Raw genomic sequence first — 57671 nt, forward strand, 5'->3', positions numbered from 1 at the left:
CGATTTCGAAGGGGAAATTCGAGAGGGCGTCCGCGCCGGCGAAAACCATTTCTTCGAAGGCTGTCTACCGGTCGAGATTCTGGCCGAACGCGGTCGGGATACCCTGGCTTTTGGTCCCATGCGCCCCATCGGCCTGCGCGGGCCAGGCCGAGGCGCTCGAAAAACCTTTGCCGTGCTGCAATTGCGTCAAGACGATCTGGCTGGCAGCCTGTTCAATCTGGTCGGCTGTCAGACGAACCTGACATTTGCGGAGCAGAGCCGGGTTTTTCGCCTGATTCCAGGTCTGCAAAACGCCGAATTCGCCCGTTATGGACAGATGCACCGGAATACGTTTATCGCGTCGCCGCGCCTGCTGTCAGCCACGCTCCAAACCCGCGAATATCCCGACCTGTTCTTCGCCGGGCAAATCACCGGCGTGGAGGGATATATGGGCAACATTGCCACCGGCCTTCTGGCAGGCGTAAATGCGGCCCGGGTATTGCGCGGCATTCCCCCGCTGACCTTGCCCCCGGCCACCATGCTCGGCGCATTGTGCAATTACATTTCCCATGCGAATCCAGCCGACTTTCAACCCATGAAAGCCAATTTTGGAATTCTCCCGCCGATTGCGCACCCCAAGATCAGCCGCCGCGAACGCGCCATTCAATGCGTCGAACGCGCTTTGCTGTCCCTCGATCCCATCCTGTCCCAATTCCAAATTAATTCCTGAGAGGAATACCCATGCTTCGAAATCGTTGGGTTCGCACTGTGCTCGTTATTTTGCTCGTGGTTTTGGTCGCTACCGGATATATCCTTTACAGGGCTGACGGGAAAAAGCATTTCGATGCGGAACGCGCCTACCAGGACATTCTGACCCAGATGGCGTTCGGCCCGCGCACACCCGGCTCGGATGCCCACACCCAGGCGGTCGATTGGATGGTCGGCGAACTCAAGAAGGCAGGTTGGGGGGTCGAAGTCCAGGAACTGGAGTATCAGGGCCAGCCGGTCCGCAATGTCATTGCCAAAAGAGGCAGTGGAACTCCCTGGATCATCCTCGGCGCGCATTACGATTCACGCATTATGGCCGACCAAGACCACGATCCAATTTTGAGCCAGAAACCCGTGCCCGGCGCGGATGATGGCGCTTCAGGCGTGGCGGTATTAATGGAACTGGCCCGCGCGCTACCCGAAAACGCCTCCAGAGCCAGCCAGATCTGGCTGGTGTTCTTCGACAGCGAAGACCAGGGTGATCTTCCGGGGTGGGATTGGATCTATGGATCGCGCGCCTTTGTCGATCATTTGAACGGGCAGCCGGATGGGATGGTTTTGTTGGATATGATCGGCGACGCCGATCTGAATATCTATCAGGAGAAAAATTCGGATGCCGAATTGACCCACCAAATCTGGGAAACCGCCGCCGATTTGGGCTATTCGAAGCAGTTCATATCAACCCAGAAATTCAGGATGTTGGACGATCACATTCCATTCATTGAAAAAGGCATCCCGGCCGTCGACCTCATCGACTTCGATTATCCGTACTGGCATACCAGCCAGGATACGGCCGACAAGGTTTCGGCCGACAGTCTGGAGATCGTCGGGCAGACGCTGTTGGTCTGGTTAACAACCCCGTAAGGTGTTGGCAAAAACCGGTTCATGGCGTACACTTAAGGTCTATGACGAATGAGCTGGTACTCCTCCAAACCATTCGCCCTATTTGGACTCATCGAGTTTTGCAAAGCCTGGCGCGAGGCGCTGGTTTGCGAGAGGGCCTGCGCAACCAGCTAGACCAGTTCTTCAACCTGCTCGAAGAAGCTGTTGAGACTGGAGACCCGGCATGGCTCGATTCGGTTATCGAAATTTGGGCTACTTCCCTTACACAGACCGACCTTGAAGGGGGGACCTCCAATCTCACCCGTCTCATGGGTGAATTGATGGTTCATACCCACGAAGTCTGCCGGGAAACATTGGATGAAGCGCAGGGACAAACGCTCATGGGCGCTTTGTTACCCTGTTTTAGTCATGCTTTTGAAAAAGCTGCGCAAGCAGAAAACCAGGTCAAAATGGCCTTTCTTTCCAATGAATTGGCCGACGTGCGCCAATCCCTGGAAAAGTTGGACCGTAGTAAAAGCGATTTTATTTCCGTAGCCGCCCATGAATTACGGACTCCTTTGACGCTTATCGAAGGATACGCGGCCATGCTCGAAGAATCTCTGGAACAGGAAGCGGCGAAGGGAACTGAAGCTCAGTTGATCCGGGGAATTCATCACGGGACGCGCCGGCTGCATTCCATCATCGATGACATGATCGACGTTTCATTGATCGACAACAACATGTTGACGCTCAATCACCAACCCGTGTGGGTCAACCGTTTGCTGGCGGTCCTGTCGGAAGAAGTCCGAAGCACGCTCTCCGATCGGAATCTGAGTTTGAACCTCGCCGATTTCGAGGGCAGTAACGAGATGATCTTTGGCGACCCCGAACGGTTGCTTCAGTTGCTACGGAATGTGCTCACGAATGCGATAAAATTTACCCCGGATGGCGGTCAAATTTGGATCGACGGCCGGAAATTACCCGGCTTTTTAGAAATAACGATTCACGACAGCGGTATCGGAATCGATCAGGAAGATCAGTCGACGATCTTCGATAAATTTAGCCGGCTTGGAGATCCTTCCCTGCACTCCAGCGGGAAGACCAAATTTAAAGGTGGCGGACCAGGCCTGGGATTGCATATTGCCAAAGGAATTGTGGAGGCCCATAACGGGGCAATCTGGGTTGACTCACCGGGATATGATGAAAAGAAATTTCCCGGTTCGACATTCCACATTTTGCTCCCCATCCAGCAAGAACCGCCGGATGAAAAGATGGCGCGTATATTTTCTTCCCTCCATACCACATCCTCAAGCGAGAGAAAAACTCAACCCTATGAAACCTTCTGAACCAACCTTTCAACCTGCCGATCGAATTGCGTCCTTCAAACCCTACTTCTTTGCCGCCCTCACCCAGAAAATCAACACGCTCAAGGCAAAAAACGTCGACGTCATCCGGATTGACATGGGATCGCCAGATCTTCCCCCGGCCGAGTTCATCGTCGATGCGCTTGAAAAATCCGCCCGCCGCAAGGATACGCACGGTTATTCGCCCAATGGCGGCACGCCGGCTTTCCGGCAGGCCATCGCCGATTACTACCTCAATCGGTTCGATGTATCCCTGGATCCAAAGACCGAAACGCTGGCGTTGCTGGGTTCCAAGGAAGGCCTCTTTAACCTGAGCCAGGTCATCCTCAATCCGGGAGACATTTCCATAGTCCCGGATCCCGGTTATCCGGTTTACAGCGCCTCGGGCCTCATCGCCGGCGGCGAAATCCATTACGTTCCGCTGCTCAAGGAAAACGGCTTCCTGCCTGACCTCGACAGTATCCCGGCCGATATTTTGGATCGGGCCAAGATTCTCTGGCTGAATTACCCCAACAATCCAACCGGCGCAATTGCACCATTTGCTTTTCTGGAAAAGGCCATCCATTTTGGCCACCAGCATCACATCTTGATCGCACATGATGCGCCGTATGCCGATGTGTGCTTCGATGGTTACCGCGCTCCCAGCATCCTGCAGGTCCCCGGCGCCAGGGAAGTGTGCATCGAATTCAATTCGCTGTCGAAAGCCTATAACATGGCCGGCTGGCGATTGGGCATGGCGGTGGGCAATCCTCAGGTGTTGGGCTATCTTTCGACCTATAAAAGCCAGGTCGACACCTCTGTCTTCCAACCCATCATGGACGCCGGCATTGCTGCGTTGACCGGCGACCAGGGCTGGTTGGAGGGCCGCAATCAGATTTATCAAAAACGGCGCGATATCGTCGTCGCCGGATTGAAAGAGGCTGGCTTTGCCGTCGATGTGCCGCCAGCCGCGATTTACGTCTGGGCGCATTTGCCAGAAGGTTATCCAGATTCGATGGCCTATTGTGACCGGCTTTTGAATGAAACCGGCGTCAGCATGACCCCCGGTCGTGTTTACGGCAATTTTGGGGAAGGGTATATCCGGATTTCCCTGGGAACCGCGACCGAGCGCATTCAGCAAGCCATGGATCGATTGGTCGATTGGATGCATCAATAGGAAGCAAGTCCATGTCGAAAAGAGTCTCGGAACCAACCGCCCCACCCGTCGAGCGCGCATTTCTGGTCGGTGTAGAAGTCAAAAGCCAGCCCGGTCTCCTTTCACTCGAGGATTCTCTGAGCGAGCTTTCGCTGCTGTGTGAGACCGCAGGATTGGAAGTGGTCGGCGAGACGAAACAGCGCCTGGATACACCTCACCCCAATACCTACATCGGGTCGGGCAAGGTGGAAGAAATCCGTCTGCTGGTCGAAGAGACTCTTTCCAATGTGGTGGTGTTCGACACCGAATTATCACCCACCCACCAGCGCGAACTGGAAGAAAAATTAGGTGATAACGTCCGGGTTCTCGATCGCACCGCGATCATCCTGGATATTTTCGCCCAACACGCCAATACGCGCGAAGGGAAATTACAGGTCGAGTTGGCGCAATACGAATACCGGTTGCCCCGCCTGACGCGCGCCTGGACGCACCTCGCCAGACAGGCCGGTGGCGGCGGCGGGCGCACCGGCAGTGTTGGCGGGGTTGGCCTGCGCGGCCCGGGTGAAACGCAGTTGGAAGTCGACCGCCGGGATATTCATCGCCGGATTTCGGCGCTCAAAAAGGAACTGGAGAACGTCCGCGCGCACCGCAGCCGGCACCGCGACCAGCGCCGCCGGACTCAGATTCCGGTGATCGCCCTGGTTGGCTATACGAATGCCGGAAAATCGACTTTGCTCAATCACCTTTCCAAAGCCGACGTTTACGTGGCCGATAAGCTTTTCGCAACCCTCGACCCCACCACCCGCCGGGTCGAATTACCCGGCGGCCATTGGGTTCTGATGACCGATACGGTCGGCTTCATTCAAAAATTGCCCACCCAGCTCATCGCCGCATTCCGCGCCACCCTGGAAGAGATCACCGAGGCGGATCTGCTTATCCACCTGGTTGACGCGACCCATCCCAACGCTCATGTTCAGTGGGACTCGGTCAAGGAAACCTTGAGCGCCATCGATGCCGGAAACATTCCAATGATTACCGCATTGAATAAGATCGACCAGTTGTCCGATCCAGAGGAAGCCCAACGCCTCACAACGGAATACGAGGATGCCATCGCGATTTCGGCTTTGAAGGGCGCCGGGATACAGAACCTCTTGAGTTCGATCGAACGGGAACTCTTCGAAACCTTCGTCCCCGTGACGGTCTATCTGCCATTCCAGGAAGGCCAACTGATTTCGTTGTTCCACGAGCAGGGACAGATCGCCACCACTGAAAATACGCGGACCGGCGTGACCATCCAGGGCAACCTCCCCGGCCGGCTCATCGCCCGCTACCAGCCTTTCTTCGAACGTCCAAAATCAACGGAGGAATAAATGCTGCAAGGCTTTTCGCGGTTCCTCGATCAGGCCTCCGAATTCCTGGCCACCCGTAAGGGGTTGTTGCCCATTCTGGGCATGCTCCTGATCGGGGTGAATTTCGTCTTTCGACTGGCCGTCCCGGGATGGTTCCAGGAGTCAGATTTCTTCCTGCATCTGGGACTCATCCTGGCGATATTGGGCTTTTTACTGGCGCAAGCTTTATAAGAATCGCAAACGGGCCGCAAAATGCGGCCCGTTTACAATTCATAGGAATAGAATTACTTGGTTTTCTTTTCTTTTTCGACGCTGATGACTTCGCGACCCTGATAATGGCCGCAGTTGGGGCAAACCGTGTGCGGTAAGCGCATCTCGCCGCACTGGCTGCATTGAACCAGGTTCATAGCCATCAGTGCATCATGCGCTCTGCGGCGATCGCGACGACCCTTGGATAATTTCCGTTTTGGAAGAGGAACCATGCCAAACTCCTGTATCTGATTGCCAGCCGGCAAATTTAAGCTCTTGAATAAGCCGTCGAATTATATCCGCAGCCTGTCATTTATGTCAAGAGAACCGCCGGCATTTTCTTATGGAGCATTCCGGATCAACACACCATGAGGAATGGGTTCGCACGAATCATCGCTCGCCTGATGTCCTGGTTTTTCAACCAGCTCTACACTCGCCTGGCCTGGGCCTACGACGGAGTGGCCGGCCTGGTCTCGCTGGGCCGGTGGCAGGATTGGGTGCTGGCGATGATCCCCCATGCAACCCCATCCCCAACCCTGGAGGTGGGTTTCGGCCCCGGCCATCTGCAGAGCGCATTACGTCTTCGGGATGATGAAATTTACGGGATCGATCTCAGCCGTCCGATGTGCAACTTGACTCGCAAACGTCTTCTGGAAATCGGCCGGGTTGCCAGGATCACCCGCGCAGATGTCGAGAATGCCCCCTTCCCGGATGAAACCTTTTCCCGAATTGTGACCACCTTCCCGGCGCCCTACATTTTTTCTCCCGCAACGGCGCGGGAGTGCTACCGGTTATTGAAAGCGGATGGGGTCCTGGTGGTATTGCTCTCGGTGCAAATGAATGGGAATTCTCTTCCCGAAAGGGTCATACGCTTGGTCTTGCGGCCCCCTGGTCTGAGAAAGGCGGAAAATCTGGCAGTCGAGACGATCTTCGCAGCCTACCGGGCGCAGGGTTTCCAGACGACTTCCCAATGGCTCCGGTCTCGCGAAGACGACCTGCTGGTTTTATCCTTCCAGAAACCTGGCTTTATTATTAAAGGATTCTGAGATAAAATTCAAGGTATGGAAATTCAGATTGCAGTCGCCAAAACCAATCGATACGCCACAGCAGAAAGCGGCGATACCCTCGAAGTCGTCGAACGTCCGAATGGCGGCGTTTCAGTCGTACTGGCGGACGGCCAAACCTCCGGCAGAGCGGCGAAAATAATCTCTTCCATTGTTGTTCGTCAGGTCATCGGGCTGCTGGCGGAAGGCGTGCGCGACGGCGCAGCCGCCCGAGCCGCTTCCGATCATCTCTTTACGGAACGCAGCGGCCGAATCAGCGCCACGCTGAATATTCTTTCTGCCGACCTGCAGACCGGAACGCTGGTCATTACCCGCAACAACCCGACGCCGATTTTCATTGCCCGCGTCGAAAAAATCGAATGTCTGACCGGCGAAAGTACTCCGATCGGAACTTCGCGCAACATTCGTCCCGCCATTACCGAAATTCCCCTCGAACTTGGTTTGACGGTCGTTCTCTACACCGACGGGGTGTGGAATGCCGGCGATCAGTACGGATCGCATTTGGATGTGTGCACATTACTGGAAGCAACACTGGAAGAACAGGAGCCGCCCGCCCAGGAAATTGCGGATACACTCCTGGCGCAGGCCATCCGTTTGGATCATGGCCGGCCAAACGACGATATGAGTGTGGTCGTTTTACGAGTCATCCCGAACGAAGAAGAGGGAATTCGACGGATGGGAGTACGGCTGCCGGTTCCGGTTACCTCGCCATTCAATCAATGAGATTTACCGTCCGGTCTCTGTTGGCATGCCAGGAAAGATCCTCGCGATCCATCCATGGGAAATACCTCAGATGCTGACCCTCTTATAGGTCTTGTTGGCGTCTGCGCTGCGGGAAAAACAACCATCACAGCCAGGCTGAGAGCCTTGGGAATCCGCGCCAAACCGATCGCGCAAGAACATTCCTACGTCGCCGATATGTGGCTGCGTCTCACCCATCCCGAAATTCTCGTCTTCCTGGACGCTTCCTATCCGGTCTGCATGGCTCGCAGAAAGCTAAACTGGACGGAAATGGAATATCAGGAACAACAACACCGCCTCAGGCATGCCCGGCAGCACGCCAATTTATATATTTTCACCGATGATTTGACGCCGGAGCAGATTATTGAGAAAATCAGAGCCTTCATACAGGTCTGGCGACAGCAATGAAATTCCTGGGCCTTAATTCGCCCTACACATCCAATTCCATCGAGTGTATAATCCTACAATCCGCCAGCTGCGTGCTGGCATTTGCATGAATCGGAGGCCACTCTCGAATGAGTCGACGTTATGTAAACATCCTTTTGATCTTTGTACTCCTCGCCGTTTCAATTTGGGCGGATCTCACCACCAGCGGCATCGGCAAGTTTCAGCCCAAGACTGTTCTAGGGTTGGATTTACGCGGTGGTTTGCAGGTCATTTTGGAAGCCAAACCCGCCGCGGGGGTCACGGTTACACGCCAGGACCTCGAAGACGCCAAACAGATCCTGGAAAATCGCGCGAATGCCCTGGGTGTCAGTGAAGTCACCTTCCAGGTCGCCGGCGATAATAGCATCGTGGGTGAATTCCCGGGCGTCACGGATCCGAAGGAAGTGATCGATACCATCAGCAAGGTCGCTTTGCTCGAATTCGTCGATTTCGGGGATGTCAACCAGAGCGAAATCATGGGAAAGACGGTCATTACCGACGAAGGCGGCACAGCATCCACCACCGCCACGCCTGAGGCGACCGCCAGCGCAGAGGCCACACCGACCGCTGAGGCAACCCAGAGCGCCGAAGCGACTCCGACGGCTGAACCCAGCATCACTGAAAAGATCTGGCACACGGTGATGATCGGCAGTGATTTGAAAGAGGTTGGTGTTCAACCCGTTCAAAACTCGGCCTACTATGAGATCTCCTTCACCCTGTCGGATGAAGGTACAAAAATCTTCTCGGATTTCACCACCAATAACGTTGGCAAAATTCTGGGCATTGTCCTCGATAAGAAAGTCATCTCCGCTCCCAGCATCAATACCGCCATTACAGAAGGCCAGGGTGTCATTACCGGTAAATTTACCCGCGACGAAGCCAATAACCTGGCCGTGCAGATGCGCTATGGCTCCCTGCCTGTCCCCCTGGAAGTCGTCCAGACTCGTTTGATCGGTCCGACCCTGGGCGCCGATTCGTTGAATAAGAGCCTGATCGCTTACGGAATTGGTTTCGTGGTGATGATGCTCTTCATGGCGATTTATTACCGCGTTCCAGGTTTGATGGCTGACCTCTCGATCATGACCTATGCTGTGATTGCCTTTGCCATCTTCCGTTCCATTCCGGTGACATTGACGCTCTCCGGCATCGCTGGTTTCATGTTAAGTACAGGTTCAGCCCTGGACGCCAACATCCTGAGCTTCGAGCGTATGAAAGAAGAATTACGCGCTGGACGTACGGTTGCGCAGGCGATCGAGTTGGGTTGGAAACGCGCCTGGCCGTCCATTCGCGACTCGAACATCGCCGCCTTGATCACAAGCGCCATCCTCTTCTGGTTTGGTTCGACTTTTGGCGCCAGCATTGTCAAAGGCTTTGCGCTGACCCTTGCGCTGGGTGTTGTGATTTCTGTATTCACTGCGCTTTTTGTCACACGCAATTTCCTCGGGGCTGTAATGTCCTGGATCAAAGACGCAGAAAAACGCCCCGGCCTGTTTGGCCTCTAAAAAGGAACCGGCTATGCTCGATATTCTCGGTAAACGCTACTATTTCTTTCTCTTCTCCCTCGTGGTCATCGTTTCAGGCCTGATTGTCCTGGCGATTCACGGCCTACCGTTGGCCGTCGATTTCAAGGGCGGTTCGTTGCTGGAGGTCCAATTCAGCACCACCAATCTTCCTACCACGGAAGCCATCACGAAGATCTACGAAGCCAATGGCTTCAATGAAGTCTATATCCAACGCACCGCACTCGAACAAGGCGCTCCTGAAGACTCTTTGATCATCCGCTCACCGTTCATGGATGATGCCATGCGCACCACCATCGTGAACGAGATGAAAACACAATTCAACGAGCCCAATCTCGTCATCAACCGCTTCGAGAGCGTTGGCCCATCCATCGCCACCTCCGTGGCCCAGCGCGCCTTATTGGCGGTTGCTGTGTCCGCTCTGGCCGTTATCCTTTACATCACGCTGGCCTTCCGGGGTATTCAACACGCCTTCCGCTATGGTGTGTGCGCAATCGCTGCCATGATCCACGATATTCTGGTGGTCATCAGCGTTACAGCCATCGGTGGACAGTTGTTTGGCTGGCAGGTTGACTCGCTCTTCTTAACGGCGCTGCTGACGGTCATCGGCTTCTCCACGCAGGACAAGATTGTGGTGTTCGATCGTATTCGCGAAAACAGCGCCTTCCTGCGCAAACTGCCCTTCGAAACACTGGTCAACCATTCGATCGTCCAGACGTTGGAACGCTCGATCAATACCCAGTTGATGACCGTGGAATTCATGCTGCTTTCGCTGGCTTTGTTTGGCGGCGTCACCCTGCGTGAATTCGCAGTCATTCTGCTGATCGGTCTGGCGTGCGGTACTTACTCCTCGATCTTCATTGCGGCTCCGCTGCTGGTGATCTGGGAGAAGAAAGAGTGGCGCACCTGGTTCAGACACGCGACTCCCAAGACCGCTTAATCACGATCGCAAATGTCTCAGGCAAGGTTCCACCCCATCCAACGGGTGGAACCTTTTGATTTTCAACGAGTTTCGGCCCACGAGCTTGCAAGGTTGGAAGGTTATTAGGGTATTTTTATAACAAATCTCAGTACCCAAAAGACACACATCAAGTAAAATGAAATTTGCAAACCTGTGAAAACTCATTGATGGTGTAGTTTTCTGAAATTCTATCCCCGAAAAGAGGAAAAAGATGCGTAAAGAAGTGGTTCTGATCACTGGAGCCAACGGTGAAATTGGTCACGGCCTGATCACTCATCTGGGTGAGCAGGGGAATGTAGGTATAGTTGCGTTGGATGTCAGCCCGCTGGACGAATCGCTCAAGAAATATTGTGAACGCTTCATCCAGGGTGATATTTTGGATACGATGATCCTCGGTCGTCTTGTATCGGAATTCGAAATCCGGACCATCTATCACCTGGCATCCATTCTCTCGACAAAGGCGGAATACAATCCCGAAACAGCTCATCGAATTAACGTCGAAGGCACGTTGAATCTGTTGCGCCTGGCCGTCGAGCAGGCCGCCTGGCAGAGCCGTCCGGTCAAATTCTTGTATCCCAGTTCGATCGCCGTGTATGGGTTGCCGGATTTGAAGACCAAGGAAGCAGCCGGGAAAGTCAAAGAAAACGAATATTTACAGCCGACGACCATGTATGGCTGCAATAAACTTTATTGCGAGCACCTGGGTCGCTATTATTCTTCAAATTATCGCCAACTGGCAGCCGATCGTTGCCAGAACACAATCGATTTCCGCTGCCTGCGCTTCCCCGGCCTGGTCAGTGCTGTCACCATCCCCACGGGTGGCACCAGTGACTACGGTCCCGAGATGTTGCATCACGCCGCGCAGGGAATCCATTACGATTGCTTCGTCCGCCCCGACACACGCCTGCCCTTCATGGTCATGCCGGATGCCATCAAATCGATTCTGGATCTGGAAGCAGCCCCGGCCGAGAAGCTCACTCAGCGCATCTATAACGTCACCAGCTTCTGCCCCACCGCGCAGGAATTTTACGATATCATACTCAAGGCCTTCCCCAACGCGGATGTGGATTTCAAACCGCATGCCAGTCGCCAGGGTATCGTCGACACCTGGCCATGCGACATCGATGACTCGGCTGCGCGGCGTGATTGGAACTGGAAACCCAGTTACAATCAAGAACGCTCTTTCGATGATTACCTGCTGCCGGCCATCCGCCAACGCTATGCGGTAAAATAGGCTTCAAGCATCATAAAATAGCATCGCTTCAAGGAGGCATGATGACCGAAACGACACCCACCTCTCTTTACACATTGGCTGAAGATGAAAGAGCAGCCGGGCTCATGCTCTACACGGTAAACGCCCTCATCTGGGGTGAAGTGGTTGTAAAACAAGCCATCCGGGTCAGCACCTGGCTGCGCACCAACGCCGCGCCGGATAAAATCTTCTTATACGGCGCCAAGATGCTGCTAACAACCACCACCGGGAATGTTCAGCCTGCCAGCCATCGTGAGATGATCGTTCCGGTCAGCGTGGTGAATGCCTATCACCTCATTCCCCCCGCCAGCGATCCCCTGGATTATGACCCGACCGAACCCAACCGGATGATGGTGCCGGCCGTGATTCTCCTTGGATCGTCGCGCATCAGCGGCAAAATGCGCATGACCCAACAGAGCAACCTGCAGAAATACCTGGATGTGGCCCACGAGAGTTTCACGTCCATCTACGACGCTGAAATCAAGAACAGCCTGCTGCCTTCACTCGGCACGCTCAAGGTTCCTTTCTTGCAGGTCAGGTTGGAAGCAAGCATTTTTGCCTCCCTATGATGGCGTAAGCAAAAAGAGTAAAATAGAGCCAGCCGCTTTCACCAGGCGGCTGGTTTTTCTTTCACCAAAATTCTACTCGACTCCCAGAGAGACACATCGATCATCCATGGTGGTGCAGATATGAGTGACATGAATTCGAACAATCCCGTCCCATTTAAAGCAGAAACTCACCAATTACTCGAAATTTTGATCCACTCGTTATATACAGAACGAGAAGTTTTCCTGAGAGAATTGATTTCCAATGCATCCGATGCCCTGACGCGTCTAAACTTCGAGACGCTGACGAAACGTGAAATACAGGATCCTGAACTCGAACTGGGCATCTGGATCACCGCCGACCCGGACGCCAAGACCTTGACCATCCGGGATACCGGGCTTGGCATGACCGCTGCGGAATTGGCTGAAAATTTGGGCACCATCGCGCATTCCGGAGCCCGCGCTTTTCTCGAAGCGGCCCGTTCGGGCGAGGCAAAGGTCGAAGATATAATCGGGCAGTTTGGGGTTGGTTTTTATTCGGCTTTTATGGTGGCCGATTGGATTCGGGTGACCTCGCGCTCTTTCCAGCCCGAGGCAGCGCCCGCGGTGTGGTTCTCGACCGGCGCGGATACTTTTACAGTGGGTCCGGCAGAGAAAAATGAGCGCGGCACGGAAGTGATTCTGCGCGTCAAAGACGAATATCTCGAATTCTGCAAAGAAGAACGTATCCGCCAGATCATCAAACGCCATTCGGATTTTGTTCCCTTCCCGATTTACGTCGGTGAAAACAAGGAACAGGCCAACCGCCAGACGGCTCTGTGGCGCCAGCAACCCCGTCAGGTCCAGGAAAAGGACTATCAGGACTATTATCGCCAGCTTACCCTCGAATTTGAACCTCCGCTGAGCTGGCTTCACCTTTCGGTCGATGCCCCGGTCCAGGTCTACGCACTCCTCTATATCCCCGCCTCGGCGGAGCCCGGCATCGTATCCACCCGAAAAACGGATGGCTTGCGACTTTACGCCCGCAAAGTATTGATCCAGGAGTACTGCAAGGATTTGCTGCCCCAATACCTGCGTTTCATGGCGGGTGTGGTCGATTCGGAGGATTTACCTCTGAACGTCTCGCGGGAATCCGTTCAATCGAACCGCACCATGGGACAGTTGAAAAAGCTGCTCACTTCGAAGGTCCTGGATCACTTCGCATCCCTGGCGAAGGATCATTCGGATACCTACACGAAATTCTGGACGGTTTATGGAAGCTTTCTCAAAGAAGGCATCGCCACGCCCAAGGAAAACTCGGAGCCGCTGCTGCCCTTGCTGCGTTTCCATTCGCTCAACCATCCCCAGGATTGGATCAGTTTCGACCAATATCTGGATAATATTCCCGCGGAACAGAATCAGATCTATTACCTGTTGGGCGACAGCGAAATGGCCGCGTTGCACAGCCCGCACCTGGAAGCTTTCCGTTCGCGAGGACTCGATGTGCTGATCCTGGCCGACCCGATCGACTCGTTCGCCTTGCTCAATGTAACCCAGTACAGGGATCACACCCTGGCCGACGCCGCGACGGCTGACCTGCCGGCCGCCCCTGAAAAGACGGAAAAACCGGCTGAAGCCGAAAAACTGATGGATGAGGCCCAATCCGAATCGATCCTGCAGCGCTTCAAGACGGTCTTGACGGACAGGATCAGTGATGCCCGTTTGAGCGATCGCCTGGTCGAATCGCCTGTGCGCCTGGTCCAACCGAAAGAGGGCCCCAGCGCAGAAATCCAGCGTGTTTACCGCATTCTGCAAAAAGATCTCGACACACCCAAACCGGTTCTCGAGATCAACCCCTCCCACCCCATCATTCAGGCATTGGCACGGTTAGGACAAGATGACGTTTCGGCTTCGTTGATGGTCGAACAGATCTTTGCCAACGCCCAAATAATGGAAGGATTGCCCGTGGAACCCTCCCAGATGGTCGATCGTATTCAGCAGATCATTCTAAAAGCCCTCAAATAATGATCCGAGGTGATGTGCAATGGATAAGCCTGCCGTCTTTATAACCCGCCTGATCCACGAACCGGCCCTGGAGAAAATCCGCGCCGTGGCAGAGGTCGAAGTCTGGCCGTTCGATTCTCCCCCGCCCAGGAGTATCCTGATCGATCGCGCCGGACGCATGGACGGCCTGCTGACTCTCCTGACGGATCCGATCGACACGGAAGTAATCGCGGCCGCGCACGGAAAACTCAAAGTCATCAGCCAGATGGCGGTAGGTTTCGACAATATCGATGTCAAAACGGCTAACGCGCAGCGAATTCCAGTTGGAAATACGCCCGGCGTGCTCACCGAAACGACTGCCGACATGGCCTGGGCGTTGATCATGGCCACGGCTCGTCGCATTCCTGAAGCTGACCGCCAGGTCAGGCAGGGCATCTGGCATCCCTGGGGGCCGTTCGTCCTGACCGGTACCGATGTCAGCGGCGCCACGCTGGGTATCATCGGCATGGGGCGCATTGGGCAGGCCGTTGCCCGGCGCGCAAGGGGTTTCGACATGCGTATCCTGTATACCGATTTGAAACGCAATCCGGAAGCCGAACAACAACTGGGCGCGCATTTCGTCACCCTCGGCCAACTGCTCGCCGAATCTGATTTCGTCAGCCTGCACAGTTACCTTTCGGCCGAGAATTACCATATGATCGGCAGGCAACAGTTGGCAATGATGAAACCCGGCGCCATCCTCATCAATACCGCCCGCGGCGGTCTGGTGGATCCACAGGCGCTGACCGAAGCCCTGCGAAACGGTCCAATTGGGGCTGCCGGCCTGGACGTATTCGAACCCGAACCCATTCCCCAGGATCATCCCCTGTTGGCAATGGACAACGTCGTCATTGCGCCGCATATCGCCAGCGCCAGCAAGCAGACCCGACTGCGCATGGCGCTGATGGCAGCCGATAACCTGATCGCCGGTTTGCAGGGGAAACGCTTGCCGTTCTGCGTCAACCCCGAGGTCTATGAAGTATCGGGGCCGCGCTGAAGAGGTTTCATCTCCGCATCCGCCGGGGAAAATGACATCGCCGAATTCCATGACGAAAATACCGGATAATTGAGGACTTTTGTTTGTCAAAAAACGCATAAAATTGAGTCATTGTTCACAATCGAGTTTGACGAAATTACCGTATGATGAGATGAAGATTTTAACCACCCCTCGACAGTATCTCCGTCAAATGTTCAAACCCATCCAAGGGATTAAACCCCTCCCAATAGATTGATCTCTGCGGGAGGGTTTTTATGTGCTTTTATAAAGAACCTTAAGAAATATCAATAACCTTCGTTCGTAAAATGGTGTGAGGGGTATACTATACTTTTGCACCCTTTCCTTGTTTATCAACCATCCATTCCAAGGAGGAAAATTATGGATCGTGTAGCTCTGAACGGGCTTCTTCGCCCAAAATCCATCGCAGTGGTTGGCGCTTCAGCCACGCCTGGTAAAATTGGTTTTACAGTTATCGATAATTTGATCAAGTCCGGGTTTGAGGGCGCCATCTACCCCATTAACCCCACCGCGCCCGAAATCCTTGGCCTGAAGGCTTACCCGAGTGTCCTCAATGTCGAAGGATCCATCGACGCAGCCGTCATTACCGTGCCTGCCAAATTCTGCCTCTCTGTCGTCGAAGAATGCGGTAAAAAAGGCGTCAAGGGCGTCATTATCATCACCTCTGGCTTCAGTGAAGTCGGCAACCGCGATTTGGAAAACCAGATCGTAGCCGTCGCCAAGCAGTACGGCGTGCGCATCCTGGGACCGAACATTGTCGGCACCCTGTCCAACTCGGACAAGATGAATGCGTCTTTCGCGCCCTTCCTGCCGCTGCCCGGCAAGGCAGCCTTGATTTCACAATCTGGCGCGCTTCTCATCGCGCTGGATGCCGCAAGTTATACGCGCCGCGTCGGTTTCGATAAGCTTGTCTCCATCGGCAACATGTCGGATGTCAATTTCGCGGATGTGATCAACCTCCTCGATGACGATCCCAAGACGACTTGTATCTCCCTGTACATCGAAGGCTTCAAGGATGGCCGGGAATTCATCGAAGCCAGCCGCAAATCCTCCAAACCGATTATCGCTTTGAAATCGGGCGTTTCGGCGCACGGCGCAGCCGCGGCTGCTTCGCACACCGGTTCGCTCGCCGGCGCGGCCAAGGTCTACGGGGCTGCCTTCCAGCAAAGCGGCGTCATCCAGGCCTCCGACCTGAATAATCTCTTCGATCGCACCCTGGCGCTCTCTCTTCAGCCGCCCATGAAAGGTGACAATCTGGTCATCATCACCAATGGCGGCGGCGTCGGCGTGCTCGCCACCGATGCTGCTGAACGCTACGGTTTGCCGCTGAAATTCGTGCCGGCTGAGGTTCAGACGGAACTCAAGAAACACATGCCCGAATTCGGTTCCGCCAAGAATCCGGTCGATTTGACCGGTATGGCCGGAAACGAATGGTATGCCGATTCCGTTCGCTTCGCCCTCGCCCACTCCTGGACGGATGGTATGGTTGTCTTGTATTGCGAAACCGCCATGACCAACCCAATGGAAATTGCCCAGGGCATCAAGAAGGCTGTTGATGAAGCCGGTGTAAAAGATAAACCGGTCACGGTTTCCTTCGTCGGCGGTGAACGCTCCGAAGAAGCCATGCGCTGGCTGGTCGAGAATGGCATCCCGGCTTACAATGCGCCCGATATCGCCGTCAATGCGATGGCTGCCCTGCGTGAATACTCCCGTATGAAAGCAATGGCCACTGAATCACTTGGCATGGACATTAAAGTCGATCGCGAAGCTGCGTTGGAAGTCATTCGCCGCGCGCGCATCGATGGCCGCGGCGCCCTGACCGAAATCGAAGCCAAACAGGTCTTCAACGCTTACGGTCTGCCCACCACAGCGACCTATCTGGCCAAGACCGAAGACGAAGCGGTAACGCTCGCCAAGAAGATCGGTTTCCCGGTTGTAATGAAGATCGTCTCTCCTGAAATCCTGCACAAGTCGGATGCCGGCGGCGTGAAGGTCAACATCAAAGACGAAGCCTCCGTTCGGGACGCCTTCAAGACAATCTTGACCAACGCCAAAGCCTACAAGGCGGATGCCAACATCCACGGCATCGCGATTCAGGAAATGGCTCCCTGGGGTACCGAAGTCATCCTCGGATCGGTCAACGATGCAACCTTCGGCCCGACCATGATGTTCGGCCTGGGCGGCATCTTTGTCGAAGTTCTCAAGGACGTCACCTTCCGGGTTGCACCCGTTTCCCACGGGCAGGCTCTGCGCATGCTGAGTGAAATCCGCGGCGCTCCCATCCTGGCGGGTGTGCGCGGCGAAAAGCCGCGTGACCGCGAAGCCATGGCTGACACCATCTGCCGGTACGCCAACATGATCGTCGACCTGGCTGACGAAATCAGCGAATCGGACGCCAATCCCGTTCTGGTCTACGAAGAAACCAAGGGCATCAAGGTCGTGGACGCCCGCATCATCCTGAAGAAAAAGTAAAGCTTTCTAAACCAAAAAGTGGCGCGGTCCGAAAGGCCGCGCCACTTTTTTATTTTCCGTTCTTGAGCAATTCCCAGGCCCCCACCCACGGTGTGCCCAGGCGGTGCCGCTCCGGCAGGGTAACTTTCACCAGTTTTTGCCCCACCTGGGCGGCCAATCCGGCCACCGTTGCCCAATCTTCGGCCAACACCGCCTGGCGCATCGACTGCCCCAACCGGCCGGACCATTCCCAATCCATGCGGAATCGATCCGCTTTGACCCAGTAGCCCCGTTTTTCCCAGGCTACCAACGAAGTCTCTACGGTTTCATTGATTTCCATCAATGCCAGAGCAATATAAGCTGCCAGATCGTGTGCAGTGTCATTTGGCTCGTTTTGGCGCATCAATTCGCGCAGGGCCAGGACGACCGACCGGCTCAGACGGTTGCGTTCTTTTCCAGCGCTGTCTGGATTGATCACTCGGCTCAAGGATATCCTCCCAGATGTAGGGTTAATAATCCAGGATTATAAACGATGTTGACGCGCTTTTGACTTGCCTTTATAATCTTTGCGGTAAGTGAAACTGGGGAATTGCTGGAATTGGCAGACAGGCATGACTTAGGATCATGTGCCGCAAGGCGTGAGGGTTCGAGTCCCTCATTCCCCACTGATTGATCATATTTTCATCCCGCAACAAATTCGCAATATTTTAAGGTAATTTCGTTATTATCGTCTCTGCATTCTGGATATAATTGATTGATAAGTTTTATCGGATGCAGACCCGAATATTGATTCTCCAACCCCAGTGTCGTTTTTACTACTAGTTAACCGGCCGGATGGTTCTTCAGCGTAAACCATCCATAACATTTTATGATCATCCATCCGAAGGCTACGCTCTCATTCTCTCTTCCGCAGGTCTTCACGCGGACGATCCCATAACACCCAATCCATGAGTCCGATTTTCTGAATCACGGAGAACAAAAATGAACTCGAGGAGCAAGGCGCACAAAACTGGTTTGATCATCGGTGGCTTTCTCTACATACTGGGCTTGTTGATCGGAACTGCGTTCAACCTTCGAGTGGCTTACGGATACATCGATCTATGGTCGTTCTGGGGATATCCGGAACCGATCGATTTCGATTATTCCGATAACAACGGAGAACTTGCGGTGACAGGCTTCCAATGCCCGCTGCTGCTCACCCCCGGCGAGACGGGCAATTTCTCGATACGCATGAGGAATAAAACCGACCAGCCCATCCAACCCGTCATCCAGATTTTGGTCGGTGAACGGGAACGAAAAGACAGCTACACCCGATTGAAAGAAGAGTTCTCGCTCGCGCCCGGCGAAACGAAGGAATTCAGCCAGACATTGGTTGCGGAAAGCAACATGCTCAATGATTCCATCAAGGTGCGGATATTCTTCGCGACCGGCAGGTTGAATGCCTTTTCCATCAGCCGGCATTGTCCCGTGTTTGTTCACCGGTTGGGAAATTTGCACGGGACGCAAATTCTCATCCTGATCTCGTCGGTCATGATCTTGTTGGTCGGGGGTGGACTCGGATTGTTCTGGAGATCCAACTCCGAGGAGATCAAGCGCACGCCCCGGACGTTATACCGAATGATCGGGCTTGCGGCTTTTATCATCCTCGCCATGGCGTCAAATTTGATCGAATGGTATTTCCTGGCGCTGATGTGGTTCCTTTTGGAAATTTTATTGATCCTTTCCATCTTTGAAAGCGATACGATCAAGAAAATCTTCCAGTAAGGCCGTTGATCCTTCGAGATTGAGGATTTTGAATAGGACCGCGCAGGTTGGATGACGAACATTGACCCATCCTGCGGTGCAGGTCATCGGCGGCGTTTGGAGGGGATCCCGGGAATATTGGCCTTCCGGCCTCCAATCTGATGCAATTCTTATGTACAGCCTTTAGAATAAGGCTCGTATGGTATAATTCTACGCCGAAAGCGGCTGGAACACAGCCTCCTTCGCACGATTTATCATGTGTGGAACGCACGGGACGCGCCCGACGGCAGATCAATTGTTTGCTGGAGGGTTTGAGGGTTCAAGTCCCTCATTCCTCACCAAGGAATAGTACATTTTTTGAAGGATTGCTGAATTGAAAATCGAAACCCAACCACGTGAAGACCATCAGGTCAAGATTATCGCCGAGTTCGACGCTGAAACCATGGAAGGCTTCAAGCGTCGCGCTGCCCGCAAGATTTCCCAGGAAACCCGCATTCCCGGTTTCCGCCCGGGAAAGGCGCCTTATGATATCGTCCGCCGCACCTATGGCGACGATGCGATCCAAAAGCAGGCCATCGAGATATTGGTCGATGATCAGTATTCGAAGATTCTTGACGAAGCCGGCGTAAAGCCCGGCGCGCCGGGCGCCCTGGAGGATATTCTCTCCACCGATCCGGTAAAATTGAGCTTCATCGTACCGCTGGCCCCCGAGGTTACTCTGGGCGATTACAAAGCCATCCGCAAAGAGTACGAAGCTCCGGCCGTCACCGAAGAACAGATTGACGAGTACCTGCGCCGCCTGCAGACCAGCTACGCCACCGCCGAACCCGTCGAACACCCGGCCGAAAAGGGTGATCTGGTTTACTACATGCTGAGCGGTCATCTTACCCAACCGGCTGAGGGCGAGGATGCCGAAGTCATCAAGGACGGACCCGCCCAGGTCATCATCGGCGAGGATACCCTTTCCGACAAGGATTGGCCGTACGCTGGATTTGCCGAGGAATTAATCGGCCTGTCAGCCAACGCTGAAAAGACCGTCAAGCACACGTTCGCCGAAGACGACAAGGATGAGAAACTGCGCGGTCGTGAAGTCGAATTCCACATCACCGTGCAGAGCATCAAGTCGCTGCACCTGCCGGAGTTGAACGACGAATTTGCGCAGACCATGGGCGAATTCTCCACCTTCGAAGAACTTAAGGCGTCGGCTGTCAAGCAATTGGAAGCCAACACCAAGCACGAATACGATGAGAAGTTCTTCGATGAGTTGTTCGAGCAGATCGCGTCCGAATCCACAATCAAGTACCCGCCTCAGGTTCTCGAGGATGAAAAGGAACACATCCTGGAGCATCTCACCGAGGATCTGAGCAAGAATAACCTCGACCTGGATACCTACCTTAAACTCATCAACACCAACCGCGAAACCTTCATGGCCGAACAGGTTACCCCGGCGGCCGTGAAGCGCCTGACTCGCTCACTGGTGTTGGAAGAGCTTGGCCGGGCTGAGAAAATCGAACTGGCTGAAGCCGAAGTGAACAATGCCGTCAATGGCACGTTGAACCAACTCTCAGCGACACCGGGCTTCAACCCCAAGAAAGTCACCGAACGCGTGGTGAATGCCATCGCCATGGATGCCGTTTCCCGCCTGTACAATCAGCGCATCCTGGACCGGCTCAAGGCGATCGCCACCGGCGAAGCTGAAAAAGCTGCTGCTGAACCCAAAGCTGAAGCAGCCGCCGAATCAGCTACCGAAGCCGGCGAAAAAGCTCCTGGCGGTGAGAGCGAGCCGGCTGAAAACGACGCAGTCAAATAACGTCGTCGCATAAACACCTAGGAGGGTTTATGTCCATTCCGAATTTCGAATCGGTCATCCCGATGGTCGTTGAGTCATCCGGCCGCGGTGAACGGGCTTATGACATCTATTCCCTGCTGCTCAAGGAACGCATCATCTTCCTGGGCACGGCGATCGATGATCAGGTCGCCAATGTAACCGTTGCGCAGTTGCTTTATCTGAGCAAGGAAGATCCCGAACGACCCATCCAGATGTACATCAATTCGCCGGGTGGGCAAATCTATGCAGGGTTGGCCATCTACGACACCATGCAAATGATTCCCAACAAGATCAGCACCGTGGCCGTAGGCGTCACTGCCTCTTTCGGCACCGTTCTGCTGACCGCCGGCACCAAAGGCCAGCGCTATGCGCTGCCGCATGCCACCATCCATATGCACCAGCCCCTGGGCGGCGCGCAGGGTCAGGCTTCGGATATCGAAATTCAGGCGCGTGAAATCCTGCGTCTCAAGACCCGCTTGAATGAGATCATGGCGAATTCCACCGGCCAATCCCTCGAGACGATCGCGCATGACACCGAGCGCGACTTCTATATGGATGCCAACCAGGCAGTCGAATACGGCCTGGTGGACCAGGTGCTGGTTGCGCCCAAGAAGTAACCGGTACGAACCAATTCAAGTCACATCGCAAGCCGGATGGCATCTGCTATCCGGCTTGCGTGTAAGAACGAGGTTTTGATGCAATTTTCGCTTCCCATCCAGGCCATGATTCTGGACATGGATGGCGTCCTCTGGAAGGGCCAGGAAACGATCGGCGACCTGCCGTCCATTTTTTCACGCCTGCAGGCGAAAGGCATCCAGGTCATTCTGGCAACCAACAACGCCACCCGCACCCCGGAGCAGTACACCGAAAGGCTGGCCGGTTACGGGGTGACCATCGAGACCTGGCGCGTGATCAATTCCGCCAAGGCGACCGCCTTCCGCATGAAGCGAGATTTTCCCGAGGGCGGCCCGGTGTATGTGATTGGCGAAGAAGGTCTGGTGGATGCATTGGCCGCGCAGGGATTTTGCGCGGCGAGTTTCGAAGACCATCCCATCGCCGTCGTGGCTGCCATGGATCGCCAGTTGACCTATGCCAAACTCCGGTGGGCCACTTTGCTCATCCGCAAAGGAATCCCCTTCTACGGCACCAATCCCGATCGCACATTTCCGACCCCGGATGGGCTAATCCCGGGTGCCGGTTCGATCCTCGCAGCCCTGGAAGCCGCCACAAGCGTTCACCCGATCATTGCCGGCAAACCCTCGCCGGATATGTATTATATGGCACTGGACCTTCTCAAAGTGGACGCAAGCCACACCCTGGCGGTCGGCGACCGTCTGGACACGGATATCCTGGGCGGGCAGCGCGCCGCCTGCCGTACTGGGTTGGTTTTGAGCGGCGTCACCTCGCTGGAGGATGTGCAAACCTGGGAACCCAGGCCGGATTACGTCGCCGGCGACCTGAGCCAGTTGGTCGATATGATATAGTAAGAGAATGAGCCAGATGGAAACGGAACGACCTTTGATTTTCGACCTTGACCTGGATCAGCTTAAAGAGCTGGTGCTTTCCTGGGGCGAACCGGCTTACCGCGCCAAACAGATCTGGCAGGGCATCTATTGTCAGTTGTGGCAGACTCCGCAGGAATTTACCCCGCTTCCCGCGAGCCTGCGCGAAAAAATGGCGGCGGAACTGCGTTTTAGCGGTCTGACGCCGGCGGCGGTCTTGAAATCCAGTGATCATCAAACGGTAAAAACGTTGTTCCGCCTGGCAGATGGCCGTTCCATCGAAGCTGTGCTGATGCGCTACGAACACCGCCAGACCCTGTGCATCTCCTCGCAGGCCGGCTGCGCCATGGGTTGCGCCTTTTGCGCCACCGGGCAGATGGGATTCAAACGCCATCTCTCCAGCGGAGAGATCGTCGAACAGGTTATGGTCTATGCGCGCCAGCTCAAACAGGAAGGAAAAGCCGTCACCAACGTGGTCGTCATGGGCATGGGCGAGCCATTTCACAATTACGCCAATACCCTGGCCGCCATCGACCGCCTGAACCACCCGGACGGCTTCAACCTGGGCGCGCGCCGTTTCACCATCTCCACCGTCGGCCTGGTACCCATGATCCGCCAGTTTGCCTTGGAAAGACGTCAGATCAACCTGGCGATCAGCCTGCACGCCTCGGATGATGAACTGCGCGCCAGCATGATGCCGGTCGATAAGAGGTACCCCATTGCCGAGTTGATGCAGGCCTGCCGGGAATATATCGACGCCACCAAGCGCCGCCTGACGTTCGAATGGGCGCTGATCCAGGGCGTCAACGACACCCCCGAGCAGGCGCGAGCGCTGGCCCACCTGCTCAAAGGCATGTTATGCCATGTCAACGTCATCCCACTCAACCCGACCCATCAATTTAGCGGCACGGGCAGTACCCGCGAACGCGCCGAAGCCTTTCGCGCCGAGCTCGAAAAAGCGGGCATACCCTGCACGGTGCGCCTGCGCCGCGGAATCGATATTCAGGCTGGCTGCGGCCAACTGGCCACGGAACACGCCGCCGACTGATGGGGAACCGGGCTGTGTTATAATCACACGCCGGGAAGCATATGTTCAATAAATGGATTGAAGGACTCAACCGTACTCGCAAAGTGGCCTTTGGCCGCCTGGCAACCCTCTTCGGCGCAACGGACATCTCCGCTGAGACTTGGGACGAGCTGGAAGCCATCCTCATTCAAGCCGACCTCGGCGTTGAGACCACCGAATCGATTCTGGCTGTCTTGCAGGACCTGGTAAACAGGGAGGGTCTCACCCATACGGATGAGCTTCAATCCAGCTTACGGGCTGAATTGATCCGCCGTCTGGACGCCGCCCCGGCCGTGGACTTTGACAGCCATAAGCCAACCATCGTGCTGGTGGTCGGAGTCAACGGCTCGGGCAAAACCACAACCATTGCCAAGTTGGGCCGCCAATATGCGATGCAGGGCAAAAAGGTGCTTCTGGCTGCGGCAGATACCTACCGCGCCGCAGCGGTCGATCAGCTTCAGGTATGGGGAGAACGTTTGAACATCCCGGTCATCGCCGGCCAACCGGAGGGCGATCCGGGAGCGGTGGCATTCGATGCCGTGCAGGCGGCGTTATCCCGCAAGATGGATATCGTCCTGATCGATACCGCCGGGCGTCTGCACACGCGCTACAACCTGATGGAAGAACTCAAGAAGGTCTATCGCGTGGTCGGCAAAGCCCTCCCGGGGGCTCCCCACGCCACCTGGCTGGTCCTGGATGCGACCACCGGACAGAATGCCCTCCAACAGGCGCGCGCCTTCAAGGAAACCGCCCAGGTGAGCGGCGTCATCCTGGCCAAGCTGGATTCATCCGCCAAGGGCGGAATGGCATTTGCCATTCAAAAAGAACTTGGGCTTCCAATTCTTTACGCCGGATTGGGCGAACGCCCCGAAGACTTGCAGCCCTTTGACCGCGAAGCTTTCGTGGATGGGATTTTAGGACTCAAGAATTAGCTGGAGGAAGCATGCAAGATTTGATCGAACGCCTGCGTAGCGCCGCAGACCGAATCCATGAACTCATGGTGCATCTTTGACTTACCCGGCAAAGAAGTAGAAATCGCGAGTTTACAAAAGAAATCCGAAGACCCTGAGTTATGGAACGACCGCGAGCATGCGCAACGGATCATGAAGAATCTGGCCGACCTGCGCGACGAACTCGAGGGCTGGCGGAAGTTGGAAAACCGAATCACCAGCTCGCTGGAATTAGCCGAACTGGAAGACGAGAGCCTGCAACCCGATCTGGAGGCAGAGCTGGAGCCGATCGAGAAGGAACTCGAGCAGCGTGAGCTCAGCACCCTCCTGGCCGGACCTTATGACAAAGGCGACGCCCTGCTGACCATCAGTTCGGGCGCCGGCGGCACCGAATCGAACGATTGGGCCGCCATGCTGCAACGCATGTACCTGCGCTGGATCGAACGCCACAACTACGAAGCCGAAGTTTTGGACCTCACCGAAGGCGAGGAAGCCGGCATCAAGAGCGTCACCATCAGCGTGAAAGGCCGCCTGGCCTATGGCTATCTGCACGCCGAAAAGGGCGTGCACCGCCTGGTGCGCCTCTCGCCCTTCGATTCGGCTCACCGTCGGCATACCTCCTTTGCGCAGGTGGAAGTCCTGCCGGAGGTCACCTCCGAAACGGCCACGGTGCAGATCAACCCAGAAGATCTGCGCATCGATGTCTATCGCTCGGCCGGCGCCGGCGGACAGAACGTGCAAAAGAATTCGACTGCGGTGCGCATCACCCACCTGCCCACCGGTCTGGTCGTCTCCTGCCAGAACGAACGCTCGCAGATGCAGAACCGCGAAAGCGCCATGCGCGTGCTGCAGGCTCGTCTGGAAGATATCGCCCAGCAGGAACGCGACAAGGAACTGGCCAATCTACGCGGTGAATATGTGAAAACCGAATGGGGCAGCCAGATTCGTTCCTATGTGCTGCATCCTTACCAGATGGTCAAGGATCATCGCACGGAGTATGAAGTTGGCAACGCTCAGGCTGTGCTGGACGGCGACCTGGATGGTTTCATCGAAGCGTATCTGCGCTGGCGCCTTGATCCTGCAAAAGAATAATAAAATCCCCGCCGTTCGAGCGGGGATTTTTTCAACTTAATCCAATATTTCCGCCAGTTCGAACAGATTTGGGTCGATCTGTTTTTTGGTGTTGACCACCACTTCCAGCGGTGTGGATTGGATTTCGCCTTTGACCAGGCCCTTCAAGACGCCAAATTCGCCCTTCGATAACGCATCGGTCGCGGCCGCGCCTAACCGGCTCGCCAGAATGCGGTCGAATGCACCCGGGTTGCCGCCCCGCTGAACGTAACCGAGCCGGGTGGTGCGCAATTCGAAACCCAGGCGTTCGCGGTGTTCGGAAAAATAAGCCGCCAGTTTGTCCGCGTTGTAATCGGCGCCTTCGGCGACGACGATGATGGCGTGCGCCTTGCCTTTTTCATACGATTTTCGCAGTCGGTCGGCGATCTGTTCCGGGGTCACGGGAATTTCCGGGATGACTGCCATCTCTGCTCCGCCGGCCAGCCCCGACATCAATGCCAGGTAGCCGCAGCCGCGCCCCATCACCTCGAGAAGAAAGGCGCGCTGGTGCGACGAAGCGGTCACCTTCAAACGGTCGATGGCTTCCAATGCAATATTCAGGGCTGTATCGACGCCGATGGTGATTTCGGAACCGAACAGGTCATTATCGATGGTCGACGCAATTCCCACCACCGGGAAACCATGTTTGGAAAGTGCATACGAGCCGGTTTGGGACCCATTTCCACCGATGATCACCAGGCCATCGATGCCAGCTTCATTTAAGTTCCGGATGGCTTTGATCTGGCCTTCCTCGGTCTTGAATTCCTGCGACCGCGCGCTGCCCAGAATCGTCCCGCCGCGCTGAATGATCCCGCCGACGTCTCGCGCGCCTAAAGGCACGATCTTGCCACTGATCAGGCCCTCATATCCCAACCTGACGCCAAACACATCCCAGCCGCGGTGAAGTCCCGTTCGCACAACTGCCCGGATCGCGGCATTCATACCCGGAGCATCCCCACCACTGGTCAGAACGGCGATTCTCTTCATGATGCCCTTCCTTATGACGAAAATAAGACAACAAACCAGATTTATGAAATTCTAGCACGAATTAAAAGTTATGACACTCAGAAGGCCAACACAGGCTAAATTGCAGTGCCGGAAAACCGGATTGGTTTGTTACAATTCCGAATGATTCAATTAATCCGCTTGAATCAACTGCATCCGCACGTGACATTCCATTCCCAAAGGGAACATAATGACAGAATTCCGGATCAGGCAACACCCCATCTTACCCATCCCGGAGCGGGATGAGATTGAATTCTTCTGGCAAGGACAAAAGCTGAGCGCTCTCAGGGGAGAGACCATCGCGTCGGCCCTTTTTGCGCACGGTATTCATGTGTTCGGCCATCACCACCGCGACCATTCACCGCAGGGCATCTTTTGCGCGAACGGTCAGTGCTCACAATGCATGGTGATCGCCAATGGAAAGCCTTTGAAGGCCTGCATGGAACTGGTCGAAGAGAACATGCAGATTGCTCCCATGGAAGGCCTGCCCGACCTGCCCAAAGTCAGCCAGGTGCCCGATATGGAGGCCGTCCAGGATATCGAGGTCCCGGTTTTGATCATTGGCGGTGGACCGTCAGGTTTATCGGCCGCCATCGAACTTGGCAAGCGCGGTGTCAAGGTTCTCCTGATCGATGATAAGCACCGCCTGGGCGGCAAGCTGGTTTTGCAAACGCACCGCTTCTTCGGCTCCACCAACGCGGTCTACGCCGGAACGCGCGGCATCGACATCGCCACCCGCCTCGAGGAAGATCTGCGCGAGTATCCCAGCGTTGAAATCTGGACACGCAGCACCTGTCTGGCCGTCTTCAGCGATCAGAAAGTCGGCATTCTAAAGAACGGCGCTGAATATGTGCTGGTCAAGCCCCAGGTCCTTCTGGTGGCATCCGGCGCACGTGAGAAATTTCTGGCGTTCAAAGGCAACACATTGCCGGGCGTCTTTGGCGCGGGCGCCTTCCAGACGCTCGTCAACCGGGATCTCGTCAAGCCCGCTGAAAAGCTGTTCATCATCGGCGGCGGCAATGTCGGTTTGATCGCCGGTTACCATGCGCTGCAGGCCGGCATCGGCGTCGTCGGGCTGGCGGAAGCCTTGCCGGAATGCGGTGGGTACAAGGTCCACAAGGACAAACTCACCCGTATGGGCGTGCCGATCTACACCTCGCATACGGTCCTGAGCGCCAACGGCCAGGACAAGGTTGAATCGGTCACCATTGCGCAGGTGGATGCGAATTTCAAACCCATTCCCGGCACCGAACAATCTTTCGAATGCGACAGCGTCCTGGTGGCGGTCGGTCTCGATCCAGTCAACGAGTTCTACCTCAAAGCTAAAGATTTTGGCCTGACCGTCTATGTGGCCGGCGACGCTGAAGAAATCGCCGAAGCCTCGGCAGCCATATTCTCCGGCAAAATTCGCGGCGTCGAAATTGCGCGCAGCCTGGGGATCGCCACCGAAGAAATTCCACGCTCCTGGTACCGCACCAGTGAGATCCTCAAGTCCCGCCCGGGACGGACGATGAGCGAGGATCTGCCGGAGGTCAACGCCGGCGTCATGCCCGTCATTCACTGCACCCAGGAAATCCCCTGTAACCCATGCTCGACCCTGTGCCCGCACGGGTTGATCTACGTGGATACCAAGGATATCCGCCAGATTCCCAGTTTCCTGGGCAACAATTATTGTTGTGAAGCCTGTGAACGCTGTGTGGCGGGCTGTCCCGGTCTGGCCATCACCCTGGTCGATTCGCGCGGCAATGCGGATATGCCGATCGTATCCATCCCCTATGAATTCACGCGCGAAGAAATCCACAGATCGGATGTCGTGACGGTTCTGGATACGGAAGGGTCCGCCCTGGCCGACCTGGAAGTGGTTTCAGTCCACAGCATTCCCAACATCGACCGCACCCTGGTAGTCCAGGTGCAGGCGCCGTATGAGATTGCCAGCCATATCGCCGGTATCCGCGTGCAGGGACCGGCCATCACCCAGCCGTTGGATCAATACATCCCCCACATCGCCGACGATATGATCGTTTGCCGTTGCGAGCGGGTCACTGCCGGCGAAATCCGCGGTTTGATCCACCAGGGGTACCGCGACATGAACGAGATCAAGATCGTCACGCGGGCCGGAATGGGCGCCTGCGGATCCAAGACATGCAATGCCATCATCCATCGCTTGTTTAAGGAAGAAGGCATTGCCAATGAAGAAATCACCGAAAGCACCAAGCGCCCGATCTTTGTCGAAGTTACGCTGGGCACTTTCGCCGGCGAAAAAGAGCAGGAGTGAAGCACAATGACTGCCAACCCAATCTCGCATTATGATGTGATCATCATTGGCTCCGGCTCCACAGGCACGCCCACCGCCCTCAGCATGGCCAAGGCGGGCCTTAAAGTGCTGGTACTGGATCGTTGCCCAAGCGTCGGCCAGGAATCGAATAAGAAAGCCATCGGCGGCATTCGCGCCACGCACTCCGACCCGGCGAAAATCCGCCTGTGCCTGCGCAGCATCGAAATCTTCTCCACCTGGAAAGAAACCTGCGGCGACGATATCGAATGGTACCAGGGCGGGTATATGTACCCGGTCTACCGCGAAGCCGAAGAAAAAACGCTCAAGGAACTTCTGGCGAAGCAAAAAGCCTACGGTTTGAACATCGATTGGCTCGATGCCCGCCAGATGCTCGAAGTGACGCCGGATCTCAACCCCGATCACCTGCTGGGCGGCACCTTCTCTCCAAAGGACGGCAGCGCGTCCCCGCTGCTGGCATCCCATGCCTTCTATCATCAGGCGCTCCTGCATGGCGTTGAATTTCGTTTCAATGAACCCGTCGAAGAGATCGTCTTGAACGGCGGCCGTGTCGCCGCGGTGCGCACCAACCACGCCACCTACGGCGCAGACGTCGTCGTCAACGCCGCCGGCGCCTGGGCCAATGAGATCGGCAAGCTGGTCGGATTGGATATCCCGGTCCATCCGGATTGTCACGAAGCGGCCATCACCGAACCGGTGGCGCACTTCCTGGATCCGATGATCGTCGATATCCGGCCGGCGCCCGGTTCGGCCAACTACTATTTCTACCAGCACCTGACCGGCCAGATCATCTTCTGCATCACCCCCAGCCCTAATATCTGGGGATATGACACACGCGAGACCAGCAGTTACCTGCCGATGGTATCCCGCCGCATGGTCGAGATCATGCCGCGCCTGAAGAACATCCGGGTGCGGCGCACCTGGCGCGGCCTCTATCCCATGACCCCGGACGCGACGCCGATCGTTGGCTGGTCGAAAGAGGTACCCGGTTTCATGTTGGCGGTCGGCCTGTGCGGCCAGGGCTTCATGTTGGGCCCGAGCGTGGGCGAACTGGTGTCGCGCCTGGTCACGAACCAGACCGTTCCGGAAGACGCCGAAACGCTTGAAATCGTCTCGCCGTACCGGAAGTTTGGCGGTCCGGAAAAATTACAATAACACATCGATCCAAAAGAGAGCGGAGGAATTCTCCGCTCTCTTTTTATGCGTTTGGTTGTAAAATTACCCCCTATGAATATTCAAGCCCTTATTTTCGATTTTGACGGTTTATTGGTTGACACTGAAACCCCTCAATTGACTGCCTGGCAAAATATCTACCGCGCTCACGGGGCCCGGCTTCTGCTCGAGGAATGGGTCAAATGCCTGGGCACCTCAGCCGACGCTTTCGACCCGATTCGCGATCTGCACTCCAAGACTCCCCTTCCCATCGACGGCGAACGGCTGCGAGCAGAGTTCAAAGCGCGTTCGATCGAAGCCATTCAGAAAGAAAACCTGCGCCCCGGCATTGAAACGCTTCTCGAGCAGGCCCGCCAGCGTAATTTGCGCATGGCAGTTGCCTCCAGTTCGAACCGAACTTGGGTGGAATCGGGTTTAAATCGGCTACACGCAGCCGATTATTTCGATGTCATCTGCACCTCGAATGATGTTACACGGGTGAAACCGGATCCGGAGTTGTTCTTACTTGCCCTTGATCGCCTGGGAATCGATTCGAACGAAGCCATCGTCTTCGAGGATTCACCCATGGGCATCCAGGCCGCCAAATCGGCCAATCTGGCCTGCGTCGCCTATCCGAATGCGATTTCCGTTCATCTGGATTTACGCCAGGCCGATCTGGTCATCCCATCCCTGGTTGATTATCCGCTTGTAAAAATCCTTCAGGTTTTCGACGGCTATCGGCCGGATTTAAGCCACTCCTCGGACTGATTAACAACAGCCCGGCTTATCCAGCCGGGCTGTTCTCTGCTGCTTTGAATATCAAGAACCGTGGATTTCCATCGATTGGATCATGGCGTCCAAGGCGCTCAAGTCCGGCGTGAAGGCATTGGCAGTCTGTTGGTTGAGAGTGGTGACCACGTCTTCCAGGTACTTCGGAAAATCGTTGGTGAACTCGGGCGGTTCCTGACCGGTCACCTGGCCATCCGCCGGCAGGCTGGCCAGATTCACCGGTAAGACGGCGGCTACATAATATTTGCCGTCAGCGGTCAGGCCCTGGAACGTGTAGATCAATTCGTGGTTGTTGATCGGCAGGAACGCCTGATCGAACTGGGTCAGGTAGCGAACACCGCTGCCATTTTTGAAGTTCAAAAAACTTACCTGGGCGTGCATCACCTGGGCGGCGTTGTACATGGGCAGGAAGGGCAGGTTCTTGCCAATCTGCTGGTTTTGCAGCAGGGTTTGCAGGTCGGCGGCGATTTTCCCGGCGCCTTCATTCGCAGCCGTCATCTCAGCCACCGGGTAAATGAAGATCTGCGCGGACATCAGATGATTGGTAATGGGATATCCTTCCAGCGTCAGCATTTCATACTCCGGCATCTGCTCCCAGTATGGAGCATCGGTGCTGCTCGCAGGCGCTGGAACGACCTGCGAGAGGAGAATCTGAGCCACACCGTTCAGGTCCATCCGCATCGATCCGCTTTCTGTGATCGGGTTGGAAGCGCTGGCCTGGGTCGGTGGAACCAGGGTGGAGGGAATTTGAGTCGGTGGAATTTGGGTCGGTGGAATTTGGGTTGGCGGTATTTCCGTTTGCGTGGCGCTCGGAACGGCTGCTGGACCGTTACAGGCAGCCAGGATTACGAGCAACGCCAGTACAATGGCCGGGATCTGCAGTCGGGGGACGAGGTTCTTCTTTCGTTTCATGATGATTCTTCCTCAAAAAGGATGGATTGGGCAGGCTTGCTGCCCATGGGATTATAAACGTTTCTTCATTAGAAAAAGTTCCACACAGGTCTTGTTATTCCACCGCGGGTAAGGGTATACTATCACATCCATGAAGACAATCCTTCTGGAAGTGATCTGATGCAGACCTCTTTTCTCGATGGATTAATGCAGGCTCTCCCGGAATCCTATTCGGTGATCGACCGGGAATTAATCCAGCGCGCCTATTATTTTGCCGAGAAAGCCCATGCCGGACAAAAACGCGCCTCCGGTGAACCTTACATCACCCACTGCGTGGCCGTGGCAACCATTCTGGCTGAATTGCGAGTTCCGCCGGCGGTCGTAGTCGCCGGGTTATTGCACGATACAGTTGAAGACACCGATGTGACCCTGGTTGACATCAAACGCGAATTCAGCGAAGAGATCGCCAATCTGGTGGATGGGGTTACCAAGTTAACCAATCTGCCGCGCGTTTCGCGCGGCGACCAGCATGAACAGGAATTAGAACCTCAACCCGTTCCGGTTGCCGGCACGGCCCAGGAAACGGCCGCTGCTGAAGCCGCGGCTGCCGAGGCGGCCGCCATGCGCAGCCGGAAGCGGGATCTGGCGAATGAAACCCTCCGAAAAGTATTCCTGGCCATGGGGGAAGACATCCGCGTGGTGTTGATCAAACTGGCGGACCGCCTTCACAACATGCGCACCCTGGGCTACATGCCCGAAAATAAACGCCTTCGCATCGCGCGCGAGACTCTGGATATCTTTGCTCCATTGGCCAATCGCCTGGGCATCTGGGAAATTAAATGGGAGTTGGAAGATCTGGGCTTCCGCTACACTAATCCAGAAAAATACAAAGAAATTGCAGAAAATCTGGCGGAAAGACGGAGCGATCGCGAAAAACAGATCGAACAGATCATCCAGCGGCTGGCCAAGATGATGGAAGACAACAATATCAAAGCTGAAATCTCCGGCCGCCCGAAGCATATCTATTCCATTTATCACAAGATGATCGACCGGGGCAAAGCCTTCGATATGGTGCTCGATTTACGCGGTGTGCGCATGATCGTTCCAGACATACCCTCCTGCTATGCCGCGCTGGGCGTGATCCACACCCACTGGCGCCCCGTTCCGCATGAATTCGACGACTACATCGCCGCGCCAAAGGACAACTTCTACCAGTCCCTGCACACGGCCGTTTTCTACGACGATGGGAAGCCGCTCGAAGTGCAAATTCGCACCGCCGAAATGCACCAGAATGCTGAATATGGCATCGCCGCCCACTGGCGTTATAAAGAAAAGAAAGGCGGCATGGACGAAATCTACGAAAAGCGCATCAACTGGCTGCGCCGCATCATGGAATGGCGGCAGGAAGTCGAAGATGCGGCTGAATTCGTGGATGGCATGAAGACCGATGTTTTCCAGGATCGGGTTTATGTCTTCACGCCGCGCGGCGACATCATCGACCTTCCGGCGGGATCGACGCCGATCGACTTTGCTTATCACGTCCACACCGAAATTGGCAACCGCTGCCGCGGCGCCAAGATCAACGGCAAACTGGTGAACCTGGATTACATCCTGCACACCGGCGATCAGGTGGAAGTCCTCACCGCCAAACAGGGCGGTCCCAGCCGGGATTGGTTGAACTCCAACCTGGGGCTGGTCAAAACCCAGCGCGCGCGCAGCAAGATTCGCCAGTGGTTCAAGGAACAGGATCGCGAGCAAAATCTTTCCCAGGGCAAGGCGATCTTCGATCGCGAGCTGCGCCGGTTGGGCATGACGGATATCGATCTCGATCATCTGGCGCAACAATTCGAGTTCAAGACCGCCGATGACCTCTACGTGGCCCTGGGTTGCGGTGATATCTCGTTGGGCCGGATCATGAATCGCCTCAGCGAGTTGAGCAGTGAAAAGAATGAGTTTGATTTGCTGCCGGAAACCCGGCCCACCGCCGAACCCCGGGCCAGTTCCAACGGCGTCAACGTCCTGGGGCTGAAGGGCATCCTGACTACCATTGCCCATTGCTGCAATCCTGCGCCCGGAGACGAAATCATCGGTTATGTCACCCGCGGCCGCGGAGCGACCATTCACCGCCTGGATTGCCCCAACATTCTGCGTCTGACCGACCGGGAACGATTGGTGAAAGTCTCCTGGGGAGAGGTAAAGAAGACTTACCCGATTACGATCCAGATCAAAGCCTACGACCGTCAGGGCCTGATGGGAGATATCTCCAACATACTGAGCAATGAAGGGATCAATTTACTGGATATTGGTCTGAAAGTGGCTCACAACCTCGCCACGATAAAACTGGTGATCGAAGTGGGCGATATCACCCAGTTGAGTCGAACCCTGACGCGCATCGAGAATCTGCCCAACGTTATGGAAGCACACCGGCTAAAGCCCGGTTAACCATGATTATTCGTTGAAGGAGATCCCTTTGCCCGAACTCTTGTCGGTTTCGAAAGCCCAATCGATTATTCTGGATGCCATTCAAACCCTGGCAACAGAGCTCATCCCCATACAATCCGCGCGGAGTCGCAGACTCGCAACCCCGATCATTACCGACACCGACCTGCCCCCGTTTACCAACTCAAGCGCAGATGGTTTCGCCGTACAGGCGGCCGATACGCTGAACGCCTCTTCCGCCTCGCCGGTGGTTTTGACCATCATCGGGGATATCCCGGCCGGAACGAATCCGGCCTTTCGTGTGAACAGAGGACAGGCAGCCCGCATCATGACCGGCGCTCCTCTACCGGAGGGCGCGGACGCCGTTGTCATGGTCGAAGCGACGGACATCGGTATTCGTGGACTGGCCGTTCCCATACCCCGGCAGGTTCGAATTTTCAGCCCGATCCTGCCCGGCGACTCGCTGCGCCCGCGTGGACAGGATCTGACGGCCGGAACGCAACTCTTTCCGGCCGGGCACCGCTTGCGCCCGCCGGATATTGGTCTGTTGGCTTCATTGGGCATCCCCCAGGTACAGGTCTACCGTCAACCCCGGATTGCGCTTCTTTCCACCGGGGATGAATTGCTGGATCCATCCAAACCCCTGCAGCCCGGAAAAATCCATGATGCCAATTCGTATCTCCTGGCTTCCGTTCTTCAGGAGCACGGCGCGGTCATCACGCACATGGGCTTCGTCGGAGACGATGAGGTGGCCATTCGAGAATCCCTGGAAAATTATGCCGCCTCCGGGATCGACCTTCTGATAACATCGGCAGGGGTCAGCGTTGGCGCTTACGATTATGTTCGAAAGATCATCACCGAGCAAGGCGACCTGACCTTCTGGAGAGTAAACATGCGCCCGGGGAAACCGCTGGCCTTCGGGCGTTTTCGGAACGTTCCGGTCATCGGTTTGCCTGGAAATCCGGTTTCGGCTTTTGTTAGCTGCCTGATTTTCGTCTTGCCGGCCCTGAATAAGATGTCTGGCGCCGCAACCTGGTTCTTGGATTCGATCCATGCCAAATTGCTCGAACCGGTTGAATCGGACGGTCGGGAGAGTTATTTGCGCGCAATCCTCGAAAACCAGCACGGGAACTGGTTCGTTAAGCTCGCCGGGCAGCAAAGTTCCGGAAATTTATTCGTATTAACTCGTTCAAATGCTTTACTGATTTTGCCCTCTGAGGTAAAATCGCTTCCTACTGGAGCAGAGGTGAATGTCTATCCATTATTTCCCGAAACGGGATGGGATTGACAACTATTCATGAAAATCAACAAGATTTGGATGTGGAGCCTGATAATTGCGGCGATCGGATGGATCGATGCGGTTTATTTGATCATCCTGAAATACACCAACAACAAAGCCATGTGCATCCAGGGTGTTGGTGATTGTTGGACGGTCAATACCAGCCGTTATTCCATGATCGCTGGTGTTCCAGTTTCTGTGCTAGGCGCACTTGCCTATCTGGCCATTCTCGCGCTGTACCTGTTGGAAAGACGCGCTGATTTCTGGAAGACTCAAGGCGTGCTGATCAATTTCGGATTATCCCTCATCGGAGTCCTCTTCTCGGCATACCTGACCTATTTGGAAATCGCAGTCATTCACGCGATCTGTCCGTTCTGTGTTCTTTCAGCGATTTGTATGTTGGCCCTGTTGGGTTTGAACGTGGCACGTCTAGCTCACTCGCAGACAGATGAAATTATTTAGGCAGGAGGATTAAGATGCCGAAAATTCGTTGCCATTACATTGATTGCGCCTTCCTCGATGAAGGCTATTGCAGCGCTGCTCTGGTTGAGTTAGATCCGGACGCCGGCTGCAAGACATATTCGCCAACGGCGGAAACCGTTGACGAGAATGAATGGGAAGAGGAAGAAGACGAAGAAACAGAAGAATGGGAAGAACTCGAAGACGAGGACGAGGAAGACGAGACCTGGATAGATGACGAAGAAGAAACGAATTACCAGTAACTACCCAAGGGCTGAAAAACCTTCGATGTTTTCCCCTGGCTGATCTTACAGCTTTTTCAACCCCGGAACGACCGGGGTTGAATTTTTAAACCGCCGAGTGCAAACAATCCATGCAATCTACACAGTCGAACCTCAAGTACAACATCGTCGTCAATTTGCTCGATGGCGGTTTTTTCGGGCTGGCGATTGGTCTGGCCAGTTTCACCACCTTTCTGCCGCTGTTCGTGGCAACCATGACCAATTCTGCCATCCTGATCGGTTTGGTGCCGGCAATTCACAATATGGGCTGGCTGCTGCCCCAGTTGTTCATGTCGAAAAATATATCCCGGCGCCCGCTGGTCAAACCCGTTCTGTTGGCCTACATCATCCACGAACGCCTGCCCTTCCTGGGCCTTGCCGCGGTGGCCTTCCTGGTGCCCATCATAGGCACGCCGGCTGCCCTCGTTCTGACTTTTCTCTTCCTCATATGGCAGGGTATTGGCGCCGGGTTGACGGCAAATCCCTGGCAAAACCTGATTGGGAAAGTCATCCCAGCCGATTATCTGGCGACATTCCTCGGCCTTCAGGCTGCCCTATCCAACTTGCTTTCGAGCGGCGGCGCAATCCTGGCTGGTTACCTGCTGGAAGAGACTCCCGGAACGAACGGCTTTGGGATCTCATTTCTCCTGGCATCTCTTTTTATGTTCAGCAGTTGGTTTTTCCTGGGACGTAATCGCGAGTCGCCCTCCGCGCATGCCATCGACGCAAACCAGGAGATTTCATTATGGCAAACCATCCGTGTAATTTTCGAGCAAAACCGGCCCTTTGTGTGGTTCCTCCTGGCGCGCGGTTTGTATTGCCTGGGAATGATGGCCTTTGCGTATTACATCGTTTATGCGGTCCGCGAACTCAATCTCAGCGAACTTGAAGCCGGCGTCATGACCAGCGTCCTGCTCATCACCCAGATGGTCGCAAATATCCTTCTGGGGCGGCTGGCCGACAAATGGAGCCGCAAGGGCGTCATCGAACTCGGCGCTGTGGCCAGTGTGGCAAGCTGCCTGCTGGCATGGTGGGCGCCCAATACGGGCTGGTTCTATCTGGTCACCGTCCTGGAAGGCATCGCGATTATTGCCTTTTGGACGATCAGCATCCCCATCCTATTGGAATTTGGTCCTGAAAACCAACGCCCCACCTATGTGGGCCTGGGAAACACGCTGGTTGCGCCGTTTGCCCTCCTGTCTCCATTTCTTGGCGGTTGGCTGGCGGATAATGTAAGTTACCCCATGACCTTTCTGGTCAGCGCCGTTCTGGGGCTGGTCGCCGTTCTCGTGTTGCATTTCCAGGTGGAGGTTCCCCGTCCCTTCAAGGAACCGTTTCCGGTTGAAATCGTGTAGACGAATCGAGGTCTGGATAAACAATGCGGAGCCAAGAAGACGGCTCCGCATTTTACATTTATACTTTCAGTTTATCTTCTGGCTAATTCTTGCCGCCTTGTTCGATCTTTCCCCAGGTATCCCGCAACCCAACGGTTCGATTGAAAACCAGCTTTCCATTCTGTGAATCGGAATCAACACAGAAATATCCGGTGCGTTCGAATTGGAAAGCATCGCCGGGGTTTGACTCACCCAGGGCCGGTTCGACGTAGCAAGATTCCAAGATTGTCAACGAGTTGGGGTTGATAATCGAATCCACGTCGCCGTCATCCGGACGATCCACGGTGAACAACTGATCGTACAGCCGCACTTCGGCAAGGATGGCGTGCTTCGCCGAGACCCAGTGGATGGTGGACTTGACCTTGCGTCCATCCGGTGTGTTGCCGCCGCGAGTCGCCGGGTCATAGGTGCAATGCACCTCGACCACATTGCCGGCTTCATCCTTGACCACGCCAACACACTTCACCAGGTAGGCGTAGCGCAGACGCACTTCGTTGCCAGGATACAGGCGGAAATATTTGGGCGGCGGGGTCTCGCGAAAATCATCCTGCTCGATGTAAATCACCTTCGAGAACGGCACCTTCCGCGTCCCGGCGGACTCATCTTCAGGATTGTTGATCGCATCCATTTCCTCGACGCCGTCTTCCGGGTAGTTATCGATGACCAGCTTCAATGGGTGAAGCACGGCCATACGGCGCAGCGCCATCTTGTTCAAATGATCCCGGATGACCGCCTCGAATTGAGCCATTTCGACCCAACTGTCATTCTTGGTCTCGCCCAGGCCGGTGACGAAGTCGATGATGGCGCTGGGCGGTACGCCGCGCCGGCGCAGCCCGCGCAATGTGGTCAGGCGTGGATCGTCCCAACCGCGCACGACGCCGGTTTCGACCAGCTTGCGCAGTTTTCGTTTGCTCATCATCGCGTAAGTAAGATTGAGGCGCGAAAACTCAATCTGGCGGCTGGGGAAGGCGCCCAACTGCTGCAGGAACCACTCATATAACGGGCGGTGGATGATGTATTCATTGGAGCACAGGGAGTGCGTGATGCCTTGCATCGAGTCATTCTGCCCGTGAGACCAATCGTACATCGGATAGATGTGCCACTTGTCGCCGGTTCGGTGGTGCGAAACATTCATAATCCGGTACATGACCGGGTCGCGCAGCAAAAGGTTCGGGCTTTGCATGTCGATTTTGGCGCGCAGCACCCGGCTGCCTTCTTCGAACTCGCCGTTTTTCATGCGTTCGAGCAAATCCAGATTTTCTTCCACGGAACGGTTGCGATAAGGCGAATCGACGCCCGGCTTCAGGGTGGCAGCGGTCTCGCTCCACTTGGTTCCCTTTGGCAGCGTACCGCGGCTGGCGCTCATTTCTTCCTGGGTCTGGTCATCCACATAGGCCAGTCCCATCTTGATCAGGCGGACCGCCCATTCGTAGAGCAGATCGAAGTAATCGGATGCAAAGGTTTCCTTGGCCCACTTGATTCCCAACCAGGCCGCATCCTCCTCGATCGCTTTGACAAATTCGGTCTCTTCCTTGGCCGGATTGGTATCATCGAAGCGCATGTACAGCTCACCGCCGAACTCCTGAGCGGCAAAATAATCGATCAGGAAAGCCTTGCAATGCCCAATATGCAGATAACCATTCGGTTCAGGGGGTAAGCGAGTGCGCACATAATTGAAGCGGCCACTCTGCAAATCTTCAGCAATGGCTTCGCGAATAAAGCTTGGAATACGGCTAGCATGTGAATTATCGTCCATCATAATACCTTCTTGGGATTTATTGGGTGGTGGAGCCAACCAAAGAACTTGGAAATTGTACAATTAAAAAGGAGATATCGCAATCCCACGCCGCGACGCTCGAAATCGGGTGTGGAGCACTTCTGAAACCATCAAACGGAGCCTCGACGAGACGGCTCCGTTTGATCGAAAGATCGATTGATCCTAATCCACCGTAAGGGTCTTACTCAAATTCCGAGGGAAGTCCGGATCATACCCTCTGTCAACGGACATGTAATACGAGAGCAATTGCAGAGGGATCACAGATAAGAGTGATGCGAACGCGGCATTGGAAGAAGGGATGGTGATTACATCCGTGGCGTTGGCATTCAGGCGCTGATCGGCTTCACCGATGGCAATTGCACGGCCTCCACGGCAGGTGACTTCATTGATCCCGCTCACAATCAAGGGCACATCCTCCGGTCCGGCGACGAACAGGATCGGGAAGTCTTTCAAAACTGCCGAGAGCGGTCCATGCTTGAACTCGGTCGACAGCATCCCTTCGCAGTGTGCGTAGGTGATTTCCTTGAGCTTGAGCGCGCCTTCCAGCGCCATGGAATAGGTCGCGCCGTAACCCAGACAGTAAAGGTCATTCCAGGAGTTGATTTTCGGAACGAGCGCCTTCACCTGCGGGTCTGTCATCGTGATCGTCTGGCTCATCAGTTCAGGCAATCGGTCGAGCTGCCGGAGATCCTGTCCGCCAAGGCGGGTCGCCAGGTAGAGGAAGGTAATCACCTGATTGGTGAAGGTCTTGGTGGCCGGTACGCTGATTTCATAGCCGCAACCGAGCGGGAGGCATGCCGAGGTGCCCCGGGTGAGCGTGGAACCGATGACATTTGCCAGGCTGAAGCAGGTCATGCCTCGGTTCTGGGCTTCCTGAAGCGCAGTGAGGACGTCTTTCGTTTCACCAGATTGGCTCACGAAGATGCCCACATCCTCTTGATTAACTGCCGGTAAATACTGCGGAATGAATTGGGTTGCCAGTACCGGCGTGACGGCTTTCTTCGCGAGCTGGCCAAAATAGACGGCTCCGGCGAGGCAGGCGTGATAACTGGTTCCACATCCGATGAAGTAAATATGACGCGCGGTGGCCAGTTGATCCAGGATCGATTGGACATCAGCGCTGTTATTCAGCAGGTTGATGACTTCACGCGCAACCTGAGGTTGCTCGTGGATTTCTTTGAGCATGAAATGAGCGAAACCGCCTTTTTGAACGGCCGTCATTTCTTCGGTGATGATTTCCAGGGCGCGTTCGATCAGGGCGCCGTCCTTGACCGAATGGAGTTCCACGCGGTTCGCCCAGAGTGTGATAATTTCGCCGTCATTCAAACGAATCACTTTCCGGGTCAGCGGCAAAATGGAGGGCAGATCCGAAGAAACGCACGTAAAACCATCACCGATTCCAACGACCAGGCCGGAACCTTTCTTGATGGCAAAGAGTTTGTCATCATTAATGCGCCCAATCACGAAGGAATAATCCCCTTGGAGATCGCCATGCGCCAGACGAATGGCCTCGATGAAATCCTTACCCCGATTGATGTACCGTTCAACAGCATGCACGCACGACTCACCGTCGTTTTGGGAGCGAACAACCAGCCCTTCCGCCATGAACTGCTCTCGCAGTTCGACATTGTTGACGACGTTCCCGTTATGCGCTCCAACGATATCCCCGTCCGAATCGAGGTGCGGCTGAGAATTTAACTGGGAAGGCGCGCCGAAGGTTGCCCACCGTAATTGGGTAATCCCGCGCTGGCCGGTCATCTCCGCGAAGTTATACTTCCTGGCCACCTCATCCACCCGCCCGGCATCCTTGCGCAGGTCGATGCGATCGCCGCTGATGGTGGCCGCGCCGACCGAGTCATACCCACGGTAAGTGAGTCTTCGGGCAGCTTCAACCAGGATTGGACCTAATGTTTGTTCCTTTTCTGTTACGATACCAAAGATTCCACACATGGGTTCCTCTCGATGGATGTTTTCTCTATGGGAATTGTCGAATCGCAATGACTCGTGGTGGTTCTGTAAACCATTCAACGCCCAATTATAAAATGAATATTCCTTTTCGGTGCGGTCAACGTTGACGATTTCCCTTTGGGCCGACTATTATGACCAAAAACCTCCTTGACCTTTTGTTGAGGGTTAAGGAGGTTTTTGCTCTTTCGATAATTATCTTGGCTGGGGGTAAAGGATTCGAACCTCTACAAGCAAATCCAGAGTCTGCTGTCCTGCCATTAGACGAACCCCCAAGAACTGCGCGAGCAATATTATACGTCAGGTTGAAAGATACGTCTAGGGTTCAACGAAATTTTAAGGCGCTTATTCCGGCAATCCTTTCAACAGCCGAATTGCATTCTCCATGCGCGCGAGTACGGTTTCACGCCCGACGATTTCCATGCTCTCGAACAACGGCGGGCTGACGCGCTGCCCGGTGATGGCTTCGCGCATGATGCCGAACACCTGCCCGGCGCTGAAACCGGATTCTTCCAACAGCTTGCGCATGGGAGGCTCGGCGGTTTCCAGGCGAAGATCCGGCAGCGCCGCCAGAATCGCCAGGGACTTTTCGGCAATTTCAGCGGATTGCCTGGCCGTCAATCCCTTTGCAATCAGGTTTTCGGGTACCGGTGTAATTTCGTCCTTGAAGAAGAAACCCGCGAAATCGACCGCTTCATCCAATGTGGCAATGTGTTCCTGAATGATCGGGGCGATCCTTAGGAGCGTGGCGTCATCCGCGGCAAAACCCTTCTCCATGAAGAAAGGCTTGATTCGCCGGGCCAGGTCCTCATGCGTCAGGGAGCGGATATGCAGGCCGTTGAAATGATCCAATTTCGAGAAATTGATGGCCGCCGGCGATGGATTCAACTTTTGCAGGCTGAACTTATCCACCAGATCCGGCAGGTTGAAGAACTCGGTATGATCGTCATAACTCCAGCCCATCAATGAGATCCAATTGACCACTGCTTCGGGCAAATACCCCAGGGATTGGAGGTCCTTGATGAAGATGGAATGGCCGTCTTTCATCAGATCGGCCTTTTCACGCTTGCTCATCTTGCCTTTGCCGCTGGGTTTGAGGAAGACGGATAGGTGAACCCAGGCGGGTTCCTCCCACCCCAATGCGCGATGGATCATCCCGTGCAGCGGGAAGGTCGGCAGCCATTCGGATCCACGAATGACGTGCGTGATTTTCATCAGGTGGTCGTCCACGGCTGCGGCGAGGTGATATAAGGCCAGTCCATCCGACTTGACGATGATGTAATCGTCCAGAACGCGGTTTTCGACGGTGATCGGGCCCCGCACAACGTCGGTTACCGTGGTCGTGCCCTCTTTGGGCGTTTTGAAGCGAATGACGTACTTTTCACCGGCCGCGATCCGCCGGGCAGCTTCATCCGGGTCCAGATTGCGGCAGGTGCCATCATAATGCGATGCTTCTTTACGGGCTTGCTGTTCCTGACGAACCCGTTCCAGGCGGTCGGGCGTACAAAAGCAATAATAAGCGTAACCTGCATCGACCAGTTGTTTGGCGTAATGCTGGTAGATCTCTTTCCGTTCCGATTGGCGGTAAGGGCCATAAGGGCCGCCGATGTCCGGACCCTCATCATAATCCAGGCCCAACCAGCGCAGGCCGTCGATCAGTTCCTGCTCGGCGCCTTCCACAAGACGTTTTCGATCGGTGTCCTCGATCCGTAGAACAAATTGCCCGCCCGTTTGACGAGCCAACAAATAATCATAAAGCGCGGTTCGAGCTCCACCAAGATGTAGGTGACCGGTGGGAGATGGTGCAAAACGGACACGTGCGGGTTGTAGATTTGTTTGAGTCATAATGTTCCCTAAAATTCCTGAGGTTTACTGTGCGCAGCCACGCTTTCCACCAGTCCAATACCAATCACGAGAGAGAGAAGTGAGCTACCGCCATAACTTACGAATGGAAGCGTCAAACCAGTGACCGGGATGACATTCAGATTGACACCAATATTAACCGATGTTTGGAAAAATAACAAAGCCGCAAATCCATAGGCGAGTAACGATCCAAATGGGTCCGCCGCGCGGCGAGCGACCCGGATGCAGCGTAAAATGACAAATATCAGGATCGAAATCACAAGAATTGTGCCAATGAAGCCGAATTCCTCGGCCATCGAGGCAAAAATAAAGTCGGTGTGACGGACTTTCAGAAAGCGCAACTGCACCTGCGAACCATGGCCGTACCCCTGGCCGAACCAACCGCCTGAACCAATCGTAATCAGGGCCTGTTCGACGTTGTAATTATCACCGTAACTCGCATTGGGATTCGGGAACAGGAAGTTAAAAATGCGTTGCTGTTGATATTGCTCCAGAAAAGGAAACAATATCGCCGCAAGGACGATGCCGATGACCGCGAAGAAGATGATGTATTTAACGGGCAATCCACTCAACCAGAGCATCGCAGCCCACACAATGATGATCACGATGGACGTGCTCAGGTTGGGCTGCAACAAAATCCAGATCACCATGCCCGCGGTGAGGATAAAACTCTTCAGAATCGTTCGTATGTCATGAATGCGGTCTTTATTGCGGGCGAAAAAATCTGCCAGCACGATGATCATGATAATCTTGACCAGCTCAGAGGGCTGAATATTAATGCCGGCGATGACGATCCAGCGCGTCGAACCGAACGCAATATTTCCGATCAAGAGAATGATGATCAGAAAGACGATTCCGAATACATAGAAAAGGTTGGCAAGCGACGACCAGTAGCGATAATCGATCATCGCAACCACCAGGATGATGAATAATCCGAGGATTACGAATTCGGTTTGACTTTTATCACTATTGGCCAGATCGATATTTCCCGCGATGGTAGAACGAATCATAGCAATCCCAAAAATGCACAGGACTACCACCGCGCCAAATAGCCAATAATCAAAGTGCCGCCAGACTTCTTTATTAAACATACGCCCAACTTAGCGGGTCTTCCGGCTTGCCGCGCGGATGGGTATATCCGCCAGCAAGCGTTGCTGTCTCCCTTCCTGCATCATGTCGATCCGAACTGCTTGCGGGTCAATCTCAATATACCGCGAAATTACCACCAGAAGCTCATTCTTAAGGGATTCTAATTCGGCCGGCGTCAGGTCCGTTCGGTCGTTGATCAATACCAACTTCAAGCGGTCTTTCGCAGTATCAGCGCTCTTGACGTTCTTTTTGCTTGCCAACCAATCCAACCAATCTGCCATGTCAATCCCCTCCAGGCCGGATGATCCGCGTCAGCTTTTGGAAGAAATCCTCCTTCTCCTCCAAATTCAAGAATGGGACACTTTCGCCCTTCAAGCGCCGTGCGATATTTTGAAAAGCCAGGCCAGCATTGCTCTTGGCTTCCAGAGCCACCGGTTGGCCGCGATTGGAGCTCACAATGACATTTTCGTCTTCGGGGACGATGCCAATCAATTCGATCGCCAGCAGCTCCAGAACATCATCTGGCGCAAGCATGTCGCCGCGTTTGACCATTTTGGTATTCAAACGATTGAGAATTAGCCGGGCCGGACCTTTTTCTTCCGATTCGATCAAACCGATAATCCGGTCGGCGTCCCGAACCGAAGAGACTTCCGGATTGGTCACGACCAGAACCGTATCGGCCGGGGCAACCGAATTTCGGAATCCGCGTTCGATTCCGGCTGGTGAATCGATCAGGATCCAATCGAATTCGTCGCGCAGGTCGTCCGTCAGCCGCACCATATCGCTGGGAGAGATCGCGTTTTTATCCCGGGTTTGCGCCGCCGGTATAAGGTACATCTCAGGCATGCGCTTATCGCGAATCATCGCCTGCCGGAGCCGGCAGCGCCCTTCAACGACGTCTACCAGATCATAAACGATGCGGTTCTCCAGCCCCAGAACGACATCCAGGTTGCGCAGGCCAATATCGCCATCGATACATACGACCTTTTGGCCGCCCGAAGCCAGGGCGACAGCCAAATTCGCCGTGGTGGTCGTCTTTCCCACACCGCCTTTTCCAGATGTAACAGTAACGACAGTCGCTGCCATGCTACTCTTAGCGCTCCTTTGATTTCCAGGGTTCGATGAGAATGGTCCCATCATGAATCGCCGCGCAAACCGGCTGCGAGGGCATCTTTTTGAAGGGTAAATTGGCGACCAGATTGGCTATGCGCAGTTGGGTCGGCTCGAGTGTGATCGCGCACACCACCGCGGTGTCATCTCCGTCCGCGCCGGCAACAATCGACCCGCGCACCCTTCCCCACACGATCACATTCCCTCCGGCGTTGATCTCGGCGCCCGGGTTGACGTCGCCCAAGACGGTCACATGCCCGTGGGAGGTGATCTTGAATCCGGATCGCAGCGTCCGCCGCACGAACACACCGTTTTCCCCTTCCAGCGTGGTGTCCAGCGGCCGGATGGTCCGTTCCGGCCTCGGCACCGACAGGCGCGTTGCCAGCCCCAACACCTGAGCAGTCTGCTCGGTCACCGGGCTCGAGCTGACCACCGCCCATAAGGATATGCCGCGATCGGATAACCGATCGCGTAGCAGACCCAGTTCTGCGGCATGCAGGACGCGGTTGCCAACTTCCATGGCCATTCGAGCCCCCTGGAAGAAACTGGCCTTCCCCTCGATATTGGTCAACAACGCGTCCTGGACTCCAGCCCATTCGCCTTCGCCCAGAGTCACCAGTAAACCGTCTTTTATGCCTTTGATTTGCACGATCTGAGGTTCGCTCACGTATATTTTCCCGGATTACGATTTCAGTTCGATGAGGTCACCGGGCGCAATTGCGGCCGATTGATTGTGAAACACCCATTATAGCAAAGATTAGCGGATTTACCGTTCTAATCAGGGCGTCGTTGTTGTCGTTGTCGTACTTTCGCCCGACTTGAGCTCGAAGTAAGCCTCCATCACTTGCCGCACGATCGGCGCCGCGACCGTTGAGCCTTCGTCGCCGTTGTACACAAAAGCCACCACCGCAATTTCCGGATCATTATAGGGCGCATAACCGACATACCAGGCATGCGCCGGCCAGGAACCGGAAATGCACAGGTTCTTGGCCTGGGCGACGTTATCGCAATATTCCGCCGTGCCGGTCTTCCCCGCGGACGGGACATCGAATCCATCGAACACGGTGGTCGCCGTACCATCCACAACAACTTCGCGCATGCCCTCCTGGGTCATTTCGATAACCCAGGGTTGGACCGTTTTCTTTTCGCCCGTGGTTTGATAATTCTCATCGTAAACTTGAATCTTCGGATCTTTGGTGAGATCCCAGAGCATTTCGGGTGTGAAGGTCTTGACGACAGTGCCATTCGCGTCGGTAATATCGTGGATGATGGTCGGGCGCATCAATTTCCCGTCGTTCGCGATCGTGGCCGCTGAAGTGAGCACCTGCAGTGGCGTCGCCAGGACGTATCCCTGACCAATCGTGGCGATGTAAGTGTCGCCAGTCGACCAGTTCTCGCCCTGGTTGATCCGTTTCCAGTTCGGGTCAGGAATCAGACCATCCGCCTCACCCGGCAATTCGATCCCCAGGGTTTGTCCGTAGCCCAAAGCGCGCGAGTATTCCCCGATACGCCAGATGTTGAGGCCTTCTTTGACTTCGTTCTGATAGCCGCCGCCTACTTTATAGAAATACACGTCGCACGAAAGGGCAACACCGCGCAGGAAATTGACCATACCGTGGCCTTTTCCGGTCGTTTTGTAGGTATAGCACACATAATCCCGATTTCGTCCGGTGTCGTTTTCGGAATATTTCTCGGTAATCGTAATGCGGCCGGGATCTTCGATCTGCTGCTCAGGCGTGACGACGCCTTCATTCAGAATGCCGATCGCTGTCCCCAATTTGAAAACCGAACCCGGCGCCATCTCAGCCGAAATGGCGTGATTGAGCAGGGGCTTGTTGGGATCTTCGATCAATTGCTGGTAATAATAGGATGGAATGAGCCGCGCCATGCGGTTGTTTTCGTAATTCGGGTACGACACCATGGCCAGGATTTCCCCGGTCTTGGGGTTCATGGCAATCACGACGCCGCTGGGATATTTGATGTAACCAAATTTCTTGTTCCATTTATTGATCTGCTCGATCAACGCCGTTCGGGCCGCCAGTTGCAATCGTGTATCGATGGTGAGAGTAATATTGTTGCCGGGCGTGGGTTCCACCGGCGTCTGCAGGTCGCGAATTTCCTGACCGCCGACATCGACTTCGATGACGCGTTTGCCGTTCTTACCGACCAACTGATCATCCATCGAGAGCTCGACGCCCGCGTAACCGACCTTGTCGCGATTGGCCACAAATCCCGTGGCTTCAAGCTCGTCCTTCCGAGAAGCCGGAATTGGGCCCAGGAAACCAATGACCTCGGCTGTCAGGTTGCCGGTCGGATAATCGCGGACGGCCTCGATCTCGATACCGACCCCCGGCCAATCCTCCGCTCTCTCGCGGATGATCATCGCGGTATTGCTGTCGACATTACACTTCACGCGAACCGGATCGTAAGGCGCGTTCGTCCGGCCGATATAGACAATCTGGGTGATGCCCAGGTCGTTCTGGCAGGGCGAGAAATTGCGCACGGTTTCCTCATCGGTATTGCCCTGCGATACCGGCACACCGATCAGATCCGAAACCTGGCGGTAGATATTTTGAACCGTGCCATCATCTTCCGGCAAATTCGCCGGGGTGATTACCACATTATAAGAAGGCACGTTTTGAGCCAGGATATATCCATTGCGGTCGTAAATCAAACCGCGCGAAGTCGCCACGCTGATATCCGTCGTCCGGTTTTCATCCGCCTGTGCAGCGTAAACGTTTCCATTAATAATCTGCAAGGTGAACAACCGGTAAAGAAAAAAGCCGAAAACCAGCGCCATCAGGCCGTATATAAACATGTAACGCCATGATTCGAAAAAACCCTTGGGGGATTCTTTTTGTGTATTCATCCTTCGATCTCTTCTGGAAACAACCAATTCGCCATGTCGGACATGATGACATAGAACGGAACAGACATCACCAAATTCAACAGGATACTTGGTAGGGTAACCAAACTAAGGCTCTCCAGAATTGGGAGAGATGTACCGTTTACCATCATCGTCAGGATCGTTATCCCATGCTGAAGGAGGGTGCTGAGCAAAGTAAGCAGAAGCATCACCAGTAACGGCGCCTGCCAGACCTGACGTTTGAAGAATTGTACCAAAACGACGACCAGCATATAGGAAATGACCGAGATTATCGGCGGAATCGCTGAAGTGAACCCAACCATCGCGCCGGCTATTGCGCCCCAGAACCAGCCATTCTTCACGCGCCGCTGCAGCGTCCACGCGATGACGGCCAGTAGAAGGAAATCAGCCGTGCCCTGAAGCAATGGCAACCGGCTGACAACGCCCACCTGCAGCATCGTCAACAGGACCATCACCGGAATCGCGAGCAGATTTGCCCAGATCATGGAACGGCAGTCGGCAGTAAAGGCGCTATCTCGACCGGTTGGAAATTGGTGATGACCAGTACTGCCTGTAAATTGGTGAAGTCGACCGCAGGTTGGACGGCTGCGGTTTGAAAAATATCGGTTTCGACCTTTCGAGTGCTGAGGACCTGTCCGATCAAGATGTCAGACGGATACGTTCCGCCGATGCCGGACGTCAACACCAAATCGCCGGCTGTTACCGCCACATCCTGAGGGACCATTTCGAGCGTCAAATCGCCGGTAATCGAACCCACCAATTGAACTTCGCTTTCCTCGTTTTTCAAGCGAACGTTGACGACCGAAGATGGGTCTGTAATGAGTTGCACCCGCGAGGCAGATGCGGTCACTGCGGTAATACGCCCAACCAGGCCCTGAGCAGTAACCACGGGCATTCCATAGCGCACCCCATCATCCGATCCACTATCGATGATGACATAATGCATGAACGGGCTGGGGTCGCGGCCGATCACCGCAGCGGCTTTATAAGCATTCTCCGGGCGTGACCGGGCAAAATCGAGCAAGGCATATAACACATCAGCCTCGCGCAATTGGGATTGCAAATCGATGATTTGCGCCTCCAATTGTGCGTTCTGATCTTCCAGTTCTGCGTTTCGCTGACGGAGGCTGGCTACATCTCGCGGCACGGTCAGAAATTCAACGACCGCCAGATAACGCGTGGAAAGCCATTCCTGGACGGAAACCAGCGGATTCAAGGTTGTACGAATAAAGGGCGCCAGATAACCGCCCAGCGCCAGTAAGAAAACCCCAACCAGAATGAGCACGATAGCAAACGTTTGCCAGGTGCGTGGGGGAATCGATCTCATACTTCAGTTTCTCACTTCATCATCCTCTGGAAATCGATCTCTCCAGTGGAACAATGAAATTGCGATATTCAGGTTTGTCCAGATTCTCAAGGATCATGCCTGCGCCGCGCGCCACACAGGTGAGCGGGTCTTCCGCGACCCAAACGCGCAAATGCAGTTCATCTGAAAGCCGGTCCGGCAGCCCTTGCAATTGCGAACCGCCGCCCGCGAGACAAATTCCCGAATCGATCAAATCTGCCACAATTTCAGGAGGAGCTTCATCCAAAGCATCCTTCAAAGTATCCACAATCACCTGCAGCGATCCAGAAATGGCCTCGCGAATTTCCACTGAAGAGACATCGATGGCTTCGGGCAAACCGGTGACCAGGTTGCGGCCGCGGACCGTGACAGTTTTTTCAGTAGCCAGGGGATAAGCGGAACCGATGGCCATTTTTACCTGCTCTGCCATCCGTTCGCCGATGAACAGGTTGTATTTGTTACGAATGTACTGGATGATATCCTGGTCCAGTTCGTCACCGGCCACGCGCAACGAACGCGAGACCACGACGCCGCCCATTGACAGTATGGCGACCTCGGTCGTGCCGCCGCCGATATCGACGATCATGCTTCCGCGAACTTCGGAAACCGGCAGACCAGCGCCCAGAGCCGCAGCGCGGGGCTCTTCGATCAGATAGGCTTCACGCGCGTTGGCCGCCATGGCCGCGTCGTATACAGCGCGTTTTTCGACTTCGGTCGCGCCCGAAGGAATGCCAATGACCAATCGCGGCCGGGGCATTGCCACAAAAGTCTGCTGGTGGGCGCGCAGGATAAAATACCCGAGCATTTCTTTGGTAATTTCGAATTCAGATATCACGCCATCCCGTAACGGGCGAATGGCAATGACATTGGCCGGTGTTCGGCCGACCATTTCTTTGGCCTGTGCACCAATCGAAATCGGCGCTCGAGTACGCTTATCGATGGTTACCCAAGAAGGTTCATTGATCACGATACCCTTGCCGCGGACATGCACCAGCGTATTTGCAGTCCCAAGATCAATGCCAATATCCAAGGAAAACAGGCCCAATAGCCAGTTGATTGGGTTGAATGCCAAGCGGCGCTCCTTATTGCTGGTTCAGGGAATCCTGTCGTAAATGCAATTACGATCAAAAATCATTGGAGATCATTATACCATAGACAATTTAACCGGATTATCCATAAACAGGCTCCAAGAATCCAATCCTAGAATTTTCAAGGCTGGACAGGGTTGAAATTTCGAATATAATAACAACATTGCGCGGGTGTCGCCAAGTGGTAAGGCAGTAGCTTCCCAAGTTACCATCCGTGGGTTCGAATCCCATCACCCGCTCCACCAAGCAGAGAAACCTATTCGAATTGGGCAGGTTATTACCGCTAAATTGAGGCAGAAAGCCTCAGAACAGAAAGGTGATAACCTCCATGAAGCTCTCAAAAGCGATCGAAGGGTATTTATTGGATAGCAGCACAACTCATGCGGTTGCGACTGTCTATCTACGAAAAGCATATTTGGGCATGTTTTGTGAATATGCAGAGGATCCTGATCTGACGTCAGTCACATCGGATGACCTCGCGCGCTGGCTGGCTTATCTGAAGAACGACTATGTTCCGCACCGATTTCCGAGTGCTAAAACGATTGGCCCACTTTCTCCCTCTGCCCTTGATAACCACTGGAAATCACTGCGGTCATTTTTCGGTTGGTGCGAGCGCAAGCTCAAACTACCGCGGCCCGACCTTAGCCTTCAGAAGCCGAAATACAAATTGCCAGAAGTTGTACCTTTTACCCAAGAACAGATGACTAAGCTCTTCACATACGCGACAAACAACTTCGCGGATGGAGAAACCAGGAAATACAAAATGTCCAGGCCAACAGGATTGCGCGACGTCGTAATATTGACACTGTTGATTGAGACCGGTGTGCGCCTGGGTGAGTTGTGCCGGATGCAGGTGCAGGACCTGGATAAAGATGGCAGTCTGGTGGTACGCCCCTTTGGGTCCAGCCGGAAATCTCGCCCCAGAATGGTTTATCTCGGACAACGAGCACGGTTCCATGTCTGGCGATATCTGGCCTCCAGGGAAGATTTGAGACCTGAAGATGCGATTATCCCTTTGGCCCCCGATCGAATTCGGGCTTTACTGTATTCGTTGGGACAGCGCGCAGGCGTCAACGATGTACATCCCCACCGTTTTCGCCATACTTTTGCACTTGAGTATCTCAGAAACGGTGGGGATGTTTTTACATTACAGCGTTTACTGGGCCATTCGACGCTGGATATGGTCCAGCACTATATTGCCATCGTCGAGACTGATAAACGAAATGCACATCGTGCTGCCAGTCCAATGGATAAATGGCGAATTTGATGATCCAACAGGGTGATGATGTTTTTGCTATAATATAAGTGTCTGGCAGACTGCTGTAAGTGGGCGGTCACCGCTGGGAGATGAGCGCCCGGCAATCCTTAAACGGATTGTCGGGCGTTTCTTTTTTTTTCATTCAAAAGGAGGTTGTATGTTCAAGATGTTTTTGCTTATGCCTGCCGCCGCGGTCATCACACCCGGACAGGCCATCTCACATGTGCTCGTGATGCTGGGGGAAATCCTGCTGGCATCGTTCATCATCGAGCGCGGCGTTGAATTTCTTTTTGGCACCGTTTCCAATCTGCTGGTCGGGATCTTCCCGGGATTGAGCGGGCTGCTGTTGCCAAACCAGCAAAACGGGAAGGCCGGACCGTTCCGATCTGGATTCATCCAGTTCATGGCGGTCATCTTTGGCATTTTCAGCGCCTGGATTTGGAAATTCGATCTGTTCTACCTATTTGCACAATTGCGCATGTTCCTGGCCGGCGGTGCCGATGGGGAGATTTTGGTTATTACCACATGGGGCATTGTCCTCACCGGCATTGTAATCGGCATGGGTTCTGTGTTCATCCACGAGCTGTATAAAAACTATTTCGGGAAGCAATCTCCCGTGCCGCTGGATGAACTCGAAACCTTCAAGGCGGGGTAAAGCATGCCAACCGATGCATTACCCACCGCGGCAATCTGGGACGGCTACGCGGTAGCCGGGATCGTGTTCGTCGTCATTCTGGTGATGGCCTGGTTTGTCTGGAAAGCCTTTCGGGAATATCGTGTTTGGCAAACAGCGGAGAACCAGGCGCAGCGGAAATGGCAGGATGAACAGTTCGTATTGCGCCAGACAGAAAACGAAAAGCAGCGCGCCTGGAATGAACAAATGGAGCACCGCCGTTCCCAAGAGGCCTCTACCCGCGACGAACAGATGCGCAAGTTCATGGCCGCTCAACAGGAAAAACAAATCCAGGCCGATCAAGAAACAAGCCGGGTGCTGAACAGCCTGGTCAGCCGGATCGATGGATTAACAGCCGTGATGGCTGCCCAGTCGAAAGCACTGAGCGACCACGACGCAAAGGTAGAACAACGTTTTGCCGCCGCTACCACTCCAAAACGGCGTGGGAGCGGATAACCGGGAGGTGTAATGAAATCCCTGGGTAAATCGACGTTTGCCTGGCAAATCCCCACCATCCTGGGTGGGGATGTTGACAAGATTGCGGCAATTCTCAAGGCTGCCAACTTCCAATCCGTGATCATCCACTCCGAGACACTGGCCGCCTGGAAGTTGAACAAGCGGCCCGAATTTGTAAAGGCGCTGAAATCCGTTGGCATTACTCCTGTGGGTGGCGCCGCGGTGTATGGTGTGGATCCTGCGTCGGAAGGTCGGCAGGCGGCCGCGCTCTGTAAGGAATTTGGCCTGTCGGCGTTTGTGTTCGACGCCGAAAGCACCTTCGATGCATCTCCAAATTCCGATAGCGGCGCAGTAAAACTCATCAAGGCATTCCGCGCAGACGCCCCAGGCGTACTGGTCGGATGGTGCTGGTGGGCAATGTACCAAAGCAAACCAGATAAAAAAACTGGCAGGATTGTTAACTGGCATCCAAAATCTGTACTCTGGTCCGCCATGACGCCCGGCTACGGTGATGCAGATTTCGGAATGATGATGGCCTACTGGTCATGGGGTGACAGCCCGCAGGCCGCGATCGCGTACCTGAAGGAAAGCTGGCGCCAGTGGCGGGAAGTGACAGATAAACCACTGGTTCCGGCGGGACGTGCCTACATTGGCGATGGTGGAACCGCAACACCGAAGGCGATCACCGCTTATGAGGATGCAGCTCGCCTGCTTGGCGCTGTTGGCGTTTGCTGGTGGAGTCTGCAGCATGCACTGGATGCAGTCCACCTGCCAGGTGTTTGGGATGCTCTTGCCAAGTTGACACCTTTTGAGGATGTCATAGAGCCGGCGCCTGAGCCTATCCCCCAGCCTAATCCAGAACCCGATCCGGTAGGCCTTTACATGATGGCCACTCGTTTCGTCAATATACGGGCAGCGCCAACTACGGCCAGCAAAGACCTGGGCGATGTGAAACCCGGAGAACAGGTAGGGCCGATCATCGGCATCGCCGGAGGGAGATCCGGCGCGTGGGCGCACCTGGCCGATGGCCGCTATGTATGCGCCGCCGATCCGTTTGGGAACGTTTACCTGGTCGAAACAAAATGACAGAAGACGTAAGTCAGCCCTGGGAACAGCAAGACGGAGAACCGAACCGCTGGTATCAGCGGTTCAACGCGTTTCGTCTGGCTGGCCCAGGGCGATCGATTTTGACTGTTTCGAATGCCGAAAAAGCATTGAAAGGACGGAAAGAGTCAAAATACACACCCGGATCCTGGCGAAATGCGGCTGAAAAATGGCAGTGGAAGATGCGCGCCAACGCATGGGATCAGCATCTGACGGACCAAAAAGAGGCTGCGCTCGAAGCCAAGTGGGGCGGGGAGATCATGCAGCAGACGGAGATCCTGGGCCGGCTGAGCGAGCAGGGACGCGTGAACCCGGACATCTTTTTCAAGCGAACGGCCGTGCCACGCCTGAACCTCGAAGGCCAGCCGATCAAGGATGAAGACGGCAACGTCATGACCTATGAGATTGTCGATCTGGACTGGGATGCGGTCCATGAATATGGACACCTGATCAAAAAAATGGAGCAAACCCGCTATGGGTGGAAGATCGAGCTGCAGGATGTGCAAAACGCCCTGATTCACATGGGGAAACATCGGAAACTTTTCACGGACAATGTCGACCTTACCAGCAACGGGAAGCCGTTGCAAAGCGCAAAGGAACTGAATGATGATCAGTTACGCGAAGCCGTCGGACGTCTCGGGCAGGTCAGTATGGCGTTCGCAGGCAGAAGTGCTCTACCAGAAGCAGGTGGAGATGCTGAGGGAAGCGATCCAGAGGGACAAAGGCCGGAAGACTCTGACGCCTGAAACCGTCGCTACCTATGCAGCGCTGCACCTGACGGATGATGATGGGCTGCCGATCACGCCGGCCGCACACCACTGGTTGTGGCTGCGGCTTTTATGCGATGAGAGGATCAAGAAATTGCTGATCATCGCACCGCCCGAAAGCGCAAAAACCACATGGGCGATCAGTGCCTACTTGGGATGCAGGATCGGGTTCTGGCCCGAGCAATCGATCATCATCGGATCAACGTCCGGATCCGTGGCCGAGAAGCGCAGCATCAGTCTGCGCACGGCGATTGAAAGCGCGGGTTGGCAGGCCACCTTCCCAGATGTACTGCCGGTGAAAGCAAAATCAGGCCTGGAATACACGACCACAGAATGGAGCGTGGCGCCAAACGGAGAACCGCGGCCGGGACGGCTGCACCCAACGATCGCGGCATACGGAACGGGCGGCAGCGTTATCGGATCGCGGGCTGACTTGGTGGTGGCGGACGACCTGCTGGACTTCGACAACAGCCGCACGGCGCACCAAAGGGAGCTGGTGGAATACTGGTTTCACAACAGCCTGCTCAGCCGGCGCAAGAGCCGCACCGGGCGCGTGATCATGATCGGCACGGCCTGGCACCATGAGGATATCTACAGCAAGGCGCGACGCGAAGGCGGATGGGTGACCTGCCACGTTCCGCTATTGAGCGAAACCACCGAGGTGTTCGCTACGATATCCTACCCGGACAACTGGCAATTTGAGATGCTGGGCGAGCCGGTGGGAAGGGCCGAAGCATGAAAACGATGCGGTATTTGGTGCATTCGAATGGGCCGGCGTTGTGGCCAGAACACAAACCGCTGACCGAAGTGATGGCGTTGAAAGACGAGACGATCGCCAGCGTATGGAATGGCACCTACCAGGGCAACCCGACACCGCCCGAAGGGTCAGTGTTTTTGCGGGAATGGTGGCATGGCAAGAACCGTTTCGACGCCGGCGACGACGGCTTGATCCAGGCGTGCATTGCCCGTTGGATCAGTTTCGACACCGGTCTGAAGGATGAGAACACGAGCGCCTACACCGCTGCGGTGATCGGCGAGCTGTGGCGGGATTACAGGATGGCGCTGCGGTACGTGTGGCGGGCCAGACTGCAATTCCCCGACCTGCCGGCGAAGATCGAAAGCCTGGCCAGGGAGTACAACCGGGACGGAAAGCTGCGCGGGATCATCATCGAAGATAAAGCGAGCGGCATCAGTGCATTGCAGACGCTGAGAACCACGGCAGACGCTAGCATCCGGCCGCTGCTGATCGCTTTCCAGCCATCGGGCGACAAACCGACCCGGGCCAACCAGGCGGCCGTGTACTGCAAGAACGGATCGTTGCTGCTGCCCCACCCCAGCAACGCGGCGCCGTGGCTGATGGACTTCGAGGATGAGCTGTTCGACTTCCCCGGATCCGCGTTCAAAGATCAGGTTGATTCGTTCTCACAACTCATATTGTTCACTGAAAATTTGCTTGCCGCCGGCTATGAGGCGAGAAAGGCACAGGAAAAATGAAATCCATCATCAATCGGACGGCGCCGCAGAAGTACAAAGTCGATGCTGAGCTGAGCCTGGCGGACACTTACGCGGCGCTGGAGTTCTACTATCACAACAACGGCATGTACACCCTGCTCCAGCAGGACCTGATTGCGAACGGCATCTGGACCGAGGGGATGCTGGGCCTGCGAAACCCGGCGCACCGGGTGGTCGAGTTTTACGTGGCGAAGCTATGGCCAGGACAACTCTCGGCCGCATTGCCGATCGTGACCGAGAACAAGCGCATCGTCGAGCCGATCCAGCAGGTCTGGAAATGGTCAAACTGGGGAGTGAAGAAACAACCTGCCGCCCGTTGGTTCTCGAACTTTGGGGACCTGTTCATCAAGGTGGCCAGCAATGGCAGTGCAGGCGTGCCGGCGGATAAAGTATTTCACCAGCTATTGAAACCGGCGTATGTCACGGACATGCGCGCAGATGAGCGGGACTACCTGACCTTCGTGCGGATCGACATTCCACAAAGCAGGATGGTCGATGGCCGCTGGAAGTCGTTTTATCACACGGAAATCTGGAACAAAGCCACACAACTATATCAGCGCTGGGAAAGCGACGGCCCAAACGTGGGCATCGAACGGTTGGGGGCAGCGATCGAAACGAAGCAATTCTCGGATTTCGCCATCGACTTCATCCCGATCGTGCACGCTAAATTTCAGGACATCGGGGAGCCGCGCGGGATGGGCGCATTCACGCACGCGCTGGACAAAATCGACGAAGCGAACCGGATGGCGACCCGGTTGCACCAACTGCTGTATCGGTTCAATGACGTGCTCTGGGCAATCAGCGCGAACGCGATGGACGCGAGCGGCCGGCCACTGCCGGCGCCGATGGTGGACATGAACGGAAAGCCGCAGAGCGATGACGGCACCACGACGATCGGAACGGGAACGAAGGTGGCGCGAATGCCCGGCAACA

The 57671-nt window shown here is 55.0% G+C and carries 54 protein-coding genes and 3 tRNA genes (2 of these 57 only partly in view); 41 read left to right on the plus strand and 16 right to left on the minus strand.

Annotation, left to right across the window (positions count from 1 at the left end; genetic code table 11):
* The 6 genes in view from trmFO to LARV_RS13135 are tightly spaced (at most 41 nt apart) and all read left to right on the plus strand, a layout consistent with a single transcriptional unit that may run on beyond the window.
* Window positions 1–709, plus strand: the 3' portion of a protein-coding gene (gene trmFO, locus LARV_RS13110; RefSeq protein WP_075074060.1) for a methylenetetrahydrofolate--tRNA-(uracil(54)-C(5))-methyltransferase (FADH(2)-oxidizing) TrmFO. It extends 647 nt beyond the left edge of the window; 709 of the gene's 1356 nt are visible here — the last part of the coding sequence; its start codon lies beyond the left edge, outside the window; its stop codon occupies window positions 707–709.
* A gap of 11 nt (window positions 710–720) precedes the next feature.
* On the plus strand, window positions 721–1611 hold the full coding sequence (locus LARV_RS13115; protein ID WP_075074061.1) for a M28 family peptidase: 891 nt from the start codon (window positions 721–723) through the stop codon (window positions 1609–1611).
* A gap of 41 nt (window positions 1612–1652) precedes the next feature.
* Window positions 1653–2915, plus strand: coding sequence for a sensor histidine kinase (locus tag LARV_RS13120; protein WP_083522553.1), 1263 nt, complete (start codon window positions 1653–1655; stop codon window positions 2913–2915).
* On the plus strand, window positions 2902–4089 hold the full coding sequence (locus LARV_RS13125; RefSeq protein ID WP_075074063.1) for an aminotransferase class I/II-fold pyridoxal phosphate-dependent enzyme: 1188 nt from the start codon (window positions 2902–2904) through the stop codon (window positions 4087–4089). The genes LARV_RS13120 and LARV_RS13125 overlap by 14 nt, the downstream gene beginning before the upstream one ends.
* Before the next feature lie 11 nt (window positions 4090–4100).
* A complete protein-coding gene (hflX, locus tag LARV_RS13130; protein WP_075074064.1) occupies window positions 4101–5438 on the plus strand; it encodes a GTPase HflX in 1338 nt (445 codons plus the stop codon).
* Complete coding sequence (locus LARV_RS13135; RefSeq protein WP_075074065.1) at window positions 5439–5648, plus strand: hypothetical protein; 210 nt, start codon at window positions 5439–5441, stop codon at window positions 5646–5648. It begins immediately after the preceding gene.
* A 53-nt stretch (window positions 5649–5701) separates the two neighbouring features.
* On the opposite strand, the gene rpmF is transcribed toward LARV_RS13135, so the two are convergent.
* Window positions 5702–5899 carry a 50S ribosomal protein L32 gene (rpmF, locus tag LARV_RS13140; RefSeq protein WP_075074066.1) on the minus strand — a complete coding sequence of 66 codons (198 nt, stop codon included), beginning with the start codon at window positions 5897–5899 and terminating at the stop codon, window positions 5702–5704.
* A 135-nt stretch (window positions 5900–6034) separates the two neighbouring features.
* On the opposite strand from rpmF, the gene LARV_RS13145 reads away from it, so the two are divergent.
* The 10 genes from LARV_RS13145 to LARV_RS20875 all read left to right on the plus strand — a co-directional run bounded on the left by LARV_RS13145 (window position 6035) and on the right by LARV_RS20875 (window position 17684).
* Window positions 6035–6712, plus strand: coding sequence for a class I SAM-dependent methyltransferase (locus LARV_RS13145; protein ID WP_083522554.1), 678 nt, complete (start codon window positions 6035–6037; stop codon window positions 6710–6712).
* Between the two features lie 15 nt (window positions 6713–6727).
* The gene (locus LARV_RS13150) at window positions 6728–7453 is read left to right on the plus strand and encodes a SpoIIE family protein phosphatase (protein ID WP_075074068.1); all 726 of its coding nucleotides are present in this window, start codon (window positions 6728–6730) and stop codon (window positions 7451–7453) included.
* A gap of 54 nt (window positions 7454–7507) precedes the next feature.
* Window positions 7508–7879 (plus strand): hypothetical protein, encoded by a 372-nt coding sequence (locus LARV_RS13155; protein ID WP_075074069.1) that lies wholly within the window; start codon window positions 7508–7510, stop codon window positions 7877–7879.
* 107 nt (window positions 7880–7986) lie between these two features.
* Window positions 7987–9399 carry a protein translocase subunit SecD gene (secD, locus tag LARV_RS13160; protein WP_075074070.1) on the plus strand — a complete coding sequence of 471 codons (1413 nt, stop codon included), beginning with the start codon at window positions 7987–7989 and terminating at the stop codon, window positions 9397–9399.
* Between the two features lie 13 nt (window positions 9400–9412).
* Complete coding sequence (gene secF / locus LARV_RS13165) at window positions 9413–10357, plus strand: protein translocase subunit SecF (protein WP_075074071.1); 945 nt, start codon at window positions 9413–9415, stop codon at window positions 10355–10357.
* Window positions 10358–10589: 232 nt separating this feature from the next.
* Window positions 10590–11612 (plus strand): NAD-dependent epimerase/dehydratase family protein, encoded by a 1023-nt coding sequence (locus LARV_RS13170; protein WP_075074072.1) that lies wholly within the window; start codon window positions 10590–10592, stop codon window positions 11610–11612.
* Window positions 11613–11653: 41 nt separating this feature from the next.
* Window positions 11654–12199, plus strand: coding sequence for a hypothetical protein (locus LARV_RS13175; protein WP_075074073.1), 546 nt, complete (start codon window positions 11654–11656; stop codon window positions 12197–12199).
* A 120-nt stretch (window positions 12200–12319) separates the two neighbouring features.
* A complete protein-coding gene (htpG, locus tag LARV_RS13180; RefSeq protein ID WP_075074074.1) occupies window positions 12320–14179 on the plus strand; it encodes a molecular chaperone HtpG in 1860 nt (619 codons plus the stop codon).
* A 19-nt stretch (window positions 14180–14198) separates the two neighbouring features.
* A complete protein-coding gene (locus LARV_RS13185) occupies window positions 14199–15194 on the plus strand; it encodes a 2-hydroxyacid dehydrogenase (RefSeq protein WP_075074075.1) in 996 nt (331 codons plus the stop codon).
* A 378-nt stretch (window positions 15195–15572) separates the two neighbouring features.
* Window positions 15573–17684 (plus strand): acetate--CoA ligase family protein, encoded by a 2112-nt coding sequence (locus LARV_RS20875; protein ID WP_075074076.1) that lies wholly within the window; start codon window positions 15573–15575, stop codon window positions 17682–17684.
* A gap of 49 nt (window positions 17685–17733) precedes the next feature.
* Here the strand turns inward: LARV_RS20875 and LARV_RS13195 are convergent, their stop codons facing one another.
* Window positions 17734–18150 (minus strand): hypothetical protein, encoded by a 417-nt coding sequence (locus LARV_RS13195; RefSeq protein WP_152031796.1) that lies wholly within the window; start codon window positions 18148–18150, stop codon window positions 17734–17736.
* A 96-nt stretch (window positions 18151–18246) separates the two neighbouring features.
* On the opposite strand from LARV_RS13195, the gene LARV_RS13200 reads away from it, so the two are divergent.
* The 8 genes from LARV_RS13200 to prfB all read left to right on the plus strand — a co-directional run bounded on the left by LARV_RS13200 (window position 18247) and on the right by prfB (window position 25844).
* Window positions 18247–18328 (plus strand) — tRNA-Leu (locus tag LARV_RS13200).
* A gap of 316 nt (window positions 18329–18644) precedes the next feature.
* On the plus strand, window positions 18645–19427 hold the full coding sequence (locus tag LARV_RS13205; protein ID WP_075074078.1) for a COG1470 family protein: 783 nt from the start codon (window positions 18645–18647) through the stop codon (window positions 19425–19427).
* Between the two features lie 352 nt (window positions 19428–19779).
* On the plus strand, window positions 19780–21216 hold the full coding sequence (tig, locus tag LARV_RS13210; protein WP_075074079.1) for a trigger factor: 1437 nt from the start codon (window positions 19780–19782) through the stop codon (window positions 21214–21216).
* Between the two features lie 29 nt (window positions 21217–21245).
* Window positions 21246–21851 carry an ATP-dependent Clp protease proteolytic subunit gene (locus tag LARV_RS13215; protein ID WP_075074080.1) on the plus strand — a complete coding sequence of 202 codons (606 nt, stop codon included), beginning with the start codon at window positions 21246–21248 and terminating at the stop codon, window positions 21849–21851.
* Between the two features lie 78 nt (window positions 21852–21929).
* The gene (locus LARV_RS13220) at window positions 21930–22718 is read left to right on the plus strand and encodes an HAD-IIA family hydrolase (RefSeq protein WP_075074081.1); all 789 of its coding nucleotides are present in this window, start codon (window positions 21930–21932) and stop codon (window positions 22716–22718) included.
* 16 nt (window positions 22719–22734) lie between these two features.
* Window positions 22735–23784 carry a 23S rRNA (adenine(2503)-C(2))-methyltransferase RlmN gene (gene rlmN / locus LARV_RS13225; protein ID WP_236709977.1) on the plus strand — a complete coding sequence of 350 codons (1050 nt, stop codon included), beginning with the start codon at window positions 22735–22737 and terminating at the stop codon, window positions 23782–23784.
* A 41-nt stretch (window positions 23785–23825) separates the two neighbouring features.
* Window positions 23826–24734 carry a signal recognition particle-docking protein FtsY gene (ftsY, locus tag LARV_RS13230; protein WP_075074083.1) on the plus strand — a complete coding sequence of 303 codons (909 nt, stop codon included), beginning with the start codon at window positions 23826–23828 and terminating at the stop codon, window positions 24732–24734.
* An 11-nt stretch (window positions 24735–24745) separates the two neighbouring features.
* A protein-coding gene (gene prfB, locus LARV_RS13235; protein WP_152031797.1) for a peptide chain release factor 2 occupies window positions 24746–25844 on the plus strand; the annotation gives its coding sequence in 2 pieces (ribosomal slippage) (window positions 24746–24811 and window positions 24813–25844; 1098 coding nt in all).
* Window positions 25845–25880: 36 nt separating this feature from the next.
* Here prfB and pfkA read toward each other — a convergent pair.
* Window positions 25881–26849, minus strand: a complete 969-nt coding sequence (pfkA, locus tag LARV_RS13240; RefSeq protein WP_075074085.1) for a 6-phosphofructokinase — start codon at window positions 26847–26849, stop codon at window positions 25881–25883.
* Window positions 26850–27057: 208 nt separating this feature from the next.
* Here pfkA and LARV_RS13245 point away from each other — a divergent pair, with 208 nt between their 5' ends.
* The 3 genes from LARV_RS13245 (at window position 27058) to LARV_RS13255 (ending at window position 31080) form a co-directional block, all read left to right on the plus strand.
* Window positions 27058–29142 (plus strand): FAD-dependent oxidoreductase, encoded by a 2085-nt coding sequence (locus LARV_RS13245; RefSeq protein WP_075074086.1) that lies wholly within the window; start codon window positions 27058–27060, stop codon window positions 29140–29142.
* 6 nt (window positions 29143–29148) lie between these two features.
* Window positions 29149–30315, plus strand: a complete 1167-nt coding sequence (locus tag LARV_RS13250) for an NAD(P)/FAD-dependent oxidoreductase (protein WP_075074087.1) — start codon at window positions 29149–29151, stop codon at window positions 30313–30315.
* A gap of 72 nt (window positions 30316–30387) precedes the next feature.
* Entirely contained in the window at window positions 30388–31080 is a 693-nt protein-coding gene (locus LARV_RS13255) for an HAD family hydrolase (RefSeq protein WP_075074088.1), read from the plus strand.
* Between the two features lie 51 nt (window positions 31081–31131).
* Here LARV_RS13255 and LARV_RS13260 read toward each other — a convergent pair whose 3' ends face one another.
* The gene (locus LARV_RS13260) at window positions 31132–32013 is read right to left on the minus strand and encodes a hypothetical protein (protein WP_075074089.1); all 882 of its coding nucleotides are present in this window, start codon (window positions 32011–32013) and stop codon (window positions 31132–31134) included.
* Window positions 32014–32172: 159 nt separating this feature from the next.
* On the opposite strand from LARV_RS13260, the gene LARV_RS13265 reads away from it, so the two are divergent.
* The 5 genes from LARV_RS13265 (at window position 32173) to LARV_RS13285 (ending at window position 37805) form a co-directional block, all read left to right on the plus strand.
* Window positions 32173–34434, plus strand: a complete 2262-nt coding sequence (locus tag LARV_RS13265) for a RelA/SpoT family protein (RefSeq protein ID WP_083522559.1) — start codon at window positions 32173–32175, stop codon at window positions 34432–34434.
* A gap of 28 nt (window positions 34435–34462) precedes the next feature.
* Window positions 34463–35719, plus strand: a complete 1257-nt coding sequence (locus LARV_RS13270; protein ID WP_172797872.1) for a molybdopterin molybdotransferase MoeA — start codon at window positions 34463–34465, stop codon at window positions 35717–35719.
* A 9-nt stretch (window positions 35720–35728) separates the two neighbouring features.
* Window positions 35729–36172: a vitamin K epoxide reductase family protein gene (locus LARV_RS13275; RefSeq protein ID WP_075074090.1), complete on the plus strand. Its 444-nt coding sequence runs from the start codon at window positions 35729–35731 to the stop codon at window positions 36170–36172.
* Between the two features lie 14 nt (window positions 36173–36186).
* Window positions 36187–36432: a hypothetical protein gene (locus LARV_RS20390; RefSeq protein ID WP_075074091.1), complete on the plus strand. Its 246-nt coding sequence runs from the start codon at window positions 36187–36189 to the stop codon at window positions 36430–36432.
* 110 nt (window positions 36433–36542) lie between these two features.
* Window positions 36543–37805 carry an MFS transporter gene (locus tag LARV_RS13285; protein WP_075074092.1) on the plus strand — a complete coding sequence of 421 codons (1263 nt, stop codon included), beginning with the start codon at window positions 36543–36545 and terminating at the stop codon, window positions 37803–37805.
* Between the two features lie 82 nt (window positions 37806–37887).
* Here the strand turns inward: LARV_RS13285 and LARV_RS13290 are convergent, their stop codons facing one another.
* The 12 genes from LARV_RS13290 to mreB all read right to left on the minus strand — a co-directional run bounded on the left by LARV_RS13290 (window position 37888) and on the right by mreB (window position 50952).
* Window positions 37888–39600 carry a glutamine--tRNA ligase/YqeY domain fusion protein gene (locus LARV_RS13290; RefSeq protein WP_075075237.1) on the minus strand — a complete coding sequence of 571 codons (1713 nt, stop codon included), beginning with the start codon at window positions 39598–39600 and terminating at the stop codon, window positions 37888–37890.
* A gap of 183 nt (window positions 39601–39783) precedes the next feature.
* Window positions 39784–41571, minus strand: a complete 1788-nt coding sequence (gene glmS, locus LARV_RS13295) for a glutamine--fructose-6-phosphate transaminase (isomerizing) (RefSeq protein WP_075074093.1) — start codon at window positions 41569–41571, stop codon at window positions 39784–39786.
* 216 nt (window positions 41572–41787) lie between these two features.
* A tRNA-Gln gene (locus LARV_RS13300) sits at window positions 41788–41861 on the minus strand.
* Window positions 41862–41931: 70 nt separating this feature from the next.
* Window positions 41932–43431 carry a glutamate--tRNA ligase gene (gene gltX / locus LARV_RS13305; protein ID WP_075074094.1) on the minus strand — a complete coding sequence of 500 codons (1500 nt, stop codon included), beginning with the start codon at window positions 43429–43431 and terminating at the stop codon, window positions 41932–41934.
* Window positions 43432–43439: 8 nt separating this feature from the next.
* Entirely contained in the window at window positions 43440–44540 is a 1101-nt protein-coding gene (locus LARV_RS13310) for an FtsW/RodA/SpoVE family cell cycle protein (RefSeq protein ID WP_075074095.1), read from the minus strand.
* 9 nt (window positions 44541–44549) lie between these two features.
* Window positions 44550–44819: a cell division topological specificity factor MinE gene (gene minE, locus LARV_RS13315; RefSeq protein WP_075074096.1), complete on the minus strand. Its 270-nt coding sequence runs from the start codon at window positions 44817–44819 to the stop codon at window positions 44550–44552.
* Between the two features lies 1 nt (window position 44820).
* Window positions 44821–45624 (minus strand): septum site-determining protein MinD, encoded by an 804-nt coding sequence (minD, locus tag LARV_RS13320; RefSeq protein WP_075074097.1) that lies wholly within the window; start codon window positions 45622–45624, stop codon window positions 44821–44823.
* Between the two features lie 7 nt (window positions 45625–45631).
* Entirely contained in the window at window positions 45632–46315 is a 684-nt protein-coding gene (minC, locus tag LARV_RS13325; RefSeq protein WP_172797873.1) for a septum site-determining protein MinC, read from the minus strand.
* Between the two features lie 111 nt (window positions 46316–46426).
* Complete coding sequence (gene mrdA / locus LARV_RS13330) at window positions 46427–48517, minus strand: penicillin-binding protein 2 (RefSeq protein ID WP_075074098.1); 2091 nt, start codon at window positions 48515–48517, stop codon at window positions 46427–46429.
* Window positions 48514–49020: a hypothetical protein gene (locus tag LARV_RS13335; protein ID WP_075074099.1), complete on the minus strand. Its 507-nt coding sequence runs from the start codon at window positions 49018–49020 to the stop codon at window positions 48514–48516. Before LARV_RS13335 ends, mrdA begins: the two co-directional genes overlap by 4 nt.
* Window positions 49017–49862: a rod shape-determining protein MreC gene (gene mreC, locus LARV_RS13340; RefSeq protein ID WP_075074100.1), complete on the minus strand. Its 846-nt coding sequence runs from the start codon at window positions 49860–49862 to the stop codon at window positions 49017–49019. The genes LARV_RS13335 and mreC overlap by 4 nt, the downstream gene beginning before the upstream one ends.
* Before the next feature lie 19 nt (window positions 49863–49881).
* Window positions 49882–50952: a rod shape-determining protein gene (gene mreB / locus LARV_RS13345; protein ID WP_075074101.1), complete on the minus strand. Its 1071-nt coding sequence runs from the start codon at window positions 50950–50952 to the stop codon at window positions 49882–49884.
* Between the two features lie 183 nt (window positions 50953–51135).
* On the opposite strand from mreB, the gene LARV_RS13350 reads away from it, so the two are divergent.
* From LARV_RS13350 to LARV_RS13390, 9 genes are all read left to right on the plus strand, one after another.
* Window positions 51136–51210 (plus strand) — tRNA-Gly (locus LARV_RS13350).
* A gap of 86 nt (window positions 51211–51296) precedes the next feature.
* Complete coding sequence (locus LARV_RS13355) at window positions 51297–52235, plus strand: tyrosine-type recombinase/integrase (RefSeq protein ID WP_075074102.1); 939 nt, start codon at window positions 51297–51299, stop codon at window positions 52233–52235.
* 148 nt (window positions 52236–52383) lie between these two features.
* Window positions 52384–52881, plus strand: a complete 498-nt coding sequence (locus LARV_RS13360; protein ID WP_075074103.1) for a hypothetical protein — start codon at window positions 52384–52386, stop codon at window positions 52879–52881.
* A 3-nt stretch (window positions 52882–52884) separates the two neighbouring features.
* Window positions 52885–53355 (plus strand): hypothetical protein, encoded by a 471-nt coding sequence (locus tag LARV_RS13365; protein WP_075074104.1) that lies wholly within the window; start codon window positions 52885–52887, stop codon window positions 53353–53355.
* A 12-nt stretch (window positions 53356–53367) separates the two neighbouring features.
* Window positions 53368–54441 carry a hypothetical protein gene (locus LARV_RS13370; protein ID WP_075074105.1) on the plus strand — a complete coding sequence of 358 codons (1074 nt, stop codon included), beginning with the start codon at window positions 53368–53370 and terminating at the stop codon, window positions 54439–54441.
* Entirely contained in the window at window positions 54438–55205 is a 768-nt protein-coding gene (locus tag LARV_RS13375) for a hypothetical protein (protein WP_075074106.1), read from the plus strand. Before LARV_RS13370 ends, LARV_RS13375 begins: the two co-directional genes overlap by 4 nt.
* Window positions 55153–55965 carry a hypothetical protein gene (locus LARV_RS13380; protein WP_075074107.1) on the plus strand — a complete coding sequence of 271 codons (813 nt, stop codon included), beginning with the start codon at window positions 55153–55155 and terminating at the stop codon, window positions 55963–55965. The genes LARV_RS13375 and LARV_RS13380 overlap by 53 nt, the downstream gene beginning before the upstream one ends.
* The gene (gene terL / locus LARV_RS13385) at window positions 55962–56720 is read left to right on the plus strand and encodes a phage terminase large subunit (RefSeq protein ID WP_075074108.1); all 759 of its coding nucleotides are present in this window, start codon (window positions 55962–55964) and stop codon (window positions 56718–56720) included. The genes LARV_RS13380 and terL overlap by 4 nt, the downstream gene beginning before the upstream one ends.
* Window positions 56717–57671: the 5' portion of a hypothetical protein gene (locus tag LARV_RS13390; RefSeq protein ID WP_075074109.1), read on the plus strand. It continues 518 nt past the right edge of the window; the window shows 955 of its 1473 coding nt (coding positions 1–955); its start codon is at window positions 56717–56719; the stop codon falls past the right edge of the window. Before terL ends, LARV_RS13390 begins: the two co-directional genes overlap by 4 nt.

Source organism: Longilinea arvoryzae, assembly GCF_001050235.1.
Taxonomy (GTDB): Bacteria; Chloroflexota; Anaerolineae; order Anaerolineales; family Anaerolineaceae; genus Longilinea; species Longilinea arvoryzae.

Excerpts from the sequence above, each read along its gene's own strand:
- LARV_RS13275 (WP_075074090.1), top strand. The coding sequence starts at position 35,729 with ATGAAAATCAACAAGATTTGGATGTGGAGCCTGATAATTGCGGCGATC.
- LARV_RS13265 (WP_083522559.1), top strand. The coding sequence starts at position 32,173 with ATGCAGACCTCTTTTCTCGATGGATTAATGCAGGCTCTCCCGGAATCC.
- LARV_RS20875 (WP_075074076.1), top strand. The coding sequence starts at position 15,573 with ATGGATCGTGTAGCTCTGAACGGGCTTCTTCGCCCAAAATCCATCGCA.
- LARV_RS13250 (WP_075074087.1), top strand. The coding sequence starts at position 29,149 with ATGACTGCCAACCCAATCTCGCATTATGATGTGATCATCATTGGCTCC.
- LARV_RS13115 (WP_075074061.1), top strand. The coding sequence starts at position 721 with ATGCTTCGAAATCGTTGGGTTCGCACTGTGCTCGTTATTTTGCTCGTG.
- secD (WP_075074070.1), top strand. The coding sequence starts at position 7,987 with ATGAGTCGACGTTATGTAAACATCCTTTTGATCTTTGTACTCCTCGCC.
- LARV_RS13260 (WP_075074089.1), bottom strand. The coding sequence starts at position 32,013 with ATGAAACGAAAGAAGAACCTCGTCCCCCGACTGCAGATCCCGGCCATT.
- LARV_RS13290 (WP_075075237.1), bottom strand. The coding sequence starts at position 39,600 with ATGGACGATAATTCACATGCTAGCCGTATTCCAAGCTTTATTCGCGAA.
- LARV_RS13245 (WP_075074086.1), top strand. The coding sequence starts at position 27,058 with ATGACAGAATTCCGGATCAGGCAACACCCCATCTTACCCATCCCGGAG.
- LARV_RS13145 (WP_083522554.1), top strand. The coding sequence starts at position 6,035 with ATGAGGAATGGGTTCGCACGAATCATCGCTCGCCTGATGTCCTGGTTT.
- minD (WP_075074097.1), bottom strand. The coding sequence starts at position 45,624 with ATGGCAGCGACTGTCGTTACTGTTACATCTGGAAAAGGCGGTGTGGGA.
- htpG (WP_075074074.1), top strand. The coding sequence starts at position 12,320 with ATGAGTGACATGAATTCGAACAATCCCGTCCCATTTAAAGCAGAAACT.
- LARV_RS13170 (WP_075074072.1), top strand. The coding sequence starts at position 10,590 with ATGCGTAAAGAAGTGGTTCTGATCACTGGAGCCAACGGTGAAATTGGT.
- LARV_RS13310 (WP_075074095.1), bottom strand. The coding sequence starts at position 44,540 with ATGTTTAATAAAGAAGTCTGGCGGCACTTTGATTATTGGCTATTTGGC.
- mreC (WP_075074100.1), bottom strand. The coding sequence starts at position 49,862 with ATGAGATCGATTCCCCCACGCACCTGGCAAACGTTTGCTATCGTGCTC.
- LARV_RS13285 (WP_075074092.1), top strand. The coding sequence starts at position 36,543 with ATGCAATCTACACAGTCGAACCTCAAGTACAACATCGTCGTCAATTTG.
- LARV_RS13220 (WP_075074081.1), top strand. The coding sequence starts at position 21,930 with ATGCAATTTTCGCTTCCCATCCAGGCCATGATTCTGGACATGGATGGC.
- rlmN (WP_236709977.1), top strand. The coding sequence starts at position 22,735 with ATGGAAACGGAACGACCTTTGATTTTCGACCTTGACCTGGATCAGCTT.
- LARV_RS13355 (WP_075074102.1), top strand. The coding sequence starts at position 51,297 with ATGAAGCTCTCAAAAGCGATCGAAGGGTATTTATTGGATAGCAGCACA.
- LARV_RS20390 (WP_075074091.1), top strand. The coding sequence starts at position 36,187 with ATGCCGAAAATTCGTTGCCATTACATTGATTGCGCCTTCCTCGATGAA.
- gltX (WP_075074094.1), bottom strand. The coding sequence starts at position 43,431 with ATGACTCAAACAAATCTACAACCCGCACGTGTCCGTTTTGCACCATCT.
- LARV_RS13175 (WP_075074073.1), top strand. The coding sequence starts at position 11,654 with ATGACCGAAACGACACCCACCTCTCTTTACACATTGGCTGAAGATGAA.
- LARV_RS13370 (WP_075074105.1), top strand. The coding sequence starts at position 53,368 with ATGAAATCCCTGGGTAAATCGACGTTTGCCTGGCAAATCCCCACCATC.
- LARV_RS13375 (WP_075074106.1), top strand. The coding sequence starts at position 54,438 with ATGACAGAAGACGTAAGTCAGCCCTGGGAACAGCAAGACGGAGAACCG.
- pfkA (WP_075074085.1), bottom strand. The coding sequence starts at position 26,849 with ATGAAGAGAATCGCCGTTCTGACCAGTGGTGGGGATGCTCCGGGTATG.
- LARV_RS13365 (WP_075074104.1), top strand. The coding sequence starts at position 52,885 with ATGCCAACCGATGCATTACCCACCGCGGCAATCTGGGACGGCTACGCG.
- LARV_RS13215 (WP_075074080.1), top strand. The coding sequence starts at position 21,246 with ATGTCCATTCCGAATTTCGAATCGGTCATCCCGATGGTCGTTGAGTCA.
- LARV_RS13155 (WP_075074069.1), top strand. The coding sequence starts at position 7,508 with ATGGGAAATACCTCAGATGCTGACCCTCTTATAGGTCTTGTTGGCGTC.
- glmS (WP_075074093.1), bottom strand. The coding sequence starts at position 41,571 with ATGTGTGGAATCTTTGGTATCGTAACAGAAAAGGAACAAACATTAGGT.
- LARV_RS13185 (WP_075074075.1), top strand. The coding sequence starts at position 14,199 with ATGGATAAGCCTGCCGTCTTTATAACCCGCCTGATCCACGAACCGGCC.
- LARV_RS13360 (WP_075074103.1), top strand. The coding sequence starts at position 52,384 with ATGTTCAAGATGTTTTTGCTTATGCCTGCCGCCGCGGTCATCACACCC.
- ftsY (WP_075074083.1), top strand. The coding sequence starts at position 23,826 with ATGTTCAATAAATGGATTGAAGGACTCAACCGTACTCGCAAAGTGGCC.
- LARV_RS13380 (WP_075074107.1), top strand. The coding sequence starts at position 55,153 with ATGCTGAGGGAAGCGATCCAGAGGGACAAAGGCCGGAAGACTCTGACG.
- LARV_RS13205 (WP_075074078.1), top strand. The coding sequence starts at position 18,645 with ATGAACTCGAGGAGCAAGGCGCACAAAACTGGTTTGATCATCGGTGGC.
- terL (WP_075074108.1), top strand. The coding sequence starts at position 55,962 with ATGAAAACGATGCGGTATTTGGTGCATTCGAATGGGCCGGCGTTGTGG.
- LARV_RS13255 (WP_075074088.1), top strand. The coding sequence starts at position 30,388 with ATGAATATTCAAGCCCTTATTTTCGATTTTGACGGTTTATTGGTTGAC.
- LARV_RS13135 (WP_075074065.1), top strand. The coding sequence starts at position 5,439 with ATGCTGCAAGGCTTTTCGCGGTTCCTCGATCAGGCCTCCGAATTCCTG.
- LARV_RS13125 (WP_075074063.1), top strand. The coding sequence starts at position 2,902 with ATGAAACCTTCTGAACCAACCTTTCAACCTGCCGATCGAATTGCGTCC.
- LARV_RS13335 (WP_075074099.1), bottom strand. The coding sequence starts at position 49,020 with ATGATCTGGGCAAATCTGCTCGCGATTCCGGTGATGGTCCTGTTGACG.
- minE (WP_075074096.1), bottom strand. The coding sequence starts at position 44,819 with ATGGCAGATTGGTTGGATTGGTTGGCAAGCAAAAAGAACGTCAAGAGC.
- LARV_RS13120 (WP_083522553.1), top strand. The coding sequence starts at position 1,653 with ATGACGAATGAGCTGGTACTCCTCCAAACCATTCGCCCTATTTGGACT.
- hflX (WP_075074064.1), top strand. The coding sequence starts at position 4,101 with ATGTCGAAAAGAGTCTCGGAACCAACCGCCCCACCCGTCGAGCGCGCA.
- secF (WP_075074071.1), top strand. The coding sequence starts at position 9,413 with ATGCTCGATATTCTCGGTAAACGCTACTATTTCTTTCTCTTCTCCCTC.
- LARV_RS13150 (WP_075074068.1), top strand. The coding sequence starts at position 6,728 with ATGGAAATTCAGATTGCAGTCGCCAAAACCAATCGATACGCCACAGCA.
- rpmF (WP_075074066.1), bottom strand. The coding sequence starts at position 5,899 with ATGGTTCCTCTTCCAAAACGGAAATTATCCAAGGGTCGTCGCGATCGC.
- mrdA (WP_075074098.1), bottom strand. The coding sequence starts at position 48,517 with ATGAATACACAAAAAGAATCCCCCAAGGGTTTTTTCGAATCATGGCGT.